The organism is Sorangiineae bacterium MSr11954 (assembly GCA_037157815.1).
Classification (GTDB): Bacteria; Myxococcota_A; Polyangia; order Polyangiales; family Polyangiaceae; genus Pendulispora; species Pendulispora albinea.
On record CP089984.1, the window covers coordinates 8,060,071 to 8,117,741 of the forward strand.

43 protein-coding genes (2 of these 43 only partly in view) are annotated in these 57,671 nt (G+C 65.8%); 22 read left to right on the plus strand and 21 right to left on the minus strand.

Annotation, left to right across the window (positions count from 1 at the left end; translation table 11 throughout):
* The 4 genes from infB to LZC94_31225 all read right to left on the minus strand — a co-directional run.
* Positions 1–1,242 carry the 5' portion of a translation initiation factor IF-2 gene (gene infB, locus LZC94_31210; protein WXB12305.1) on the minus strand. The gene continues 2,085 nt to the left of window position 1, outside the view, so 1,242 of the gene's 3,327 nt are visible here — the first part of the coding sequence; it begins with the start codon at positions 1,240–1,242; its stop codon lies off the left edge, out of view.
* On the minus strand, positions 1,239–1,922 hold the full coding sequence (locus tag LZC94_31215) for a hypothetical protein (protein WXB12306.1): 684 nt from the start codon (positions 1,920–1,922) through the stop codon (positions 1,239–1,241). The genes infB and LZC94_31215 overlap by 4 nt, the downstream gene beginning before the upstream one ends.
* Positions 1,923–2,093: 171 nt before the next feature.
* Entirely contained in the window at positions 2,094–3,770 is a 1,677-nt protein-coding gene (gene nusA, locus LZC94_31220) for a transcription termination factor NusA (GenBank protein WXB12307.1), read from the minus strand.
* A 16-nt stretch (positions 3,771–3,786) separates the two neighbouring features.
* The gene (locus LZC94_31225) at positions 3,787–4,281 is read right to left on the minus strand and encodes a ribosome maturation factor RimP (protein ID WXB12308.1); all 495 of its coding nucleotides are present in this window, start codon (positions 4,279–4,281) and stop codon (positions 3,787–3,789) included.
* A 397-nt stretch (positions 4,282–4,678) separates the two neighbouring features.
* Here LZC94_31225 and LZC94_31230 point away from each other — a divergent pair, with 397 nt between their 5' ends.
* The 3 genes from LZC94_31230 (at position 4,679) to LZC94_31240 (ending at position 8,828) form a co-directional block, all read left to right on the plus strand.
* On the plus strand, positions 4,679–6,187 hold the full coding sequence (locus LZC94_31230; GenBank protein WXB12309.1) for a sigma-54 dependent transcriptional regulator: 1,509 nt from the start codon (positions 4,679–4,681) through the stop codon (positions 6,185–6,187).
* Between the two features lie 28 nt (positions 6,188–6,215).
* The gene (locus tag LZC94_31235) at positions 6,216–7,112 is read left to right on the plus strand and encodes an ABC transporter ATP-binding protein (protein WXB12310.1); all 897 of its coding nucleotides are present in this window, start codon (positions 6,216–6,218) and stop codon (positions 7,110–7,112) included.
* Between the two features lie 513 nt (positions 7,113–7,625).
* A complete protein-coding gene (locus tag LZC94_31240) occupies positions 7,626–8,828 on the plus strand; it encodes a hypothetical protein (protein ID WXB12311.1) in 1,203 nt (400 codons plus the stop codon).
* Positions 8,829–9,120: 292 nt separating this feature from the next.
* On the opposite strand, the gene LZC94_31245 is transcribed toward LZC94_31240, so the two are convergent.
* The 5 genes from LZC94_31245 to LZC94_31265 form a co-directional block, all read right to left on the minus strand.
* The gene (locus tag LZC94_31245) at positions 9,121–10,041 is read right to left on the minus strand and encodes a hypothetical protein (protein WXB12312.1); all 921 of its coding nucleotides are present in this window, start codon (positions 10,039–10,041) and stop codon (positions 9,121–9,123) included.
* 25 nt (positions 10,042–10,066) lie between these two features.
* On the minus strand, positions 10,067–11,986 hold the full coding sequence (locus LZC94_31250) for a protein kinase (GenBank protein WXB12313.1): 1,920 nt from the start codon (positions 11,984–11,986) through the stop codon (positions 10,067–10,069).
* Positions 11,987–12,046: 60 nt separating this feature from the next.
* Entirely contained in the window at positions 12,047–13,714 is a 1,668-nt protein-coding gene (locus LZC94_31255) for a sigma-54 dependent transcriptional regulator (GenBank protein WXB12314.1), read from the minus strand.
* A gap of 59 nt (positions 13,715–13,773) precedes the next feature.
* A complete protein-coding gene (locus tag LZC94_31260; protein WXB12315.1) occupies positions 13,774–14,517 on the minus strand; it encodes a hypothetical protein in 744 nt (247 codons plus the stop codon).
* Between the two features lie 194 nt (positions 14,518–14,711).
* The gene (locus LZC94_31265) at positions 14,712–16,040 is read right to left on the minus strand and encodes a sigma 54-interacting transcriptional regulator (GenBank protein ID WXB12316.1); all 1,329 of its coding nucleotides are present in this window, start codon (positions 16,038–16,040) and stop codon (positions 14,712–14,714) included.
* A 116-nt stretch (positions 16,041–16,156) separates the two neighbouring features.
* Between LZC94_31265 and LZC94_31270 the strand changes: the two genes are divergently transcribed.
* On the plus strand, positions 16,157–16,933 hold the full coding sequence (locus tag LZC94_31270) for a hypothetical protein (GenBank protein WXB12317.1): 777 nt from the start codon (positions 16,157–16,159) through the stop codon (positions 16,931–16,933).
* Positions 16,934–17,528: 595 nt separating this feature from the next.
* Here LZC94_31270 and LZC94_31275 read toward each other — a convergent pair.
* A complete protein-coding gene (locus LZC94_31275; GenBank protein WXB12318.1) occupies positions 17,529–18,536 on the minus strand; it encodes a serine/threonine protein kinase in 1,008 nt (335 codons plus the stop codon).
* A gap of 170 nt (positions 18,537–18,706) precedes the next feature.
* On the opposite strand from LZC94_31275, the gene LZC94_31280 reads away from it, so the two are divergent.
* From LZC94_31280 to LZC94_31295, 4 genes are all read left to right on the plus strand, one after another.
* Entirely contained in the window at positions 18,707–19,141 is a 435-nt protein-coding gene (locus LZC94_31280; protein ID WXB12319.1) for a YbjN domain-containing protein, read from the plus strand.
* Between the two features lie 71 nt (positions 19,142–19,212).
* Entirely contained in the window at positions 19,213–20,088 is an 876-nt protein-coding gene (locus LZC94_31285; protein ID WXB12320.1) for a PspA/IM30 family protein, read from the plus strand.
* A gap of 19 nt (positions 20,089–20,107) precedes the next feature.
* Entirely contained in the window at positions 20,108–22,939 is a 2,832-nt protein-coding gene (locus LZC94_31290) for a cation-translocating P-type ATPase (protein WXB12321.1), read from the plus strand.
* The gene (locus LZC94_31295) at positions 22,936–25,008 is read left to right on the plus strand and encodes a hypothetical protein (protein ID WXB12322.1); all 2,073 of its coding nucleotides are present in this window, start codon (positions 22,936–22,938) and stop codon (positions 25,006–25,008) included. The genes LZC94_31290 and LZC94_31295 overlap by 4 nt, the downstream gene beginning before the upstream one ends.
* Positions 25,009–25,038: 30 nt before the next feature.
* On the opposite strand, the gene LZC94_31300 is transcribed toward LZC94_31295, so the two are convergent.
* Positions 25,039–26,553, minus strand: coding sequence for a serine/threonine protein kinase (locus LZC94_31300; protein WXB12323.1), 1,515 nt, complete (start codon positions 26,551–26,553; stop codon positions 25,039–25,041).
* A 415-nt stretch (positions 26,554–26,968) separates the two neighbouring features.
* Here LZC94_31300 and LZC94_31305 point away from each other — a divergent pair, with 415 nt between their 5' ends.
* From LZC94_31305 to LZC94_31360, 12 genes are all read left to right on the plus strand, one after another.
* The gene (locus tag LZC94_31305) at positions 26,969–28,456 is read left to right on the plus strand and encodes an ABC transporter permease (protein ID WXB12324.1); all 1,488 of its coding nucleotides are present in this window, start codon (positions 26,969–26,971) and stop codon (positions 28,454–28,456) included.
* 21 nt (positions 28,457–28,477) lie between these two features.
* A complete protein-coding gene (locus tag LZC94_31310; protein ID WXB12325.1) occupies positions 28,478–30,058 on the plus strand; it encodes an ABC transporter permease in 1,581 nt (526 codons plus the stop codon).
* A 110-nt stretch (positions 30,059–30,168) separates the two neighbouring features.
* Entirely contained in the window at positions 30,169–32,142 is a 1,974-nt protein-coding gene (locus LZC94_31315; protein WXB12326.1) for a GAF domain-containing protein, read from the plus strand.
* A gap of 12 nt (positions 32,143–32,154) precedes the next feature.
* Complete coding sequence (locus tag LZC94_31320; protein WXB12327.1) at positions 32,155–33,783, plus strand: HAMP domain-containing histidine kinase; 1,629 nt, start codon at positions 32,155–32,157, stop codon at positions 33,781–33,783.
* Between the two features lie 197 nt (positions 33,784–33,980).
* A complete protein-coding gene (locus LZC94_31325) occupies positions 33,981–34,874 on the plus strand; it encodes a hypothetical protein (GenBank protein WXB12328.1) in 894 nt (297 codons plus the stop codon).
* Positions 34,875–35,249: 375 nt separating this feature from the next.
* Complete coding sequence (gene rpmG / locus LZC94_31330; protein WXB12329.1) at positions 35,250–35,411, plus strand: 50S ribosomal protein L33; 162 nt, start codon at positions 35,250–35,252, stop codon at positions 35,409–35,411.
* A gap of 26 nt (positions 35,412–35,437) precedes the next feature.
* Positions 35,438–36,472 (plus strand): rod shape-determining protein, encoded by a 1,035-nt coding sequence (locus tag LZC94_31335; protein ID WXB12330.1) that lies wholly within the window; start codon positions 35,438–35,440, stop codon positions 36,470–36,472.
* A gap of 159 nt (positions 36,473–36,631) precedes the next feature.
* Positions 36,632–37,519: a rod shape-determining protein MreC gene (gene mreC / locus LZC94_31340; GenBank protein ID WXB12331.1), complete on the plus strand. Its 888-nt coding sequence runs from the start codon at positions 36,632–36,634 to the stop codon at positions 37,517–37,519.
* 2 nt (positions 37,520–37,521) lie between these two features.
* The gene (locus LZC94_31345; GenBank protein WXB12332.1) at positions 37,522–38,049 is read left to right on the plus strand and encodes a hypothetical protein; all 528 of its coding nucleotides are present in this window, start codon (positions 37,522–37,524) and stop codon (positions 38,047–38,049) included.
* The gene (gene mrdA / locus LZC94_31350; GenBank protein WXB12333.1) at positions 38,046–40,259 is read left to right on the plus strand and encodes a penicillin-binding protein 2; all 2,214 of its coding nucleotides are present in this window, start codon (positions 38,046–38,048) and stop codon (positions 40,257–40,259) included. Before LZC94_31345 ends, mrdA begins: the two co-directional genes overlap by 4 nt.
* On the plus strand, positions 40,256–41,389 hold the full coding sequence (rodA, locus tag LZC94_31355) for a rod shape-determining protein RodA (protein WXB12334.1): 1,134 nt from the start codon (positions 40,256–40,258) through the stop codon (positions 41,387–41,389). The genes mrdA and rodA overlap by 4 nt, the downstream gene beginning before the upstream one ends.
* A gap of 67 nt (positions 41,390–41,456) precedes the next feature.
* Positions 41,457–42,308 carry a DUF2236 domain-containing protein gene (locus tag LZC94_31360; protein ID WXB12335.1) on the plus strand — a complete coding sequence of 284 codons (852 nt, stop codon included), beginning with the start codon at positions 41,457–41,459 and terminating at the stop codon, positions 42,306–42,308.
* On the opposite strand, the gene LZC94_31365 is transcribed toward LZC94_31360, so the two are convergent.
* Positions 42,305–43,444: a hypothetical protein gene (locus LZC94_31365; protein WXB12336.1), complete on the minus strand. Its 1,140-nt coding sequence runs from the start codon at positions 43,442–43,444 to the stop codon at positions 42,305–42,307. The two genes, LZC94_31360 and LZC94_31365, sit on opposite strands and share 4 nt — an antisense overlap.
* The gene (locus LZC94_31370) at positions 43,434–44,789 is read right to left on the minus strand and encodes an aminotransferase class I/II-fold pyridoxal phosphate-dependent enzyme (protein ID WXB12337.1); all 1,356 of its coding nucleotides are present in this window, start codon (positions 44,787–44,789) and stop codon (positions 43,434–43,436) included. Before LZC94_31370 ends, LZC94_31365 begins: the two co-directional genes overlap by 11 nt.
* A gap of 713 nt (positions 44,790–45,502) precedes the next feature.
* On the opposite strand from LZC94_31370, the gene LZC94_31375 reads away from it, so the two are divergent.
* A complete protein-coding gene (locus LZC94_31375; protein ID WXB12338.1) occupies positions 45,503–46,471 on the plus strand; it encodes a hypothetical protein in 969 nt (322 codons plus the stop codon).
* A gap of 107 nt (positions 46,472–46,578) precedes the next feature.
* On the opposite strand, the gene LZC94_31380 is transcribed toward LZC94_31375, so the two are convergent.
* The 7 genes from LZC94_31380 to LZC94_31410 form a co-directional block, all read right to left on the minus strand.
* Positions 46,579–48,078 (minus strand): Ig-like domain-containing protein, encoded by a 1,500-nt coding sequence (locus LZC94_31380; GenBank protein WXB12339.1) that lies wholly within the window; start codon positions 48,076–48,078, stop codon positions 46,579–46,581.
* A 527-nt stretch (positions 48,079–48,605) separates the two neighbouring features.
* Positions 48,606–49,037, minus strand: coding sequence for a biopolymer transporter ExbD (locus LZC94_31385; GenBank protein ID WXB12340.1), 432 nt, complete (start codon positions 49,035–49,037; stop codon positions 48,606–48,608).
* A gap of 4 nt (positions 49,038–49,041) precedes the next feature.
* Positions 49,042–49,449: a biopolymer transporter ExbD gene (locus LZC94_31390; protein ID WXB12341.1), complete on the minus strand. Its 408-nt coding sequence runs from the start codon at positions 49,447–49,449 to the stop codon at positions 49,042–49,044.
* Positions 49,450–49,455: 6 nt separating this feature from the next.
* Positions 49,456–50,160, minus strand: coding sequence for a MotA/TolQ/ExbB proton channel family protein (locus LZC94_31395; protein WXB12342.1), 705 nt, complete (start codon positions 50,158–50,160; stop codon positions 49,456–49,458).
* Positions 50,161–50,214: 54 nt separating this feature from the next.
* Positions 50,215–50,910, minus strand: a complete 696-nt coding sequence (locus tag LZC94_31400) for an energy transducer TonB (protein ID WXB12343.1) — start codon at positions 50,908–50,910, stop codon at positions 50,215–50,217.
* A gap of 371 nt (positions 50,911–51,281) precedes the next feature.
* A complete protein-coding gene (locus tag LZC94_31405) occupies positions 51,282–52,259 on the minus strand; it encodes a hypothetical protein (protein ID WXB12344.1) in 978 nt (325 codons plus the stop codon).
* Positions 52,259–55,273 carry a TonB-dependent receptor gene (locus LZC94_31410; GenBank protein WXB12345.1) on the minus strand — a complete coding sequence of 1,005 codons (3,015 nt, stop codon included), beginning with the start codon at positions 55,271–55,273 and terminating at the stop codon, positions 52,259–52,261. The genes LZC94_31405 and LZC94_31410 overlap by 1 nt, the downstream gene beginning before the upstream one ends.
* An 898-nt stretch (positions 55,274–56,171) precedes the next feature.
* Between LZC94_31410 and LZC94_31415 the strand changes: the two genes are divergently transcribed.
* A complete protein-coding gene (locus LZC94_31415; protein ID WXB12346.1) occupies positions 56,172–57,314 on the plus strand; it encodes a CAP domain-containing protein in 1,143 nt (380 codons plus the stop codon).
* Between the two features lie 215 nt (positions 57,315–57,529).
* On the opposite strand, the gene alr is transcribed toward LZC94_31415, so the two are convergent.
* Positions 57,530–57,671 carry the final stretch of an alanine racemase gene (gene alr, locus LZC94_31420; GenBank protein WXB12347.1) on the minus strand. It continues 1,091 nt past the right edge of the window, so the window shows 142 of its 1,233 coding nt (coding positions 1,092–1,233); its start codon lies off the right edge, out of view — the gene reads right to left on this strand; the stop codon is at positions 57,530–57,532.

Consider the following 57,671-nt stretch of genomic DNA (forward strand, 5'->3'; position numbering starts at 1 on the left):
CACGCCCGTCTTGGGCGCAGCCGGACGCGGCGGCGGTGCAGGCGGCGGTGGCGGCGCAGGCGGAGGCGGCGGTGCGACCTCCACCGGGGGCGGCGGCGGTGCCGGGGGCGGCGGCGCAGGTGCTTCCTCCACGACCTCGGCGCGCGCTTCCACCTTCGGCTCGGGAGCCTGCGTGGACGGGCGCGACGCAGACGTCGCAGGGGATACCTCGGGCTGCACGCTCTGCAGCTTCGGGCTCGGAGCGGAAACGCGCTCGGAGGCAGTGGGCGCCGGCGCAGGTGCCGACACCGCTGCAACCGCATGGGACGATTCTCGCGGGGCCGGTACGACCGGCGGCGGGGATTGCACGACCGGTTCCTCCGTCGTCGTGGGGATTTCCTTGACCGAAGCAGGCGCCGGAACGGCGACCGCAACAGGGACTGTATTGTCGACGTCGTCCGTCGGCTCGAGAAGGCCGGCCTTCGACGCCGTTCCGGGCAGGCTCGCCCGCGATGGCGGCGGGGTCGGGGCGCCGGACTTGGGGACGCTCGCGTCGGCGGCGCCGGACCGGGGGAGGCTGGTTCGCGACGATGCCGGGGCGGGGATGTTCGTCCTCGAGGCCGGCGGGGTCGGTACCTGCACGTTGGGCGAGCTGACGCGCGCGGGCGGCGGCGGGGTCACCGGTGCTTCGATGACGCTCTCGAGGGAACGCGCGCTGGCGCGGTCGACCGGCACGGCCGAGACGTCGCGGGTGCTCCGTCGGTCGTCCGTCACGCTGGCGGCGTTGGCCGCGACGGCTGTCGCGTTGGCCGCGTTCGCGGCGGCGGCGACGTTGCGGCTGGAGAGCCGGTCGGTGCTGGGACGGTCCACGCGCATCGCCTCCACGGCGGCGAGACCGCCGTCCAAGTGCCCATTGTGGTCCGTATCGAGCATCGACAGATCGGCGTGGCTGCTTGCGGGCGGCGGGGGAACCTGGGTCGACGGGAGCCGGGTCGTCGAGGGACGCGACTCGGCCGGGGCGGGTATCCCGCCGGGCTTGGCCACCGCGCGGCGCTTGACCACCGTGGGACGAATGCGCTCCTCAACCACATCGTGGGTCTTCTGCTTCTCGAGGTGTCGCTTCACCCGCTCGACCGCTTCCGGCTCCACGGAGCTCATATGATTCCGCACCTCGTTGATGCCGACGGCCTGAAACAGTGCCACGACCGCCTTCGGATCGAGGTTGAGCTGCTTGGCCACTTCGTACACGCGCACCTTGCTCATCGACCCTCGCTTGTCGCAGCGGACACGCGTCCGAGGCCTGCGACCGCCCGGCGTTCGGAGCTGTTCTCCGAAAACCTGCATGCATCACCCTGTGCAAACACCGCTCGCAGCTCCGAAGCGATGCTGGCGCTCGTCACCGCAACGAGAGCCACTTCCTCGCGACCGAGGAGACGTCCTACCCCGTCCTTCGTCCCCCAAGCGATCGCGCGTCCTGACGCAATCGCCTCCGCAATCGGACGCCGCGAAACCACTTTACTCCCGTCTGCATCGCGCGCGACGACGACCACTACATCCTTTCCTTTTTGCGGAACGTTTTCGTCCCGCCCTCTCTGCCCGCTCTCGAACTGCTCCAAAAGCTCACAAACCGCGTCGGCGCCATACGTGAGGTTCCCCGAACGACGGGCCGCGAGAAGCAGCCCCTCCAGCCGGCGATCCATTCCTGCCGCAATTTCGGTCCCCAACTCCACGGCATCCGCCACCACCCGCGTCTTGAAGGCGCGGGACAGTCCCCCTTTGCACGCCTTCACGAGACAGGCCGGCCGCGCATGAACATGCGCACCATGACCGAACGACGAACGCCCCACGTCCACCACCACCCGGGCAGGCGGCCCGCCCTCGGATGATGTGGGAGTCGCATCGACGACTTCGCCCGCTCCCAACGACACCAGCACCAGACGCACGAAGGCCGACGCGGAGTCTTTTTCTCCGCAGCCTACGCACGTACGGCCGTGCGCCTTTCCGAGTGCTCGTTGGGGGTTTGCTCTAGTCATCCTGCTCTTGTGGATCCTGCCTCTGTGTCGGGCGCGGTTCGTATCGCCCCTCGTATCGGGAATTCGTCCGTTCATCCAATCCTAAAGACTTGCCTTGGAGGCGGGGGCCGCAGCCGACTTCGACTCTTGTGCGACCTTGACCGCTTCTTTACGGGCGGAATCGATTACTTTCCACTCGTTCTGAAGAAACTGTTCGGCGCCCTGCTTGATGACCCGCGCCTTCTTGATGCCCAGGCCCGTTTTGATGGCCAGCTTGTCCTCTTCTTCCTTGTTCACGTCCTCGACGCTGCGGTAGCCCGCCTCCTCGAGGAGCTGCGCGGTCCGCTCCCCCACCCCGCGTACGAAGAGGAAACGCTCGCGCTCGCTGAGCGGCTCGGTGCGATTGAGGGCCGCCGAGATGCGGGCTTGGCGCAGGCGCTCCATGGTCTGCTCGGCGGCCTCGCGCACACGCGCCGCCCCTTCTTCGCCGCCCAGGCCCGGGATGGCCGCGAGCTCCTGCTCGGTGGCCTCCGCCAGCTCCTCGAGGGCGCGGAATCCGAGGCGGTACATGCTGCGGGCGACCGGTTCGGTCACCATGTCCAGCTGCTGCAGCGCGCTGATGGCCTCTTCCTCCATCTGCTTGAATTTCGACTCGCTGATGATGTCCAAACGCCAGCCAGTAAGGTGGTGAGCGAGGCGCACGTTCTGTCCCTTGCGCCCAATGGCCAGCGAGAGCTTCTCGTCGGGGACCACGAGCTCCATTCGCCCGTCCGCCTCGTCGACGATGACCTTGTTGACCTCCGCCGGCTGGATGGCGGCGCACACGAAGCGCGCCGGATCCCGGTCGTAGGGGACGATGTCGATCTTCTCACCGCGCAGCTCCTGCACCACGGCTTGCACGCGCGAGCCCTTCATGCCGACGCACGCCCCCACCGGGTCGACGTCCGCGTCGCGGCTGGTGACGGCGATCTTCGAGCGCGCACCCGGCTCTCGGGCGCAGGCCACGATGCGCACGATGCCCTCGTAAATCTCGGGGACCTCGGCCTCGAACAACTTTTCGACCAACTTCGGGTCGCTGCGCGAGAGGATCACCTGCGGGCCGCGGGCTTCGCGGTCGATATCCTTCACGTAGGCAACGATGCGATCGCCGGGTCGGTACGTTTCACGCGGAGTCTGCTCGCGGAACGGGAGGATGCCCTCCGTGCGCCCCAGGTCGACGATGATGTTGTTGCCCTTCTCGAACCGGCGGACGACGCCTTTGATCAGCTCGCCCTTGCGGTCTTTGTACTCGTTGAAGATGAGATCGCGCTCTTCGTCGCGCACGCGCTGAATGAGCACCTGCTTGGCGGTCTGGGCGGCGATGCGGCCGAACGCCGTGCGGGCTTGCTTCACATTGAGCAGATCGCCGAACTCTTTGTCCTGCTCGGCAGCCTTCTTCGCGTCCGACGGGTGCCAGAAGATTTGAAAGCCGAGCTCCTCGCCGAGCTCCGCCTCGAGGCCGAGGCGCTGCGCGTCCTCCACCGCGATCTCGCGATCGTCGTCGCCGACGTCTTCGACCACCGTCATGTATTGAAAGAGGTCGACTTGGCCGCTCTCTTCGTTGAAGCGGGCCTCGAGCTCGCGGGTCGGGCCGAAAGCGCTCTGCGCGGCCTTGAGGATCGCCTCCTCCACCGTCTTGATGAGGCGGGTCTTGTCGATGCCTTTGTCCTTCGCGACCATGTCGATGGCCTGAAGAAGGTTCAAGTCGGGCTGCGCAGGGTTTTGCTGGTTGAGTGCCATTGCGTTCACCGTGGATTCACCGAGAGTGCTTGCCAGGTTTCGGAGCTGGACCGAACTCGAACACCAGTCGCGCGGCGGCGACGTTGTCGAGCGATACGTCGTATGTACGTGGGCCGTCGACGACGGATACCACTCCTTCCTTTGGCTCCCCCAGAGTGCCCGTGATCACCTTCTGGCCTTCGGGGGTTGCAGTTTTCAACTTCAAACGGGCTTTTTCGCCCGCGAAACGTACGAAGTCGCGCTCGTTGCGCAGCGGTCGCTCGACACCGGGGGAGCTGACCTCCAAATGGTAATGGTGCGGGATGGGGTCAGCCACATCGAGCGCAGGGCTCAAGTCCCGCGCGATCTGAGCGCAGAGCTCCAGGTTCACGGCCGCGTCCCGGGTGGTCGCGCGCTTTTCGGCGCTGCCCAGCTTCTCCACGTAGACGCGGAGCACCCAACCCTGCTGTTCCGTCTTGAGCTCGATATCCACCAGCTCCGCCCCGTGAGCGGACACGATCGGTAAAATCACGGCTTCTAGCCGTGCTCGGTCGTTGGATGTTGTCGTGTTCTGGTTCGAGTCCATGCGAAAAAAAACGCGGTCCCCCGGTTTGGGGTCCGCGCGTGGAAAACCACCAACTGAGGCGCGCGGAAGATAGCGCCCTGTGGCCCCTCATGCAAGAGCGAGTGCAACGGACCGCCACCCGCTCGCGTACGCTCTGGCTTCGAGGCCCGCATCGTTCGGCTCGCCGCACGATTTCAGGCAGGCTGCGGGCTCGGGGGTGAAGCGGGTCCGTGCTATTTGCACGAATACCCCCTGGACGCAACCGTATACCCTTCCCGATATACTACGGTTAGCGCATACGACCGATCGCGCTAAGCTCCCCATGGAAAATTCTGACGATCGCACATCGAATCCCGTAGCAGGCGTGGCAGGTGCCTCTGGCGCCGCAGGCGCAGCGACAGGTGTTGTCGGCACCCCACCCGGTGGCACACCTGCGGCCAATCGCACCACCCGGCATCGGCCCCCCAACGCGCGCGGCCGCATCCTCATCGTGGACGACGAAGCCAACGCGCGCGCCGCCCTGAGCGAGATCCTCCACGAGGAGGGCTACGCCACGGAGACCGCGGCCGACGGGTTCAAGGCGCTGGGCAAGCTCGAGGAGTTTTCGCCCGACGTCATCCTGACCGACTTGAAGATGCCCGGCCTCGACGGCATCGCGTTCATGGACAAGGCCCGCGCGGCCGCCCCCGGCGCGGTGTTCGTGGTGATGACCGCGTTCGGCACCATCTCGAGCGCGGTGGCCGCCGTCAAAAAGGGCGCGGACAACTACCTGACGAAGCCGCTGGAGTTCGAGGAGCTCAGCGCCATCGTCGAGCGCGCCATGGAAAAGGCGCGCCTTCTTCAAGAGGCGCGTCAGCTTCGCGATCGACTCCGCGAGCGCAACGCCTTTGGGCTCATCGTCAGCGACGACCCCAAGATGCACGAGATCCTCGAGCTGGTCGCCCAAGTGGGGCCGAGCCGGGCGAGTGTGCTCATCATGGGCGAGAGCGGGACCGGCAAAGAGCTCATCGCCGAGTCGATCCACGCGGCCTCGCCGCGCGTGCAGAAACCATTCGTTCGCCTCAACTGCGCGGCGCTGGCCGAGTCGCTGCTCGAGAGCGAACTTTTTGGCCACGAGCGTGGCGCATTTACGGGCGCCGTAGGCCGGCGCGACGGGCGGTTCAAGCAGGCCGATGGCGGCACTTTGTTCCTGGACGAGATCGGCGAGATTCCGCTCGGGACGCAGGTCAAGCTGCTGCGCTTTCTGCAGGAGCGAACGTTCGAGCGGGTCGGCGGGAACGAGACCTTGAAGGTCGACGTGCGGGTCATCTGCGCCACCAACCGCGATCTGCAAGAGGAGATCAAAAAGGGGCGCTTCCGCGAGGACCTCTTCTACCGCCTCAATGTGGTGACCATCAACCTGCCCCCGCTGCGCGATCGCAGGAGCGACATCCCGGCGCTGGCGAGCTTCTTCCTGCGCCGCTACGCGGCCGAGAACGGGCGCAACATCGAGGGCATCAGCGACGAAGCCTTGGAGCGCCTCGCCTCGTACGCATGGCCCGGCAATGTGCGCGAGCTGGAGAACGCCATCGAGCGCGCCGTCGTGCTCTGCGACGGCACGCAAATCGAGGCGCGCCAGCTCCCGCCCACCTTGGTCCCGCAGACGCAGCGCGAGGGTCCGCCGCCCATCCCCGGCTCGACCATCGCCGATCTCGAGCGCTACGCCATTCTGAAGACGCTCGAGGCGTGCGGCGGCTCCACCTCCAAGGCGGCGATGCTCCTCGGCGTCTCCACGCGGAAGATCCAGTACAAGCTGCACGAGTACGGGGCCACCGGCACCTTGGGCCTCGCGAACGCGGCCACCCCCGCGAGCGCGCGCCCGAGCACCAAGTAGGTTCAAGGCGAGGCCGGGGGAAAAGGCGTTGCCCGTCCTCGCCGTACGCGATCTCGCCAAGACGTTTCGCAAGTCGTTCGCGTTCGCGCCGTCGTTTCCGTTCGTCTCTGCGCGGACGATCGAGGCGGTGCGCGGCATCTCGTTCGAGGTGGAGCGCGGCGAGATCTTCGGCTTGCTCGGTCCCAACGGCGCAGGCAAGACCACGACGTTCAAGATGCTCACCGGCCTGGTCGCCCCCACCGCGGGAAAGGCGACCTTGTTCGATCTGCCGCTTTCGCACGACAGCCTTCGAAAGGTCGGCTTTCTACCCGAGACACCTTACGTCTATCCGCACCTCACGCCGCGTGAGTTCGTGGCGCTTTGCGCGCGGCTGAGCGACGTCGAGGGCCGCGGGCTCCCGGCGCGGGTCGCGGGCGTTCTCGGGCGGGTGGAGATGAGCCAGGCCATCGACCGTCCGGTGCGCACCTTGTCCAAGGGGATGCTCCAGCGGGTCGCGCTGGCCTCGGCGCTGGTGCACGAGCCGGAGCTCTTGGTGTTGGACGAGCCGATGGACGGTCTCGATCCGTCGGGTCGGATGATGGTGCGCGAGCTCCTTCGCGAGGAGAAGGCCAAGGGGCGCACCATTTTGCTGTCGAGCCACATCCTTCGCGACATCGAGCTCCTCTGCGACCGCATCTGCATTCTACGCGCGGGCAAGGTGGCGCTCGAAGGCGCCGTGCCCGCGCTCCTCGCGCGCCACGATGGCTCGCGCACCGAAATCACGTTGCTCGCCGATGCGAAGACCGAGGTCATCGTCGCCACCAGCGAGGCCGAAGTGGCCGACGTGCTGGGCCGCGCCCTCGCACGCGGCGCGCGGGTGATGAGCGTGAAACGGGAGACCTTGGAAGAGCTGTTCGTGCGCGGCTCGAACGACGCGCCATCCTGAATCGCATGGGTCGCCTTCGGCGGCGGCGCGCTCGATGCGAATCAGCCGGCCGAGAGAGGGTCGGCGGCGGCGACGCGCTCGTTGCGATTCGACCGACCGAGAAGTCACGACGGATTCGTGTTTTGCGGCCATGCATCGCGCTTTGCAGCGACGCGGGCTTCGATCTTGAATCGAAATTAAATCGACCGACCGACGAAGCTGCGACGGATTCGATGTTATCGGCCATTCATCGCACTTCACGGCGGGGCGATGTCGTTTAGACAGATTGAATTTTTATATCCATGACGTATTGACGCAAAGCGGCTCCCCATTCTAAGTAGCGATTGAGCAATCCCCACCACCGAAATGTGATTTCGGTGGATTGGCGTGTTTCATCGACCCGCGGTGCGCGCGCACGGAATTGGCGCGCGGCTGCGAGGGATTTGCCGTCGTGCGTCCTCGTATACGTCTTTGGTTCCGCTTCAGCGGATCAATCTGCGGTCGCGATGATCTCTTCGCGACGAGGGTATATCCATGTTGAAAAATCGATTCGTCGTCATGTTGCCATTTTCGCTCCTCGCCGCCGCGTGCAGCGTGCAGAGCTCCGGACAATCCAACGAGCCGTTGGGCGCCGTTCAGCAACCCGAGGTTTGGTCGGCGAAAGACGATCCTTCTTTGTTCTCCTCCGACTTGGTGCGCGTCGCGTCCGCGCTGCCCACGAGCGGTGAGGTGGCTCGAATTCCCTGGGCCGGGAGCTATTGGCCGACCTACAAGGACAGCATCAACTACCGCTGGGCGGGCCCGAGCTCCGCGTCCCCCGCGAAGAAGTACGAGCTGGCGTTCGGCGGTGCAGACGTCGAAGACGCCGTGTCGCGGTATCACGGTATCGACGCGCACTCGAACGCCAGGAGCTGCACGCGGACCTCGCAGTGCGACGCGAGCTTGGGCGAGTCGTGCGCGCGCCGCGCCGGAGAGGGCCGCGGATATTGCATTCCCACGTGGTTCGGTATCTGCCATGCGTGGGCGCCGGCGGCGATTTTGGTGCCGGAGCCCGAGCACGCGGTGGTCTCGAACGGCGTGACGTTCGAGGTGCAGGACATCAAGGCGCTCATTTCGCTGGTACACGAGGGCACGACGGTGAAATTCGTGTCGCTGCGCTGCAACGACAGCGACGAGAACATGTCACGCGACGAAGACGGGCGCCCGCGCTCGGCGTGCCGCGATACCAATCCGGGTACTTTGCATATTTTGCTGGCGAACTACCTGGGCATCAAGAAGCAATCGTTCGTCGAGGACCGAACGTTCGATTACCAAGTATGGAATCAGCCTCTGCGCGGTTATCGCATCCTCGAGCAAGAGGAGATCACCAGCCGCGAGGCCAACGCGCTGGTCGTGGAGGGCTCGGGCGCCGCGTCGGATCGTTACAAGTTCAACCCCGACGCGGTCTCGTTCCTCCACGTGAAGACCGAGGTGCAATACATCACCGAGACGTCCCCTCGCGAGGGCAACGTGGCGTCGCGCATCGACGACTACACGCAATCGTCGCACTACGAGTACGTGCTCGAGCTCGACGCACGGGGTGCCATCATCGGCGGTGAGTGGGTCGGCCGCAGCAAGAGCAACCACCCCGACTTCCTCTGGCTGCCCGTCCGCCAGCCGCCCTCCACCGTCGCCGCGGGCGGCGCCATCACGTACACCAACGTGAAAGCGCTGGCCAACGCCTCGATCACCCCGTAGCCCGGCGCCACGGCGTCCGAAACGAGAACGGCGTCCGAAACGAGAACGGCGTCCGAAACGAGAACGGCGTCCGAAACGAGAACGGCGTCCGAAACGAGAACGGCGTCCGAAACGAGAACGGCGTCCGAAACGAGAACGGCGTCCGAAACGAGAACGGCGTCCGAAACGAGAACGGCGTCCGAAACGAGAACGGCGTCCGAAACGAGAACGGCGTCCGAAACGAGAACGGCGTCCGAAACGAGAACGGCGTTCCAAAACGAGAACGGCGTTCCAACTTGGAACGGCGTTCCAACTAAAACGTCAACCGCAACCCCATCCCGGCTCCACCCTGCGTCAAGGTCGGTGCAAAGGACACGGCAGGCGGGATGGGGCGCTTTTTGACGATGGTCAGGTGGGAGCGGAAGGCGACATTGGCCTCTACGATGCCCGCCGCGGCGGTGACGAGGAATGCGCTGTAGGCGGCCATGTTGATGAAGCCCCAGGTGCGCGCGCGGTCGTAGTGGCGTTGGGCGTCGGAGGTTTGGTTGGTGCCTTCGGGATCGTTGTAGGCGTCGACGAAGGCGGATTTTTCGGAGTAGTAGAAGGGGATGGCCAGGGTGCCGACGGCCAAACAGAGCGACTCGGCGCCCAGAAAGAACCAACCGAGGCCGGTGGAGCCATTTTGGAATTGGCCGGCCCCGAAGGGAACGAAGGCCAGGATCCGCGAGTGGTAGACCTCGATCTTCTCTTCGCTGGCCATCCGCTCGAGGACGCGAATGCGCTCGAGCTGCTTCTTTCGCTCTTCTTCCTCGCGGACCCGGCGCTCGGCTTCGCGCCGGGCGGCCTCGCGCGCTTGGGCGTTGAGGCGCTCGCGGATGCGGCTGCGCGTGTCGCTGAAGGCGTCGAGCACGGAGGTGGGAAAACTTAGTGGATCGGGCTCGTACTGCGGGTTCTTCAGGAGGAGCTGCTCGAAGAGGGAGCTGGCCTCCGCCGGGCGGCTGCGCGCGATTTTGACCGCGCCCCAGTACATGTACGCCTGGGTGACGAGGGTGGGATCGCGCAAGGTGCCGGTGCTCGGGGAGAGCATCGCGCGAAAGCGGGCGTCGGCCTCGTCGTACTGCCGGGCGAGGTAGGCGTTGCGGCCTTTGTCGAGCTCCGATTGCTCGTCGGCGCGCGCGATCGCACCCGTCGTGAGACAGACGGCGACGGCGACGGCGGCGAGAAACGAACGCATGCGGAGGGAGGCCGCGATGTTAGCGTCAATCGTCGCTGGAGCGTCCGAAAACCACTTCGACTTGTTGCCCGGCGAGCAGGGTCACCGGCTCGCTCCGGCCCGCCGGGAGCTCCAGCACGTGAACGGACGTCTTGGCCCCCTTCATCGGAACGCGGTTTGGAACGCCGGCGCGCAAAACCACGGTGGGCTGCTCCTGAATGGCGTATGAATGCCGCGGATCGCCCTGAACGAAGAGGATCGCGGGCTTGACTTCGAGGGTCACCGCGAGCTCGACGGCGTCCTCCCCCGGCTCCACCACCCGCGTGACATGCTCGCACGCGTCCTGCGCGCACGAAAAGACGAGCACGTGCTTCTGGCCATCGATGCTCAAATGGCCGCCGATCTCGGCGTTCTTCGGCTCGTCGCCATCGAGCGCCACCCGAACGCCGAAGAGCGGGATCAGGCTCCGAAACGTGACGTCGCGCGCGATCGCCTTGCCGCCCGACGCCGACGCCGATCCCCCCGGTCCCGTTTGCCCCGTTTGCCCCGCGGGAACGGGCCGCGGCGCGGGGGCCTTCGCCGAGATGGCCGCCGGCACCATCCGAGCCGGATCCGCCCCGCTCGCGATCGGCGGGGGCTCGGGGTTCGGCAGCTCCACCCCCAGAGGTTCGCTGGAGGGCGCCGATTTGCCGTTGTCGACCATGGGATCCGGCGCCGGTACCGGCTTGAAGGCGCGGGCCACCCAGAACGCCGCGGTCCCGCACACGATGGCCGAGAGCACGATGGGCACGATGCGCTTGACCAGCCGGCGCCGCGCCGCGGAGCGGTGCATGGTCGAGACGATCTTCAGGAGCGTCTTGTCGTGCGGCGCATACGCGAGCGCGCGGTTGTAGTCGGCGGCGGCGGCCACCGCATCGCCGCGGGCCCGCGCCTCGTGACCGAGCTCGCACAGGCGCGCGATGAGCGCGACGTCGTGCTTCTTGGTGTACGCCTCGGGATCGTCGAGCCACGCTTCGACATGGCCGCGTTCGCCCGACGCGGAGAGCGTGTTCTCGGCCTGCAAGCGGCGAAGCTCCGCGAGCAGCGCCTCGCGCATCTGGTTGGCATCCTGGAAGCGGCCCTCGGGGGTGCGGTGAAGCGCGCGATCGAGGAGCTTGCTCCAATTTTTCCCCACGATGGGGCGTTCGTGCTCCGCGCTCGGGTAGATCCCTTCCAGCACCCGCCGGAGCACCTGCGCAGGGTTGCTCCCTTCGAACGGCAGGTGGCCCGCGAGGCACTCGTAGAGCAAAACGCCGGTGCCGAACACGTCGGCGCGCGCGTCGACCTCGCCGCCCTCGATTTGCTCCGGCGCCATGTGCGCCGGGCTCCCCAGGACTTGCCCGGTCGACGTCACCCCTTGGCTGTCGAGCAGCTTGGCGATGCCAAAGTCGGTGAGCTTGATTTTGACCCTCTCCTGGGGGAGAAGCGGCGGCTCACGGCGCTCGCCTTGGCCCGCGCCCGCGTACTCGAGGATCACGTTCTCCGGCTTGACGTCGCGGTGGATGACGCCGGCGGCGTGCGCATGCGCGAGCGCCGCCAGCAGCTCCAGGGCGATGGTGACCCCCACCTCGGGAGGAAGCGCGCGATGCTCCTCGAGAATCTTCCGAAGGGAGCGGCCACGGACGAGCTCGACCACCAGGTACTGCTCGTCTTCCTCGGGCGAGGAGACGTCGTACACCTCGACGATATTCTCGTGGCGCAGCTTGGCAACGGCGCGGGCCTCGGCAAAGAAGCGATGCGCAATTTCGCTGGAGTCGCGCAGGTGGCGATGAATGACCTTAATCGCGACGTCGCGACCAAGCCTCGGATCGTGCGCTCGGTAGACGGTGGCCATGCCGCCGTGGCCGATTTCCTCGATCACCTCGTACTTGGTGATGGCGGGCAATCGCGCTTGCGTCGTCTGCGTGGCCGGGCCCGTTGCAGCCATTGAGCAGAGTGTAGCCTGATTGCGCCCGCGTTACTCTCGTTACTCTCGCTGCCCGCGCGATTACTGACCTTTGAGGCCGAGGCGTTTCAGCCGGCTCCGGAGTGTGCTCTCGCTCAGCCCGAGCGAGCGGGCCGCACGCGACTGGTTTCCTTCGGCACGCGCCAAGATTTGCACCAAGATTTCGCGCTCGATATCGTCGAATGTGGTGCCCGTCTCCGGCACCCGAAGAACGAGGGTAGCTCCATCGTCCCCGTCGACCGCTTCGACCTTCTCGTTCCGCCGCGCGCTCGATGGCACGGGCTCGCGCAGCTCCCTGGGATCACGTGACGAGAGATCACGTGAAGAGAAATCACGTGACGAGGGCTCGCGCGACGAGGGCTCGCGCGAAAGGGGCTCGCGGGATAGAGGCTCCCGGGACGAAGGCGGCACCGTGATCCGCGAGGCGCTGCTCACGGCCGGCCCGCCCCAGGGCGAGGTGGCCGGCATTTGATGCGGCGCAAATGAGAAACCAGGACCGAGCCCGAGCTCGTCCGCCTCGACCTCATGGCCCGCGTGGTAGATGGCGAGCCGCTCCATGAGGTTCGAGAGCTCGCGCACGTTGCCCGGCCAGGTATGCCGCTCGAGCGCGGCCCACGCGAGGTCGGTCAGGCGCGGCAGCATGCGTCCCATGCGGCGCGCGGCCGCCTCCAGCATCGGCGCGCCCAGGCCGCGCACATCGCCCGGTCGCTCGCGCAGCGGGGGAATGTAAATGGGCGCCACGGCCAGCCGGTAATAAAGGTCCAGCCGGAAGAGGCCCTCTTTGGCATCGGCCAAGAGATCGCGGTTGGTCGCGGCGATGATGCGCACGTCGATGCGGCGCGGCTCGGTCGCCCCCACGGGCCAGATCTCGCGCGCCTCGAGGGCGCGAAGGAGCATGGATTGAAGCGAGAGCGGCGCCTCGCCAATCTCGTCGAGGAACAAGGTGCCGCCGTCGGCGAGCTCGAACAGGCCCCGACGCAGCGGCTGAGCGCCCGTCGACGCACCGCGTGAGTGGCCGAAAAGCTCGCTGGTCATGAGCTCGGGCGGAAGGGCTGCCAAGTTCTGCGCCACGAAGCGGGCGCGCTTTCGCGGGCTGCGCTCGTGGATGGCGGCGGCGACCAGCTCTTTGCCGACCCCCGTTTCGCCGTAGAGCAGCACGCTCGCCTCGGTGCCGGCCACGGCGATGACCTGCTCGAACACCTTCGCCATGGGGGGCGACGTCACCTGCAGACGCGGCCGCGGGGGTACGGCACGCGCGACCGACTCCAAATCGTCCTTCAGCCGCGCGTTGGCGATGAGCAGCTCTTGCACCAGGCGGCGATTCTCGGACTCCAACCGCCCCTGCTCCACCGCGCGCTGGATGGTCAGCCGCAACTGCTCGGCATCCCAAGGCTTTTGCACGTAGGCAAAGACGTGCCCTTGGTTCACCGCCTCCGCGAGATCGTCGTGATCGCTGTAGCCGGTGAGCAGAATGCGCTGCGTATCGCGGAACTGATCGTAGGCGCGGGCGAGGAGCTCGGAGCCGCGCATCGGATCCATGCGCATGTCCGTGACGAGCACATCGAACGTCTCGTGCGACATGGCGGTGAGCGCCTCTTCGCCGCCGGCCACGCACGTAACGTCGAAGTCCGCCGAGAACACGACGTTGAAGACGTCACGAACGTCGTCTTCGTCGTCCGCGTAAAGGACCTTGGCCCGCCCGGTCGTCATCGCGAGAAGGAGACACTACCACGGCTCAACCCCCGCGTAGTCTCCTTGGAGACCCGGGGTCAACCTCCGGTGATGGGCGAGCCGAGTTGGGCTCCATTTTTCCAGCCCGAGGCGGCCACGAGCTCATTATGGAAGTGGCGAAATGCGCTCGACTCCGGCCACGTGGGCGCCCCGGCGAGGAGCGCGGCCACGTCGCTCTTTTTGCCGTGATCGATGGCGATGACCGCGGCCGCATAGCGCATCGCCCAGTGAATGAGCGGCGAGGTCGACGCGGCCGCACGCAGCGCGCGCGCATCGGAGTCGCGGCTGGTATGGGCGAACGCGCGGGCCATGGCGAGCAGCCCCCGCCGCAGGCGCGCGATCCGCAGCCGGGCAAAGAACGACGCCGCCGGCATCGGCATCTTTTCGAGCACCTCGGCCTTCTCGACCGCCGTGGTGCGGGCGCCCTCGAAGGTGTCGAGCAAGGTCTCGATGAAGAGGCGCTGCTCGAGCGCGGCTTCCCAAGCGGGCCCGCGCACCGAGCGCTCCAGCGCCGTGCGCGCCGCATCGATCCATCCGTAGGCGGCGTATGCCGTGGCCACCATCAGCGGCGCCATGGTCTCCGGGTACATGACCCGCTGAAGCGATCCCTGCCACGTTCCAAGCACCCGCTCGGGATCGCCGCTCATCAGGAGCCTGCGCATACGCCTTCGCGCGAAGTACGCGGGCAGCAACATCAACACGACGATCATGGCGAAGGGCAAGAGCAGCCGAGGCTGGTCCCACGCCAGACGTCCCGCGATGGCGACGCAAAGCGCGCTCACGGTGAGAGAAACGAATGAGATCGATCGGGGCCGGGGCGTCATGATGCTCTTAGGAAGGACTCCTGCATACAAGTGTTGGGCCGTATCGGCGGCGCCGCAACCTCATCACTCCGGAGCCCTCACTTCAAGTCACATCGGGATAGGCGCCGCGCGGCGTCGCCCGGCTCGTGGGATGATTTGACCCCCCGTGCCGGCTACGGCTTGTCGACGCGATCCGGCGTCCCTATACCGTGTCGGCGCAAATATCCACGAACATGTGCGCGTTCCATGGCGGCACGGCGCCCGATTTCGCTCACGTTGCCGTTGCACTCCGCGTACAGCGCCGTGAAATAGTCGCGCTCGAAGCGCGCCAAAACGTCCCGTTTGGCATCCTGGAAGGTGCGGCCGCGCGTGGGGGTCGAATCGGTCGCCGTGGTGGTGAGCGGCGCGAGGTGCTGCGCTACATCGAGGGGGCCCTCTTTGCCGAAGGCCAAGGCCACCGCCACCACATTGCGCAGCTCGCGAACGTTGCCCGGCCAGTCGTGGCGCATCAACCGCTCGAGCGAGTCATGCGGAATACGGTTGTAGGCCTGCTTGTCGCCCATATCGACGAGCATGCGGCGCACCAGCGCGGGGATGTCTTCGAGCCGATGACGCAAAGCAGGAAGCTCGATTTTGATCTGCGCCACGCGGAAATAAAGGTCGCTGCGGAAATTTCCCTCGTTGACCTCGCGCACCAAATCGCGACGTGTAGCGGCGACCACGCGTACATTCACCGGGCGGTAGCTGTTCGAGCCGACGCTCTTGATGCGTTGCTCCGCGAGCGCGCGCAGCAGCTTGGGCTGCACATCGACGGGGAGCTCTCCCAGCTCGTCGAGGAAGATGGTTCCGCCGTCGGCTTCGACGAAGGGCGAGATGCGCTTGTCGATGGCGCCCGTAAACGAGCCGCGCTCGTGGCCGAACAGGGCGCTCTCGGCGAGCGATGCGGGGATCGAGCCGCAATCGACCACGACGAACGGCTTGTTTTTCCGCTCGCTGGCGCCGTGGATGGCCTGCGCGACCAGCTCTTTGCCGGTGCCGGTCTCGCCGGTGATGAGCACCGTAAGCTCCGTCGGCGAGGCTTTGCGCAGTCGTTCGAACACCGCGCGCATTCCGGCGCTGCTTCCGACGAGGGGCCCGAACTCCGCAGCCTCGGGAACGTTGACCTGCTCGGGATTGTTCGGGCTGAACTCCAGCAGGCTATCGCCACAGAGGATGGATGTCGGTTTGGTGAGGAAAACTTCACCAATGCGCGTATCGCCGACGAAGGTGCCATTGCGCGAGCCGAGATCGCGCACGCGCACCCCGCGTTCGGTCGCGACGAGCTCCACGTGAACCGCGCTGACCTTCCGGTCGTCCAGCACGAGATCACAAGCTTCGTTTCGCCCTACGACGAGTGTGTCGGCGCCAATCTCCAGGGAAGGTTTGTTCCCTGTTCCCTTCGTGACGTTGAGTGCGCCGCCGCGAACTTCGTATTTTCCCTTGGCGGCAATAGTTGCGTCCACGGGGTCAGTTTTAGCACGACTGGACGCGCCTTTCGCAACAGGTTGCACGACTAAAAAAATGCTTGCGTGCATGTCAACGGCGCTGACAGCTTGGGCCAATGAAGTGGACACACGGGGTGGCCTTCGCAATTTTCGGGTGCGGCGCATGGATCTTTGCCGCCTGCAGTGAAAGTAACAACCCTAACAACCCGACGGACGGAGGCACCGCGGCCGATACGGGACAGCCCGATACGAGCGCAGGCGATGCGGGCGATCTCTGCACCACCTACTGCAATACGGTCGGCGCCCATTGCACCGGAAACGTGAGCGAGAGCGGCAAGCCAAATGTCGCAACTGCTCAATACCTATCGCAGAATGGCTGCCTTCACGCGTGCTCGAAAATGAATCCGGGCCCCGCCACGGGCGATGCGGTGGTCTCGGGGGACTCCGTTCGGTGCCGCACGTATCACGCCGGGAGCCCCGCCCAAGGCGATCCGGCGACCCATTGCCCGCACGCGGGCATCGTGGGCGCTGGGATGTGCTCCAGCGAGCCGGGTAAACGATGCACCACCTTCTGCCGGCTCGCGCTCGCGGTGTGCGCGCCGGCCGCGCTCACGGCGCGCGGTGTGCGTAGCTCAGACATTCCGTTCGCGGACGAGGCGGATTGCCTCAGCGTGTGCGAGACGAAAGTCGCCGGCGCATTCGCCTTCGACGACGCGCAGAACGAGCTCGTACGAACCGGAAATACGCTCAATTGCCGCCAATACCATCTGGTCGCCGCCTTCAACGATCCACCGTCCAACGACGGCAAAGCCTCGGATAGCGCCGTGGCCGAGTGCCCAAACCTCACCGCCTCCCGAGGCGCCATCCCGGTCCCGGGCCCGTGCACCACAGGCGAAGAGCGCAACCGATAACCGTCTCCTCCCGGTACTCGTGCCCGCGCGCGAACGTCTCGCGCCGTGAATTCGGGAAAGGGGAGTTCCCGCCGTTCGTCTCCCCGTGAATTCGGGAACGGAAACGGGAGTTCCCCCTGCCCGTTCCTCTTCCCCGTAAATTCGGGAACGGAAACGGGAGTTCCCCCCTGACGTTCGTCTTTCCCGTGAATTCGGGAACGGGAGTTCCCCCGCCGTTCGTCTTCCCCATGATTCGGGAACGGAACGGGAGTCCCCGCCGTTCGTCTCCCCGTGAATTCGGGAACGGGAGTTCCCGCCGTTCGTCTTCCCCATGATTCGGGAACGGGAACGGGAGTTCCCCCTGCCCGTTCCTCTTCCCCGTAAATTCGGGAACGGAAACGGGAGTTTCCCCCTGACGTTCGTCTTCCCCGGAACGGGAGTTCCCCGCCGTTCGTCTTCCCCGGAACGGGAGTTCCCCGCCGTTCGTCTTCCCCGGAACGGGAGTTCCCCGCCGTTCGTCTTCCCCGGAACGGGAGTTCCCCGCCGTTTCGTCTTCCCCGGAACGGGAGTTCCCCGCCGTTCGTCTTCCCCACCCGGCTCGCCGGGGCGAGGACGACTAACGACGCGGATTGGCCGAGGCGCTGTCGGCGAAGGTGATTTGCGTGGAGTCGTCGTCGCGTTCGAGGCGGGTGGGCGGTGAGCGCGCGGGCAATGGCATGTTGGCCATCGCGTTCCATACCGTGCGCCAGGCTTCGAGGGCCTCGGAGGCGCTCTTGAAGCGGCGCTCGCGGTCGCGGGCCATCATTTTTTCGAGGAAGCGCTCGATGCCGGCGGGCCACTCGTCGCCGGTGGTGGCGGCCAAGGAGGGGGCCTCGCGATCCAGCTTGAGCGCGATGAGGGTCAGCGCGTTGTTTCCCTCGAACGGCAAACGGCCCGTGAGCGCACGGTAGGCCACCGCCCCCAGAGCGTAGAGATCGGCCCGCTCGTCCACCCGCGCCGAGCCGCGCACTTGCTCGGGCGCCATGTAGGCGAAGCTGCCGAGCGTGGCATCGAAGGCAGTGAGCGATGGCTCGCTTTTTCGATTCTTACGAACCTTGCTGATCCCGAAGTCGAGGATCCGCGTCCGCTCCTCGGAGTCACCGTTGGCGATCTCCTTGGCGGTCAGCCGGCGCTTCTCGACGAACAAGTTCGCAGGTTTGATGTCGCGGTGAATGACCCCCGCACGGTGCGCGGCGTCGAGCCCTTGAAGGGCGTCATCGACCACCGGGGCCACATCGCCAAAGGAGAGGTATTGCTCGCGGCGCAGACGCTCGTCGAGCCCCTCCCCCGTCAGGCGCTCGAACGCGATCCAGAGCCGCCCGTTTCGGTCCTTGCCGGCCCCGAGAATGCGGGCCACGTACGGCGATTGAACCTGCGCGGCAATCGAGGCCTCCCGCTGGAATCGGGCGACCAAGTCCGGGTCTTGGGCGGCGCGCTCATGCAGCACCTTGAGGGCTACGACCTCGCCCGCCTTTCCGTCGGCGGCGTACACTTCGCCCATACCACCCTGCCCGATCAGACGGCGAACCTTGTAGTGCCCGCCGACTACGGTACCGACGAGTGATCCGGGTTCCGCCGCGCCCATGCTCCTCCTTCTTACAGAATCTAGCAGGTTTTTGCGGCTCTTCCGCGACGAATCGTCCAACGCCCGAGGGAGGCCGCCGCAAGCGGCAGACCTGCGGAAAGCCTGCGGTGAAGGGAGCCTGTCGACGCGAGGTGACAGTAGCAGTACCGCCAGTCTAACCTTGCCAGGCGATGCGAACCGTCCAGGACGTCGAGGCCTACTTGGAGAAGCTGAATCGCCGGTACTCCGTTGTGGAAGGCGAACGCAATACTTACCTCATTCATACGAGTGAAGCCTTCCCCCCCATCGCGATGCGAATCGACCCGCCTCTGGTCGTGCTGCGGGTGCACATCGCCGACGCGAGCGCCGACCAGCCCGCGCTCTTCCGCAAGCTCCTCCAACTCAACGCCGGCTCGCTCTTGCACTCGAGTTACGGGCTCGAGTCGGCACGGCAAACCGCCTCCGGCGAGGGCACCAGCTCCGTGAGCACCGACCGCATCGTCTTGGGCAGCGCGCTCGAGCTCGAGAACCTCGACTTCAACGAGCTGGAGGCCACGCTCGACGAGATCGACGTCGCGCTCGCGCAGCAGGTCCCCGAGCTGTCGCAACTCTTGAAGCGCTCCTGACGAGGCTTCGAGCCCTTCGTGAAGAACCGCCACCGTTCCACGCTTCGACGATAAATTCGAGAGAATCGCCCATGGGTATTTTCAGCCGTCTCGCGCAGCTCATCAAATCGAACCTGAATGACCTGATCAGCAAATCGGAGGACCCCGAGAAGATGCTGAACCAGGTCGTCCTCGACATGAACAATCAGCTGGTCGAGGCCAAGAAGCAGGTGGCCGCCTCGATCGCCGACGAGAAGCGCCTCGCCAAGCAGCACGAGCAAGAAGCGGCCAACGCCACCGAGTGGGAGCGCCGCGCGATGATGGCCCTGCGCGCGGGCAACGAGGAGCTCGCGAAGGAGGCCCTCGCGCGCAAGAAGGAGCACGACCAGCTGGCGGCGACCTTCAAGGAGCAGTGGCAGAAACAAAAGGCGGCCGTCGACTCGCTCAAGCGCGCGCTGCGCATGCTGAACGACAAGATCGAGGAGGCCAAGCGCAAGAAGAACGTGCTCATCGCGCGGAAGAAGCGCGCGGAGGCGCAGAGGGCCATCCAGGAGACGATGAGCGGCCTGCGCGATCAGAGCGCCTTCGAGACGTTCGAGCGCATGTCGAACAAGATCGATCAGCTGGAGGCCGAGGCCGAGGCGGGCGCCGAGATCCAAGAGGAGTACACGGGCGACGTGCTCGCCGCGCAGTTCGCGAACCTGGAGAAGACCGCGGGCGCCGACGAGGAGCTGCTCGCGCTCAAGCGCAAGATGGGCCTCGCCCCGCCGGAGGAGGCGCCGCCGGCCAAGGTCGCGGAGCCCATTCAGGCGCGGGTCGATGCCACCGCGGACTTCGACGCGCGCTTGGCCGAGGCCTCGCCCCCCACGCACGCGGCCTCCGCGCGCGAACAAGAAGAGTTGGCTGCGGCGCTCGAGGAGCTCGAGGCCGAGCAGCAAGGAACGCAACAACGGAAGGCGGGACATTGAGGCTTCTTCAGGTGAGTGCGTGAGCGTCATTGCGGGAACCGACGAACCGGTCGAGAAGGTCCTCCAGCGTCTCAAGTCGGACCCCGCGCGGGGCCTCACCGACGCCGAGGCCCAGTCACGCCTCGCGCGCGACGGGCGAAACGAGCTTCCGCCGCCGCCCAAGCCGAGCGCGCTGAAGCGCTTCTTCAATCAGTTCGCCAACCCCATCGTACTCACCTTGTTGGTCGCGGCGGTCATCGCCCTGATCAACGGCGCCACGCAGGATACGAGCGGCCCCTTTTTGGTGCGCTTCGGCGACGCCATCGCCATCTTCCTCATCGTCGCGCTCAACGCCGTCCTCGGCTACTACCAGGAGCAACGCGCCGAGGCCGCGCTCGATGCGCTGCAAAAGATGCAGACCCCCTCGGCCCGCGTGCGCCGCGACGACAAGGTGGTCGTCCTCAACGCCGTGGAGCTGGTCGCCGGCGACATTCTGGAGATCGAAGCCGGCGACGCGGTGCCGGCCGACGCGCGGCTCTTGCAGACCATCAATTTGGCCACCGAGGAGTCGGCGCTCACCGGGGAGTCGGTCCCCGTGGGCAAGGACGCGCGCGGGCAAGTGCCGGCCGACGCCCCGCTGGGCGATCGCGCGAACATGCTCTTCGTGGGCTCCAACGTGGTGCGCGGCAAAGGGCGCGCGCTGGTGGTGGCGACCGGGACGCGCACCGAGCTCGGAAAGCTGTCGGAGCTGATTCGCGGCGCGGGCGGCGATCGGGTCACCCCGCTCGAGCAAAAGCTCGACGAGTTCGGCAAGCGCATCCTCCTGACGTGCCTCGGGCTCTCGGTGCTCCTCTTCGCGCGCGGCATGTGGAAGGGCGATCGCAGCTGGCACGAGCTGCTCCTCGAGGCCGTGAGCCTGGCGGTCGCCGCCATCCCCGAGGGCTTGCCGGCCATCACCACCATCACCCTCGCCCTCGGCATGCAGCGCATGGCCAAGCGCGGCGCCATCGTGCGCAAGCTTGCCGCGGTCGAGACCTTGGGCGCGGCCACCGTCATCTGCTCGGACAAGACCGGCACCTTGACGCAGAACGAGATGACGGTCACCCGCATCCACTGCGGCCGCCGCTCCTACGAAGTCACCGGCGTCGGCTACGATCCGCGCGGCAGCATCGTGGGCGACTCGGGCGACATCGTCGACACGCCGGGCAAGCCGCTGCGGCACTTGTTGCAAATCGTTGCACTCTGCAACAATGCGGAGCTCGACATCGACGACAACGGGAAATGGTGCGCCATCGGCGATCCCACCGAGGCCGCGCTGCTCACGCTCTCGGCCAAGGGCGGGCTCCCCAAAGAGTCGGTCCTGCCGACGCACCAGCTCTTGAAGGAGCTGCCGTTCGACAGCGATCGTAAGCGCATGACCATCCTCACCCTCGACGCCAAGGGGCGCGAGGTGGTGCACACCAAGGGCAGCGCCGACGTGCTGCTCCCGCTGTGCACGTACTTCGAGGACGAAGACGGCATCCGCGAGATGACCGCCGCCGATCGCGAGAACATCGAGCGGGAGCTCGGGCGTATGAGCGAGCAGCAGCTGCGCGTGCTGGCGGTGGCGCGGCGCATTTTGGGCAAGCGCCCGGACTCCAGCCCCGTGTCCGGCCCCTCGTTCGTGGATTCGATGCCGGCCATCCTGCCCCACCCCATCGAGCTGGAGGAGAGCCTCACCTTCGTGGGGTTGGTGGGCATGATCGACCCGCCGCGCCCGGGGGTGAAAGAGGCGGTGGCGGCGTGCGCGCGGGCGCAGGTGCGCGCGGTGATGATCACGGGCGATCACAAGCTGACGGCCATCGCCATCGCGCGCGAGCTGGGCCTGTGGGACGAGGGCGCGCTCGCGCTGACGGGCGCGGAGCTGGAGAAGCTCTCGCCGGAGGAGCTCGAGAAGCGCGTGGAGCACGTGCGCGTGTTCGCGCGGGTCACGGCGGAGCAGAAGCTCCGGATCGTGCGCGCGTTCAAGAACTTGGGGCACGTGGTGGCGATGACGGGCGACGGCGTGAACGACGCGCCGGCGCTGCGCGAGGCGCACATCGGGGTGGCGATGGGGAAGAACGGGACCGACGTCGCGCGCCAGGCGGCCGACATGGTCATCGCCGACGACAACTTCGCCACCATCGTGGAGGCCGTGCGCGAGGGCCGGGCGATCTACCGGAACATCCAGAAGTTCATCTTCTTCTTGTTGTCGGCCAACGCGGGTCTCCTGGTGACCGTGTTCGTGGCCTCGTTCCTCGACGTGCCGCCGCTCACGCCGCTCATGATCCTCTGGATCAACTTGGTGACCAACGGGCTGCCCGCGCTGGCGCTGGGCGTCGATCCGCCCGATCCCACGCAGATGAACGAGCCGCCGCGCAAGACCAACACCGGCCTTTTGCGCACGCGCGAGTACGTGGGCATCGTGTTCGTGGGTCTATGGATGGGAGGGGCGGCACTCCTCACGTACTTCTGGCCTTGGAACCATGGCATCGGCGGCGCGGCGCGCGTGGAGGAGCGCGCGGCGGCCTTTACCTTGCTCGCTTTGAGCCCGCTCCTGCACGCGCTGAGCTGCCGCTCGGCCACCGCATCCATCGCCGCGCTGAAGCCGAAGGTCTCGGTGCCGCTCGCCCTGGCCATCGTGCTGAGCGCGGCGATTCACTCGGTCGCCGTGTTCGTGCCGGCGCTCCGTCCGGTGTTCCGCACGTACCTGATGACGGGCGCCGAGTGGCTGATCTTGTTCCTTCTTTCGGCGTCGATCGTGCCGGGGGTGGAGTTGATGAAGCTCGTTCAACGTGGGGGCGTGGGGGGGCGGACGTTGGGGCCGATTTCACGAAGGAGCACGGAGTCGTGAGGGCGCTGAAAAAGTCGGCCGTCGCCCCCGGTTCCGCCCTCGCGCTCGCGTTCGTCGTGGGGTGTGGCGGGGCCGCGAAGGAGGCGAAGACGCCCGCGGGCGAGGGCGGCGCGAATGGGGATATGTCGATCGGCGATGCGGCCGTGCGGCAGGGCGGCATGTTTTCGTCGAACGACATCGAGAGCGCGCCGGCGCTGGCGAGCGCCCTCGAGGCGATGCGGGTGGAGAAGAAGGTCAAGCTCGACGGCACCCTCGGCGAGTGGCCCGCGCGCACGCCGGCGACCACCGTGGTGCACGGCTCCATGGGCGAGCTCTCGTTCCAGGGCGCGGTGCAGTACGACGAGCAATATTTGTATATTGCAGGCGAAACGAACGACCCGAAGCTCGCCGCCGGCAAGGATCACGCGGCGCTCACCCTGGCCATCCCGGGGCCGGGCGGAACTTTGTTGCCGCACGTGATCGATTTTCACGCGGGCAAACCGGGAGAGACGCAAGGGCGCGTTCTCTTTGGCTCGGGGCCGAAGAAGGGCGAGACGGTGGCGGGCGCCAAGATCGTCGAGGCGCCGCTCAAGCCTGCGGGCTACAGCTTCGAGGCGGCGGTACCGTGGGCCGCGTTCCCCGAGGCGCGCACGATCCGCGTGGGGCTCCGCGGGGTGCTCTCGTACCATGACCAAGGGGGCGCATCGACCACCGTGGTGGCGACCGGCCCGGGCGACGCCGAGCATGTGACGGCCCTCCCCTCGCTGCCCACGGAGCCCGAGCAGGCGCTCATCGCGGGGTTGCTCAAGCCGCGCGGCCTCGCGTCGCGCGGGCCCTCCATCGACATTTATGCCGACATCGACGGCGATCCGCAGAAGGAGCGCATCTCCGTGTTCGGGCACTTCCTCACCATCGTGGGCCAGGGCTACCGCGGCGGAAAGGAGTTCTTCTTCCGCGATCTCGGCGCGCGCTCCGTCGTGCAGCTTCAAACGCGCGACGTCACGGGCGAGGGCAAAGACGATCTCCTGGTGCGCTCGCGCTTCGAGCAGGGCGGCGTGGTGCACGATTGGTTCGAGATCTGGCAGATCGCGCCCAGCGGGGAGCCGATCTCCATCTTCGGCCACGAGATCGAGGTGTCGCGCGGCGCGAGCAAGGTCGTGAGCAGCGTGCACCTGCACGACAAAGAGGTCGAGATTGCCGTGGAGGGCGCCTCCGGCTGGGACGCGGCGAGCTACCGCGAGACCCGGCAGAACGAGGTCGAGCCGCTGCTGCTCCCCTGGGGCGCGGTGCGCGCGCGAACCTACCGCTTCGAGGGCGGAAAGTTCGTGCGCAAGGCGGAGATCGCGCAGAAGCCGCAAGCGCCTTCGGCCACGACCACCACCACGACGGCCGCGCGCGAGACGCCGGCGCCCGCGCAGCCGCCGCGCGCCATGGAGCCCGCAGCGCAAAGGCCTGCGCCCGACACGGGGGCGTCCTTGCTCGAGCAGTTCCGGCGCGATCACCAGGTGCCGCCGGACGTGCAGCCCAAGGCGGATCTCACGGCCAACGTGGCCGAGGACGCGCGCCCGGAGCGGATCGTGCTCTTGGGCAACGACATCGTCGTCTTCGGCCCCGGCTTCAAAGGCGGCGCGCAGTACGCGTACCTCTCGCTCCCGCAGTTTGCGAGCCCCGGCACCGTCAAGGAGCTGCTCGCGCGCGACTTGAACGGCGACGGCGCGGCCGACTTGATCGTCCGCGGCACCCGCGTGATCGCGCCGCGCCAAGGTGCTCTGCCCGAAGCCGTCAGCGAGGCCATCTTCATCTACGAGCTGCGCGACGGGAGGATCGGCCGCATCTTCGCCATCGAGACGGCGCGCGAGCAGGGCCCGGGCCGCGTTCAAACCACCTTCCAATTTTTGCCGGCCAAGTCGGGCCGGGGCCTCGACTTCGAGGTGCGCCCGGGCAAAGCCGTGGGCTGGACGGCCAAGACGTACCCGTGGCCCAACGAGCAGCCCGGCGCCATCGAGCCGCTCCTTCTTCCGTGGGGCACGGCGACCAGCGCACGCTACACGTGGAACGCCGCGTCCCTTCGCTTCGAGGCCGCCAAGTAGCGCCGCCGCTTCTTACTTCTTACGCGCCCTCTACTTCTTACGCCAGGGATCGCCGAGAACGTCGGAGGGCCGCCCGCTCACCGTGGCGCTGGCCGCGGGCACGACGGGTCGCTTGATGGGGGCGATCGCGGGCTGCGACGACACCGGTTTCGGCGGCGGCGTTTGCTCCTCGGGGGGCAGCGGTTTCAGCTCCACGATCACCTTCTCGGTCGTACCGTCCAACGTCACTTGTTGCGTGATGTAGTTCACGTGGCTCACCTCCACGGTCACGCTCGTTCCCTCGGGCATCTTCACGATGGGCTGCGGCCCCAAATCCACGCCGTCGCGGGAGACGTGCGCGCCGAGGGGCTGCGTGATCACCACCACCGAGCGATCCGTGGGCGCGGCCACCACGTTATCGACCGGGCGCCGCATCTCCGCGCCGCCCTCCATGCGCCGAACGATGAGGACGATGATCACGGTGAGCAGCACCGTGGTCACCAGCGCCACGCCAATGAAGAGCGGCAGGCGCGAGGGCGGCACCACCGCGGGGATGGGGGTCGCGCCGGCCGCGAGCGGCGGTGGGACCGACGAGCCAAAGTAGTCGGGCGTGCTCTGGAAGGTCTCGGCCCCGGTGTTCAAGTCGGCCACCGCGCGCGGGTAGCCCTTCTTTTCGAGCACGTCGAGATCGATGACCAGCTCGTCCATCGTTTGGTAACGAGCCTCGCTCCGCTTGGCGAGGAGCTTGAGGATCACCGCGTCGAGCCCCGGCAAGAAGTCGGGCACCAAGGTCGTGAGGGGGACGGGCGCGCGGTACATGTGCTGCGTCAGGATCCCCATGAAGTTGTCGGCGTCGAACGGCACCTTGCCGTAAGCGAGCTCGTAGAGGATGATCCCGAGCGCGTACACGTCGGTGCGCGCGTCGACCGGCTCCCCCGCCGCCTGCTCGGGCGACATGTAATGCGGTGTTCCGAATACCGTCCCCGCGCGCGTCAGCCGCGACGCTTCGCCGCCGACCTTGGCGATGCCGAAGTCGAGAATCTTCACGAAGTCGGCATTCCCGCCGCGCGTGATCAAGAACACGTTGTCGGGCTTCAAGTCGCGATGAACGATGCCTGCTTTGTGCGCGGCCGAGAGCCCTTGCGCCATTTGCCGCGCGATGTGGACCAGGCGCGACGCCGTCATCGTGCCCTGTTGTTTCAAGGCTTCGGCGAGGCTGATCCCGTCCAGATACTCCATGACGATATAGGCCGCGCCATCGGGCAAGGTCCCGAAGTCGGCAATATCGATGATGTGCGGATTGCCAATCGTCGATGCGGCGCGCGCCTCTTGCAAAAAGCGCTCGACGATCTCGCCGTCGCGCGCCACGTCGCCGCGCAGGATCTTCAGCGCCACCTTCTTGTCGATGACCTTGTGGCGTCCACGGTAGACGACGCCCATGCCCCCTTCGCCGATCACCCGCTCCACGAAATAGCGGCCATCGACGGTCTTTCCGACGTAGGGATCCACGCGCTTGGAGGGTGCGCCCGAACCGACGGCTACATCGCCCCCCTCCGCGACCGCCAAGGTTGGTCCACCACTAAGTCTGCCCGGATGATCCATGAGAGAGCGGCCCTTCAGGCCCTCCAAATCATAGTGAACTCCCCCTACAAGAGCCCCCCAATTTTTTATGTCCCACCATGACTCCTCAACTCTTCCTCCACCCCACCAAACTCTTCCTCCCAAGTCACGAAAATTCCCTTTGTACCGTCCAAGTACCCGCTGACCCTCGGTTCAAGGCCCACTTTTCCAAGGAACCGTCTTCTTTCCAAAGTTTCGGCTTTTTTTTCCGAGGGGCCCTCCCCCCGAGCATGGCAAAGGGCGGCGCACCGCGTATTTGTGCCTGCGGCCGGTAACGTCAATCGTAGCCGCGCGCCCGCAGCCTGAAGCCACGAAGGGCTTCGCGCCAAGGGGGAAACGCGAGTAAAGAGCAAACACCTCGATGGGCTACCCCTTTTCCCTCGCCCTCCGCTACATGGGCGCCAAGAAACGAGCCTCCGTTTCGGCAGGCACCGCCTTTGCCATCGTCGGCGTCATGCTGGGCGTGGCGGCGCTCTCCATCGTCATGAGCGTCACCGGCGGGTTTCAGGAGCAGTTCCGCGAGAAGGTCCTCGGGGTCAACGCCCATGTCCTCGTGCTCAAATATGGGGATTTTCGCGAGTACCGCGAGGTGATGAAGAAGCTCGAGCACGTCAAAGGTGTGACTGGGATTGGTCCCTTCACCATCCATTCCATGATGGTCACCCATGGCACCCGCACGGCCACCGGCACCCAGCTCAAAGGGGTCGACCCCGAGGCGATGCCCAAGATCCTCGATCTTCCGAAGCACATCACCGCCGGAGGGCTCGCCGGCCTCCGCCGCGAGGGCGCAAAACCCCCGGAGCGAAGGGTCGACAGCATCTTCCGCAGCGGCTCCCCGTCGGCCCGCCCGGTCCCATCGGTCCCCGGCGCCCCCGCCTCTCCTCCTAAAGTCGCGATCCCATCGTTCGAGCCGCCCGCCCCCGTGGCCGACGACGTCCCCCCCGCGCAGGACGTGACCCCCAAGGGCGGCTACACGAGCCAGCTCCCGACCGACGACGTCCTACCCGACGAGTACGATCCCGACCCCTGCAGGAGCCCCGAGCAAGTGAAACGGCTTCCGGGCGTGGTCATTGGCAAGACGCTGGCCAAGCAGCTCGACGTCGGGCTCGGCGACTGCGTCAGCGTCACCTCGCCTGCTGTGGGCATGTCCGTTGCGGGGATGCGGCCGGCGCTGGCCAAACAGTTCCGGGTGGTGGCGCTGTTCGAGGCGGGCTTCGATCAGTACGACTCCAAGTTCGTTTACACCGATCTCTACGAGGCCCAGGCCTTCTTCGACCAGGGCGACAGCGTGAGCGGCATCGAGATGAAGGTCGATGACATCGAGCACTCGGCCGCCATCGCCAAGGAGATCGAAGCGCTGCTCGCGAGCAACGTCTACCGGACCATGGACTGGATGGATCTGAACCACGGCCTCTTCACCGCGCTGTTCATTCAGCAGATCGCCATGAGCGTGGTGCTGGGGCTGATCATCGTGGTGGCCGCCTTTACGGTCATCGCCACCATCGTCATGGTGGTCTTGGACAAGCAGAAGGAAATCGCGCTCCTCAAGGCCATCGGCGCCCGCAACGACGCGATCTTGCGCGTCTTCCTCTATCAAGGCGGCATCATTGGCGTGGTGGGCACCGCGTTCGGGCTCCTGCTCGGCTACGGCGGCTGCAAAGCGCTGGCCGCGTATGGGTTTCCGCTCGATCCCAAGGTTTACTTCATCTCCAAGGTCCCCGTTTTGATCCGGCCGAACGAGTTCATCGTCACGGGCGCGTTCGCCATCGTCATTTGCCTGGTGGCCACCCTCTTTCCTGCGCTGTACGCGGCGCGACTTCGCCCTGCGGACGGGCTTCGCGCCGAGTAAAGGACGAAGTAGAAGACGACCATGGGTTATCCCCTCTCCCTCGCCATCCGCTACATGGGCGCCAAAAAGCGCGCCTCCATCTCGGCCGGCACCGCGTTCGCCATCCTGGGCGTCATGCTGGGCGTGGCGGCGCTCTCCATCGTGATGAGCGTGACGGGCGGGTTCAAGGACCAGTTTCGCGAGAAGGTCCTCGGGGTAAACGCCCACGTGCTGGTGCTCAAGTACTCGTCGGACTTTCGCGAGTACCGCGAGGTGATGGCCAAGGTCGAGCACGTGAAAGGGGTGACCGGGGTCGGGCCCTTCATCATCAATCCGATGATGGTCACGCACGGCGAGCGCACGGCCACGGGGGTTTTGCTCAAAGGAGTCGACCCCGAGCTGATGCCCAAGGTGCTGGATCTGCCCAAGTACATCACGGCGGGGAGCCTCGAGGGTCTGCGGAGGGAGGGCGCGGCGCCCCCCGAGCGCCGGGTGGATTCGTTCTTTCGCGATCCTGCGCCGCCAAAGGGCGGCTCGGCGGATCCCAGCGCGGGGGTGGGCGGTCCGAAGAAGCCGTTCCTCGACGCGATCCGCGACGAGATCGCGAAGGACGAGGAGCGCGCGGCCGCCGGGATCACCGAGCCAAGCGGCGAGCCGCGCGAACGGGGGGCAGACGCCCGCCCCCGAATCACCGACGAGCCGCCCATGGTGGGCCGCGACCTGACCCCGGAAGGTGGGTACAAGAGCGAGCTCCCCGATGGCGACGTTCTACCCGACGAGTACGATCCCGATCCGTGCAAGAGCCCCGAGCAGATCAAGCGGCTCCCGGGGGTGGTCATGGGCCAGACCTTGGCCAAGCAGCTGGGCGTGAGCCTGGGGGATTGCATCAACATTACGTCGCCGACCATCGGCGTGGCGCTCGGGAGCTCCACCATCCGGCCGGCGGTCGCCAAGCAGTTCCGCGTCATCGCGCTGTTCGAGGCGGGCTTCGATCAGTACGACTCCAAGCTGGTGTACACGGATCTCTTCGAGGCGCAGTCCTTCTACGATCAAGGCGACAGCGTCACCGGGATCGAGATGAAGGTCGATGACATCGATCAATCGGGCGCCATTTCGAAGGAGATCGAGAAGCTGCTCGCCAACAGCGTCTACCGCACCATGGATTGGATGGACCTCAATCATGGCCTCTTCACGGCGCTGCTCATTCAGCAGATCGTGATGAGCCTCGTTTTGGCGATGATCATCGTGGTCGCGGCCTTCACCGTGATCGCCACCATCATCATGGTGGTCCTCGACAAGAAGAAGGAAATCGCGCTCCTCAAGGCCATCGGCGCGCGCAACGGAGCCATTTTGCGCGTGTTCTTGTACCAGGGCAGCATCATCGGTCTCGTTGGGACCTCCTTGGGGCTCGTCCTCGGGTACGGAGGCTGCAGAGCCCTCGCGGCCTACGGATTTCCGCTGGACCCTAAGGTCTACTTCATCTCCCGCGTCCCTGTTTTGATCCGTCCGACCGAATTCATCATCACCGGATTGACGGCCATCGCCATCTGCCTGCTCGCCACCCTCTTCCCGGCACTGTATGCGGCGCGACTTCGTCCAGCGGACGGGCTCCGCGCCGAATGAAAGAGCCTCGATGCACCCCAGCCGGGAGCTTGCGTTGACCGTCCTCGCCACAAAAAGCTACTCTCACCCCTCCGGTTGTGCCCCGGATGGTTACCTACCTTGAGCCGATCATGCGCTTTTTTGTCCACGTGACGCCGATCGGGAAAGTCGACACGCAGTCCTATTGCGTGGAGGCGGATTCCTGGCAAAAGGCGCTGCAAAGTGCGCGCACCCTTCGAAAAGAAGAAGCCCCCATCAGTGGATTCTCCATCGAGCTCACCGACGATGGAGGCTGCCGCGCCGTCGATCCGGCGGCACGCCTTCGCTATGTGGTGAAAAAAGCGCCCGACACGGCGATGCTCTCGGTTCCATCGGAGACCATCGCTACCTTGAGCGCGTCGCCCTCGAACGCGAAATCGAGCGTCGCCTCGGGTGATGTCGCTCGCAACAACGCTGGGGCGCGAACCATCCCATACGGTACGACAGGTGCTGTTGCCGTGCGAACTGAACCCGGATTGTCCCATCACCAAATGCCGCTGCCGACGCAAACCAACGCCGTGAACCACGCCGATGGCGAGCCTCAGGTTCTCTATCGCCGCGAGCAGGAGCCCACGGAAGAATCGCCGCTGCTCTATCGGGAAGACGTGTACGTCATGCCCGAGGGGACGACCGAGGCGCAGGCCGAAAAATACCTGCGGGCGCAATTTTTGACCATCAAAGCCGTCCTCGCGAGCTCCAAGCCGGGCAAGTACGTGAACCTGGCGGTCTTCGATCGCGCCTTCGAGGGCCGGCCCACCGCCGCGCCGCTCGCGACCCTGAGCTGGAAAGATTGGAAGGGGCAAGAGCCGACCGTGCTCTATCCGCGCCGCACGAGCACCCGGCCTGCTGCGCTCACTGCCCCCACTGCGCCCGCTGCACCCATGGCGTCCGCGTCAGGTCCGTCGGCTTCTTCTGCCGCGACGTCGCGAGGAAGCGATAGCGGCGTGCTGGTGGCACCCGTCGTCAGCGTCGCCGCGGGCGGGCGCACATCGGCTCCGCCCTCGGCGCCACCGCCCGGGATCGCGGCGCTCGGCGAAGCGCTGCGCCGCGCATCGCAGCCGCCTCCACCACCGTCACCGGCGCCATCGGCGGCCACCGTCGTCGCCGCCGCATCGGTTTCGGCCGCCGCCGCGGCATCCGCGCCCCTATCCGCGGCCGCACCCGCGGCGCCCCCGGCACCCGCGCCGTTTGCCGTATCGCCATCCGCGGCGCCCAACGCGGGAACCCCCGCGGCCGCCGCGCCGATTTCCGTGCCGCCCGCAGCCGCTGTGCCAGCCGTCGCCGTCACGCCTGTTCCGGGCCCAGGCCCAGCGCCGGCGCCGATCGCGATGGCTCCCGAGCCGGTGTTTCCGCCCCCCGTGGCGAGGGTGCTCACCCCCGAACCAAGGGCGGTCCCCACCGAGGTCGCGGTTCTGACACCTCCGCCTGCGCCATCGGCGCCGAACCTCACGCCCAGCGACTCCCGCATTTCGCGTCCGCCCACATCGAGGCCCTCGCGCCCCTCGCTCACGGGGCAGCGCGGACGCGTGCGCGGCGACGAGCTGATCGCCGTCCTCTTCGAGGCGATGCACGATCTGCACTTCTCGCGCGACACCTTGGAGGCCTCGGAGTTTTGCCTCCAGCTGGTGCTCGAGAACATCCCATCGCGGGCCGCGTTCGCGCACTTTTACGACATCGACAAGCGCGAGTACGTGATTGTGGCCGCGGTGGGCGCGGGCACCTCGCAGATGATCCTCCGCCACCATCCGCCCACCGATCCGCTGCTTTCGGCGGCCATGCGAAAGCGCACGGCCATGGTCATCCCCGAGGCCGCAGGAAATATGGATACGTTGGTGGAGCGCTTCGAGCAGCTCGGTGGCGCCAAGAGCGTCATCGTGACCCCCGTCATGCTGGGAGGGCGCGCGCTCGCCGCCATCGAAATCGTGAACCCCACCGACGGGGTGCCCTACAACGAGGCGGAGGGCAACGCCATGACCTACGTGGGCGAACAGTTCGCCGAGTACGTCTCCTCGCACGGATTGGTGCTCGACACGGAACGCATTCGGCAACGGCGCGATCGGCAGTAGTATTACGCCACTGTGGCAGGAACCGTTTCCCACGACGCGCAGGGCCGGCGCAAGCGACTCGTGAGCTTCGTGCTGCTCCCGGCGGTGCTCATCGCCGTCGGGGTGCTGGCGTATTTCACCTTTCGCAGCACATTGCAGATCGAAAACCTCCGTCAGCAATCGGTCCTCGAGGCCACCCTGGGCCTCGCGACCGAGAAGGCCGACCGCCTCGACAAACGCATCATCGAGCAGGACAACGTCATCAGCGCCATCGCCGATCCGGCGCAGCTCCTCGAGCTCACCGATCGCTGGATACCGACCGCCCAGCGCGAGACGCCCACCGTCCGCGCGGTGCTCGTCCTCGACGAAGAGCGCGACGTCCTCGCCTTTGCGTCGCGCGCCACCAGCGCGTGGTCGGACGAGGAGACGTTTCGCCGTTTGGTCGTGCAGCGCATGATGAACGATATGGATATGGGCGCGCAGCCGCCCGAGCAGCTCCGGCATTTGCACCGCGTGTACGGCGGACAGAGCTACCTCGTGAGCTATTGGCAGCGCCTTTACCGCGGCCACCGCTACACCGTCGTGGCCTGGCACGACATCGGGCGCATCGTGAAATACGTGCTGCCCAATTTGTACACGGAGGCGCCGGCCGCCGCCGCCAGCCGCGTCAACGTGGTCGACGAAGAAGGGCGCATCATTTTCGGCCCGCCGCTGCGCAGCAGCCCCTTCACGGTCGGCGTGCGCTTTCCCACGACGCTCTACAATTGGCGCCTGCAGGTCTCGCCCTCCGCCAGCGAGAAATATGCGACCACCATCGCCGATCGGCGCTTGCTCGAGCTGGGCATGGTGCTCCTCTCGTGCGTGGTCATCGTCGCGGGTGTGGCCACCATCCTGGTCGCCGCCGAGAAAGAGCGGCGCATCTCCTCGCTCAAGAGCGAGTTCGTCGCCAATGTGAGCCACGAGCTGAAAACGCCGCTGTCGCTCATCCGCATGTTTGGCGAGATGCTCCAATCGGGCCGGGTGGCGAGCGACGAAAAGCGCGACGAATACTTGAAGATCATCGTCGACGAGAGCGAGCGCCTCTCGAATTTGATCGAGAACGTGCTCGACTTCGCGCGGGTCGAGCGAGGCCGCGACGCGTACGATTTCGCCGAGGGCGACGTGGCGGAAGCCGTCACCCGCGCGGCGGCCATCTACCGGCATCGCGCGGAAAAAGAGGGGGTCGAGCTCGTCGTCGACGTGGAGAGGCCGCTGCCGGCGCCGCGCATCGATGAGCGCGCCATTCAACTGGCCGTCATCAACTTGATCGACAACGCCCTGAAGTATGCCTACCACGGCAAATCGGTGCACGTTCGAGCCGGACGCGAAGGCCGCCACAACGTGATTCGCGTCGTCGATCGAGGGCCCGGCGTGCCCCCCGAGGATCGCGAGCGCATCTTCGAACGATTCGTTCGCGGCGCAATTTCCGCGTCGGCGTCCCCTTCCGAGGGGGGGTTGTCCCGTTCACCTCCCCGTGGAAGCGGAATCGGCCTGGCCCTGGTCAAACACATCGCCGAAAGCCACGGGGGCAACGCTTGGGTGGAGCCCAGCGAAGCGCGTCCGCACGCCGCAGTGTCCCAAGAGGCCCCAGGTTCCACCTTTCTCTTGACCATTCCGGCGTGATTTCCTGTATGGATTCCACCATCCGAACCCCTGGCCGCGGCGGTTGGAAAAATAGAGCTGCGGTGAGGAGCCCCCGGGCGCGTCCGACCGAACACACCCTTTTTTTACCCATGAACGTGTTGACCTAATGTGGGCGCGAGATATCGTCATTTGTGAAGCCACTATTTTGGGAGTGGGAGGTCCGTCTTTTTTGAGTCATGCCGAATGAAGAAGCGAAGCTGTTCGTGGCGGGGTTGCCCGACAGCATTTCAGAAGACGTTTTGAAGCAAATCTTCGAAGCGACCGGCGGCACCGTCGTCAACGTCAGCCTGCCAAAGGACCGGCAGTCAGGTAGACCTCGCGGTTTCGGCTTCGTCACACTCTCAACACCTGGGGAGGCCCAGAACGCGCGCGATGCGCTCGACGGATCGATTCAGGCGGGAAAGTCAATCTCGGTACGTCCGTTCCAAGCCGAACCTCCTCGTCGCGGTGAAGGTGGCGGCATGGGCGCAGGACCCAACAGCAGCGGACCGCGCAGCGGACCGCGTGCGGGTGGACCAGGGGGCGGGGCGGCACCGGACCGAACTCTGTACGTCGGAAATCTTCCCTACGATTGCACGCAAGCCGAAATCGAGACGCTCATCAACGGCGTGATCAACGGCCAGGGCGAAGTCCTGCGCGTGCATCTCCCCACCGATCCGGATGGCCGCAAGCGCGGCTTCGGCTTCGTCACCATGGCGAGCGCAGAGACCGCAAAGACCGCGGCCGACGCACTCAAGACGGCCGACCTTCGCGGTCGCCGCTTGGTTGTCAACCTCGCACATCCCAAGGGCGAACGCCCCGCACGTCCGGAAGGCGGCGGTGGCGGAGGCTACATGGGCGGCGGTGGCGGCTTCGGCGGTGGTGGTGGCGGTGGCTATGGCGGCTTCAACCCGGCAGCCAGCTTCGGCGGCGGCGCGGGCGGCCCTCCGCCCCCCGCACGCAAAACCTTCGACGAGCGTCGCAAGAAGCACGGCGGTCCGTCGCACAACGAAGACGGTCCCCGCAAGCGCCGCTTCGAGCGCGACGATCGCGGCCGCGACGACGACTGGACCAAGGGCGACGACGACTAGTCGCTCACCGACGTTCGAACGAATCGACCGCCAGGATGCGCACGCAACGCCCCTGGCGGTTGGTTCATTTGTCGGAAAATCCACCGCCAGGACGCGTATGCAACGGCCTTTGGCGGCTGGTCCACTTGCCGGAGGATCAACCGCCAGGACGCGAGGATCGCCAAGTTTTTTGCGGGGTTTTGACCCGAATTTCGTTTGCGACCCTGGCGCCCTTGCGGTTGATTTCGTTCATCGAAGGAAGCGTCGTCCGCGTGCACACCCGAGGTGTGCACCTGTACGCACCTCTCTCTCGCTTGACTTGCACCAAAGGGGGCGTATTGTGCGCCGCCTCTCCCCACGGGTCCGACCGAGTCTCGGTCAAGATATAGAAAAGCCATGCGCGATATCATCAAGATGACCTGCGGCAACTGCAGCCGCGCCAACTACACCACCACGAAGAACAAGCGGACCATGTCCGAGAAGTTCGAGATCAAGAAGTTCTGCCCCGTGTGCCGGAAGCACTATCCGCACAAAGAGGGGAAGATCTCGAAGGGCTGATCGCCACTTCGAGATAGCGACGCGAGATGATCTTCGACTGGCTCCACGGCCTGTTTTCGAACGACCTCGCGATCGATCTTGGTACCGCGAACACCCTTATCTACGTCAAAGGCAAGGGCATCGTATCGTGTGAACCGTCGGTCGTGGCGGTTCAGCGCGATGCGCGGGGAGGCAACAAAGTTCTCGCGGTCGGACGCGAGGCGAAGGAGATGCTCGGCCGCACGCCGGGCAATATCCGCGCTGTGCGTCCGCTTCGCGATGGCGTCATCGCGGACTTCGAGATCACCGAGGCGATGCTTCGGTACTTCATCGCGCGGGCCCACAACCGGCGCACCTTGGTCAAGCCCCGCATCATCATCTGCGTCCCCTTCGGCATCACCGAGGTCGAGAAGCGCGCGGTGAAGGAGAGCGCGGAGAGCGCCGGTGCCCGCGAGGTGTATCTGATCGAAGAGCCCATGGCCGCGGCCATCGGCGCCGGGCTTCCCATCACCGAGCCCAGTGGAAACATGGTAGTCGACATCGGTGGAGGCACCACCGAGGTCGCGGTCATCTCCCTGGCCGGCATCGTCTACTCGCAGAGCGTGCGCGTGGGCGGCGACAAGATGGACGAGGCCATCAGCGCGTATTTGAAGCGCAAGTACAACTTGGCCATCGGCGAGCAGACGGCCGAGCGCATCAAGATGCAGGTGGGCAACGCCTACCCTCTCGATACGCAGCTCACCACCGAGGTCAAAGGGCGCGACTTGGTCGCCGGCGTTCCCAAGACGGTCATCGTCAACTCCGACGAGATCCGGGAGGCGCTCACGGAGCCGACCAACGCCATCGTCGAAGCCGTGCTCCTCGCGCTGGAGAAGACCCCGCCGGAGCTCGCGGCCGACATCGTCGACAAAGGCATCGTGCTCACGGGCGGCGGCGCCCTGCTCCAGAACCTCGACGTGCTGTTGCGCGAGGAAACCGGCCTCCCCGTCATGGTTTGCGACGACCCGATCAGCGCGGTCGTGCTCGGCAGTGGCAAGACGCTCGATCACATGGAGCTCTTGAAAGAAGTCACCATCGGGTGACGATGGCTCTCCGCGCAGATCGCGCGGATCCAGGTCAATCCAGGGAAGAGATGAGGCTGGTGCGGCGTTCTTTGGAGCCTCCTGGGCCCTTTGGCCGGGGTGGCACCTTGATTTAAGATGGTGCACCTCGTGCACCTGATTTAGGAAGGGACGGAGTCGATGTCCCCGGCCATCAAACGCTACCGCGATATTGCCATCGTCGTCGTTCTGTTGACGGTGCCGTTCTTTTTCCTCCGCTCCAACATGAAGCGGCCGGAAAACCTGAACGCGATGGATCGCATCATCCTGCACATCAGCGCCCCCATCGAGTATGGCGCGGCCACGCTCTCGCGCGGCATCTCCCACGTGGTGGGCGACTACGTGTACCTGGTCGACGTCAAAGCGGACCAAGACCGGCTCCAGTACGAGAACGCGCGATTGCGCGAGCAGGTGCAGAAGCTCGCGGCGCAGCAGGTCGAGAACCAGGAGCTCCGGCGCCTCTTGCAGCTGCGCGAGACCACGCCGGCCGACACGGTGAGCGCGCTGGTCGTCGCCAAGGACTTCACGGAGTTTTTTCGGGTGACGCGCGTGGTGCTCGACCGCGGATCGCGCGACATCCGCCCGCACCAACCCGTCATCTCGCCCGACGGCGTGGTGGGCGCCGTGCTGCACGTGGCCGGCGACGCCATCGACGTGCAGCTCGCGGTCGACGCCGCCTTCGGCATCGACGTGGAGGACGAGCGCACCCACGCCCGCGGCTTCGTGCGCGGCACCGGAGACCAATCGCGCTACGCGTGCAAGGTCGAGATGGTCGACGCGCGCGACGAGGTCCAAGTGGGCGATTTGATGGTCACCAGCGGCAAGGGCAAATGGTTCCCGCGCGGCATCCCCGTCGCCAAGGTGACCAAGGTGACCAAGCGCGAGCTCGGCCGCGACCAAGAGGTGGAGGCGCTCCCCACCGTCAATTTTTCGCGCCTCGACACGGTCCTCATCCTGGTCACGCCGCCCGCGGAGGAGACCTCGATCGACCTCCCCTCACGCAGCGCTTCGTCGCCCCAGAGGAAATAGCCATGCGCAATACGGCGTTCTTCGTGGCGGGTATGGCGCTCCTGCTCGTGCAGAGTAACCTCTTTCGCGTGCTGTCGTGGGTGCACGTGCCGGGCCTCATCCCTTCGCTGGTGCTGCCGCTCATCCTCTTCATGGGCGTGCACGAGTACTCGCTCGCGCGCGGCGCCGCCGTCGCCTTCGTGCTGGGCTATGCCACGGATCTGGTCGGCATCGCGCCGGTGGGGCTCTACACCTTCACCTACGTGGCCATCTTCGTGCTGGTGCGCGCGGCCGGCGTCCGCTTGGCGGCGCAGACGGTGCTCATGCAGCTGGCGCTCGCCCTGGCCTCCACCTTGGTGCATAGCGTGATGGTGCTCGGGCTCATCTCCATCTTCGGCCGCGACGCGTACGTACCGCGCGCCATTTACCCCATGGCGCTCCCGCACGCGCTCTCCACGGCGGCCATCTCGCCCATCATCTTCCGCCTGGCGCGGCGGATCCATGCGGCCACCGCCACCTCGCCCCACGTCGAAGCCGCGAGGGGAACATGAGCGATCTCCTCGTCACCCGCTCCGACGTCGGCGAGTTCCGCAAGCGTTACAAGTACTTTGCGCTGGTGGTGTTCATCGCCTTCGCGGCCGTGATCGTGCGGCTCTTCCAGCTGCAGATCATGCAGGGGGACTCGTACGCAGGCATCGCGCACGAGAACATCATCCGCCGGGTCACCATCTCCACCACCCGCGGCGTCATCCGCGACTCGCAGGGAAAAATCCTGGCCTCGAGCCGCCCCGCCTACAACGTGTACATCGTGCCCGGCCGCGTGATGCCCAGCGCGCGCCCCGTGCGGCGCAACAGCGTGGAGGCCGACGAGCCGGACAGCTGGCCCCGCATCGCCGAGACCTTGCGCTTGAACCCCGACGAGCGCGCGCGCATCGACGAGAAGATCCGCAGCGCGTGCGCCAACGACGCCACCAAGTCGCCGTGCTGGCGGCAGATCCTGGTGCGCGAGGACATCGCGCGCGACACGGTGGCGGAGCTCAAACAGCACCAGGCGGAGCTCCCGGGCGCCGAGGTGGTGAGCTCCCCCGTCCGCTACTACCCGTTCAAGAACCTCGCCTCGCACGCCCTCGGCTATGTCACCGAGATCGACGCGGAGACCTTGGCGCGCTTCCGCCCCGAGGGCTACGAGTCGATGTCCACAGCGGAGCGACAAAAGGTGAACCCGCTCGGCTACGAGGCGGGCGATGCCTTCGGCGCCACCGGCATCGAGCGCGCCTTCGAGAGCACCTTGCGCGGGCAGCGCGGCTGGGAGAAGCGCGTGGTCGACGCGCACGGCCGCTACCGCACCGGGCCCGAGGCCGATCGGCTCATCGACGCACCCGCGCGCCAGGAGCCCATCCCGGGCCGCGATTTGCGCATCACCATCGACATCGAGCTCGAGCAGGCCATCGAGCGCGCCATGCGTGCGCAGCTGGCCGGGGCCGCGGTGGTCATCGACGTGCGCACCGGGCGCCTGCTCGGCCTCTATTCCAAGCCCGACTTCGATCCCAACGATCTCTCGGGCGGCGGAGGAAAAGCGCGCTTGCGCGAGACCTTCAAGAAGCTCTACGCCGATCCGCTGCGCCCCATGCTCGACAAGGCCATCAGCGGCGCGTTCCAGCCGGGGTCCACGTTCAAGGCGTTCACCGCGCTCGCGGGCTTGGAGAACCGCGCCGTCAACCCGGAGGAGCGCGAGCGCTGCGACTCGTACTACTACTGGGGCCGGCGCTTCTTCCACTGCATGCACGTTCACGGCAAGGTGAACATGCGCGAGGCCATCGCCGAGTCGTGCAACATCTACTTCTTCAAGCTCGCGCAAGCCGTCACCATGGACCAAATTGCGGTGGTGGCGCGCGAGTTCGGCCTGGGTGTGCGCACGGGCATCGGCGTGAACCCGGAGGCGTCGGGGCGCATCCCCACCCACGCCTGGTACGCGCTGCGCTACCGCGGGCAGTTCCGCGGCGGCTTCACGTTGAACACGGCCATCGGCCAGGGTGACACCACCGTCACCCCGCTGCAGCTCGGGCTCGCATACGCGGCGCTGGCCAACGGCGGGACGCTCTATTTGCCGCAGATCGTGCGCACCGTCGAGGCGAGCGATGGCTCGGTGGAGCAAGACTTCCCGCCGCGCGTCCGTCAAAAGGTGAAGATCGCGCCCGAGAACCTGTCGCGCGTGAACGACGCGCTCTGGTCGGTCGTCAACGACCCCAAGGGCACCGCCTACGGCTTGCGCGACGACTTCCTTGAGGTGTCGGGCAAGACGGGCACCGCGCAGAACGAGGTCCGAAAGCCGCCGGACGACGATCCGAAGAAGGCTTGGTACTACGCCAAGGACCACGCGTGGTTCGTCTCGTACTACCCCTCGCGCGCCCCCGAGATCGCCGTGGTCGTGTTGGTGGAGCACGGCGGCGCGGGCCCGACCATCGCGGCCCCCATCGCCATCAACATCATCCGCGACTACGCCCGCATCGCCGCCACCCGCGCGGGCCGCCCGCCGCCGCGAACGTCGAAGAGCGCGAGCACCCCGGGCGCTGCCCCCGCCGCGCGCGCCGCTTCCCCTGCGAACGTCGCGGCCGCGCCCGCGCCCGCACCGCCACCGCCCGCACCGGCGCCGGCATCGACGGAGCCCGTCCCCTCCACGCCCGATTCGGAGCCGCCGCCGAGCGCACCTCCAGGAGCCACGGGCGGCGCACCTCCGGATCCCAAGCCGGTCACGCCATGATCAGCCGGATGCTCACGCGTCCGCGCGACCACTTCGACTGGACGCTCTTCCTCATCATCAGCGTCCTGGGGGTGATCGGCGTCGTCAATCTGTACTCGGCGACCAGCGTGACGCGCGCAGCGCTCTCGGATCTGTACATCCAGCAGGTGTACTGGTTCGTGGGCGGCGGCATCCTCGCGACGGTGGTGGCGGTCATCGACTACCGGCACTACGAGCGCCTCGGCTACGCGCTGTACGTGGTCGGCATCGTGCTGCTCCTGCTCGTCTTCGTGCTCGGAAGAGACATCCGAGGCTCGTCGCGGTGGATTTACTTCGGCTCGTTCGGGTTTCAGCCGAGCGAGTTCATGAAGCTCTTCTTGATCATCGCGCTCGCCAAGTTCCTGCACGACGATCCCAAGAGCGAGGGACGCAGGCTCCCCGATCTGGTCATCCCGGCGCTCATCGCCGGGGTGCCCACCCTGCTCGTGCTCAAGCAGCCGGATCTGGGCACCGCGCTCATCCTGGGCCTCATCTTCGCCTCCATCTGCGCGCTCACCCGTATCCAATGGAGGAGCCTGGTCACCTTGGCCATCGGCTTCGCGTTGCTCCTGCCGGTGGTCTGGACGTACGTGCTCAAGCCGTATCAAAAGGAGCGCATCACGGCGTTCCTCAACCCGGAGCAGCATCTGCTCGCCTCCAACTGGCAGGTGCACCAGGCGCACGTGGCCATCGGCAACGGCGGCTGGAGCGGCCAGGGGTTCTTGCGCGGGACGCAGAACCAGTTCGAGTTTCTACCCGACAAGCACTCCGACTTCCCCTTCGCGGTCTTCGCCGAAGACTGGGGATTCCTCGGGGGCCTGGTGCTGGTGTTCCTCTACAGCTTCCTCGTCATGTGGGCGATCCGCATCGCCGCCACCGCCAAGGATCGCTTCGGCGCCGTGCTCGCCATCGGCGTGGGCGCGCTCATCTTTTGGCACGCGTTCTTCAACTTGGGCATGGTCGTGGGGCTCTTGCCCGTCGTCGGCGTCACCTTGCCGTTGTTTTCGTACGGCGGCTCGAGCGTGCTCACGATCCTGCTCGGCATCGGGCTCCTGATGAATGTGGCCATGCGGCGCTACGCGGTCACCGCGACGCGCGGGCGGTTCGATTGACGCGGAGGCGCGCACGTAGCAGCGCGCGTCATTTGACCGAGGTGACGAAGTTCGTACATTTTGAAATATGGGGGCGGCGCTGGGGCCAGACTCGCTCGCGTGGACGATCGTCGGCGAGCGCCGGGTGCTGCTCGCCGCGGGCCGGGCGCTGCTTCTGCAAGTGAGCCACCCGGCGGTCGGCGCGGGCGTGGTGCAGTACTCCGACTTCAAGCGCGATCCATGGGGGCGCTTCGAGCGCACGCTCTCCATGTTGCGCCAGATCGTCTATGGCGGCGACGCAGCGATCGCCACCGCGCGCAAGCTTCGGGCGATGCACGCGCGCATCCACGGGATCGACGCCCACGGCTGCGCATACCATGCGCTCGACCGCGAGCCCTTCGCGTGGGTGCACGCGGCGACCTTCGAGACGGTCCTCGCCGCGTGCGCGCACTTCGGCGAGCCTTTGACCGGCGACGAAACGGCGCGCCTGTACGCCGAGTTTCGCCTGATCGGGAACCTCTACGGCGTGGCGGACCGCGATCTGCCGGAGAACGTGGACGGCTTTCGCGCCTACTACGCGCGCATGCTGGCGGAGCAGCTCGAGCCGACGCAGGCCGGGCGCGATGCCCTCGCGTCGATGAAGTCGACCCCCGTGCACCCGAGGTGGAGCCGCGCCTGGTGGCCGGTGTTTCGCGGTATCGGCGCGCTCTCCCACTTCGTCACGGTCGGCCTTTTGCCGAGCGTGGTGCGCGAGCGCTACGAGCTCCCGTGGACGGCCGCCGACGCGCGAGCATTCCGCGCCTTTTGCGCCGCGGTGCGGGCCGGATGGCGGCTCGTCCCCTTCGAGCTGCGCTACCACCGCGACGCAAAGGCCGCGTTTCGCCGTGAAGCGCGCGCCCGTGCGAGCGTGGCGCGCACCGGCGGGGCGGGCGGGCGCTAAACCTTGCGCGCGATGGCGAGGATGTCCGCGAGCACGCCCGCGGCGGTGAGCGCGCCGCCGGCTCCTGCGCCTTGCACGACCAGTGGATCGCGGTACCGCTCGGTCGTAAACGCCACGAACGACTCCGCGCCGCGCAAGCGCGCCGCCGGGTGGTGCACATCGACGGCCACGGGGCCCACGTCGATGCGGCGCTGCCCGGGGTCGATGCGCGCCAGGTAGCGCAGCACCTTGCCCTCGGCTTGGGCGCGCGCGACGGTGGCCGCCACTTCGGCGTCGTATGTGGGGAGCACCTCGAAGAAGCTCTCCGGCGAGGAGACGGCGAGCAGCTCCGCCGGAACGAACGGCGTGAGGCGAACGTCCTCGAGGCCGAGGTTGAGCCCAATTTCGCGCGCCAGGATCACGGCCTTGCGGGCCACGTCGACCCCCGACAGGTCGTCTTGCGGACGCGGCTCGAGGTAGCCGCGATCGCGCGCCACGCCCACCGCGGTCGAAAGCGGCACGCCGCGGAGCAGCTCGTTGGAGAGGTACCCCAGGGTTCCGGAGAACGAGCCCTCGATCAGCTCCACCCGATCGCCCGTGCGCACCAGATCCTTCAAGGTCTCGATCACGGGCAAGCTCGCGCCCACCGTGGTCTCGTACCGGAGGGCGCGCCGGCAGCGACGCGCGGTGGTCTGCAGCCGGCGAAAGCTCGGCAGCGATCCGGCGAACGGCTTTTTGTTCGCGGTCACCACGTGGATGCCGCGCAGGAGCGCCTGCTCGTAGAGCGTCTCCATCCGGTCGGCGGCCGTGCAATCCACGAGCACCGACACGCGCGATCCGAGGCGGGTGAGGCCATCGAGGAACGGCCGGCGCTCGCGCGGATCGGCGTCGGGTGCCGCACCGAGCGCGCCGCGCCAATCGGCGAGGTCGAGCCCCCCGGGGCGCGGGACGAAGAGCGCGCTCTTGCGATCACAGACGCCCGCGATCTCGAGCGACAGCCCGTCGCGCTCCACGATCCGCGCCTTGTGCTCGCCAATTTGCGCGAGCAGCGAGCTCGCCACCGTTCCCTTGCCGAGGACGAACAAGGCGACCCGGTCGACGCGAGGAGGCGCAGAGATGGGACGCGACCAGGACAACTGCACGGATTCAACGGACATGGGAAACAGCCTCCTCGACGCGACGGGTAACCTTCGAGCTCTCCACGACACCCTTCGACTTCGCGAGGGCGACCGCTTCTTGTTCGCCTTGTTCCTGCTTCTCCGGCTTCTCGTTCTTGGCGGCGTTCACCACGGCCGGCGAGCTCGCGATGGTGGCGAGCGCCCGCGAGAAATCGACGATGAGGTCGTCGGCGTCCTCGAGCCCCACCGAGAGCCGCACCAGGTTCTCGCGGATGCCGATCGCGAGGCGCTGCTCGGTGGTGAGCTCGTAGTGCGACATGAGCGCGGGCTGCTCGATCAGGGTCTCGACCCCGCCCAGGGACGGCGCGATGGTGGCGAGCGAGCACGCGTCGATGAACTTCGACGTGCTCTCCAGATCGCCGCGCACGAGGAAGCTCACCACGCCGCCGTGCCCGCGCATCTGTCCCGCGATGGCCGCGTCGGGATGGCTCGCGAGCCCCGGGTAGTACACCCGCTCGATCCCGGGGTGCGCCTCGAGCCACTGCGCCACCCGAAGCGCCGTTTGATTCTGCCGCTCCACGCGCAGGGCCAAGGTCTTGATCCCGCGCAGGAGCAGGTACGCCGCGTGCGGATCGAGCACCCCGCCGAGCACGCCGCGCGTGTCGCGAAGCGCGCTCACCAGGGCCTCGGAGCCCGCCACCGAGCCGGCGAGCAGATCGTTGTGCCCGCCCAGGTACTTGGTGCACGAGTGCACGACCAAGTCGGCCCCGAGCTCGATGGGGCGCTGGTTGATGGGGGTGGCGAACGTCGAGTCGACGAGCAGCTTGAGCCCGCGCGCGCCCGAGCTCTTCTTCAGCGCGGCCAGGCGCGGAATGTCGGCCAGGCGAAGGTAGGGGTTCGTCGGCGACTCCGTGATCAACAGCTTCGTCTTGCCGGGCACGATGGCCGCCGCACAGGCATCCACGTCGCCGGCCGGCACCAACGTCGACTCGACGCCAAACTTCGAGAGGAAGGTCCCCACGAACTGCCGGGTGCGCCGGTACACGTCCGACGTGAGCACGATGTGGTCGCCACTCTTGACCATGGCGAGCAACGTGGTGGTGAGCGCGGCCATACCGCTCGAGAAGAGCACGCAGTCCTCCGCGCCATCGAGCGTCGCCAGCTTGCGCTCGGCCGTGCGCACCGTGGGATTCCCGTAGCGCCCGTACTCCTCGCGCTCCACGCGCCCCTCGAAGTGGTCGCGGAGCGCGTCCGTCGAGGAGAACGTATACGTCGCCGTGCAAACGATGGGCGTCGTCACCGCATCGTGTGCCCGCTCGCGCGCCTCTCCGCCGTGAATGGCGACGGTGGCGATGTCATGGTGCGATTCGAGCTTGGAGGTCATGTCGGTCGGGCCTTTCGCCCACCGACTCGAGCCTTTTTCGTCCTCCTAGAAACGCGAAGGCCTCCGAGCTGGTATCAGCTGGAGGCCATCGGGTGCGTGTGAACCGAGCTTTTCGCTCGAGGACCCACGGAGGACCCAACGGCTTAGGGTGATATTTGTTAGGCGCGTCACCCAAGGTGGGCAAAAGTTTCGCGCCGCCAGGCCGGATCTCGCACCACCAGGGGTGGTTCGAAAGCAGGTGCTGACAGGTAAATCCGAGTGCCGGTTATGTGCATCATCGGAAGCACTCAGGCAAGACATTTCTTTCGAGGAGCGCTGGCGCAGGCATTTCCATGGCGGATGGCGGGCATGAAACGCGGGAAACGTGTGCGACGCGAGACAGCTGCGATGGTGCTACGCGGGATGGCTGCACGAGACGCGGTGCGTGGTTCGAAGAAGGATCGCGCCACGCCGAACGCCCTTCCCCGCCGCATCCTCCGCTCTGCCGCATGTCGCCAACGCGTGTCACAAGTCGGGATGTTCGGCTCTCCACCGCAGGAGGAAAGTGCTCGACATCCATAGGCTGAAGCGTGGTGAGGTATGCGAATTCGGGCTTGAGAATTGGCGGGCTTTAGTGGACTCTTGCGCCCATTGTCAGATCGTGCAACTTCACGGCGACAATTGGGCAACTTCACGCCGACAGAGAGGTTATGACGATGCGCTTACGACGGTACATGATTGCTTTCCCCCTATCGGCGCTTGCGGCCCTGCTCATCGCCGGCTGCCCCGACGATAGCTCGTTGGTCCGTCCCACGCCGGGACCGGACGCGACCACTGTGACGGACAGCAGCGTTGCACCGGACTCGAGCACGGCGCCGAAGGCGTCACTCCGGATCGCCCATTTGCTCCCGATCCTGAACGATCCTGCCGTCGACGTCTGCATCCGCTCGGCAAGCACGCCCGACGCGGGACCGGTCGACGCGGGTGAAGACGCAGGCGATGCCGGCGAGACGGCCGATGCCGGCGGCGGTGGCTATGTGCTGCCCCCGATCCTCGAGGTCCTCGGGGTGCCCGATGGCATCAAGTACAGGGACGTCACGAAGTACCTCGACGTCAGCCCGACGGTTCTGGGTCTGATTCCGCCGGGACCGCTCAAGGCGATCTTCGTACCGGCAGCTGGAAACTCATGCGAGAACCGAATCGGCGGGGAGATCGATCTCGCGCCCCTCGCCTTCAAGGTGGGTGATCGAGGCACGATCGCCGTGTTCCCTCTCGGCATCGAAGGGAAACCGACCGTCAAAGTACTCGGCGACCTTCCCAAGGGTGATGCGTCGCGGGCCACCGTACGCTTCCTCAACGCGAGCCCAGTGGCGACCCTCGACTTCGGCACCGGCACCGGCACGTCGTTCGCTCCGCTCGCCGAAAGCGTCGGCCCGGGCAAGACCCTCGCCGCTGGATTGGGCTACGTCCCGAGCGCTGCGCTTTCGAACGCGACAGTGAGCTTCCGTGCCACGGGTTCGGATAGCTACGTCTCCGCGGTCGGCGTGAACGCGCCGGCGGGCTCACTCACCAGCGTGTTTGCATTTGGCGCCAGCCCGCTGGAGATCCTCGTTTGCAAAGACAGCGCGGACCCGGTGGGTAACCGGACGGATTGCAGCCTCGCCAAGCCCGACGCGGGCGGCGATGCCGGCGACGGCGGCTGATTCGCCACTTGCATCTATGATGAAGTAACGAAAGAGGGCCTCGCGAGGGCCCTCTTCGTCATTTCACGGTTATCCCATTTCGCCGCTCACGAGCATGAAGCCGTGAGTCACCAATTGAGACGCTGCAAGCTGACGGTACCGTTCTGATTCCATGCTGGCGTGGAAGCCATCACGGGAGTGCCATCCGCATCCACATCACACATACTATTCTGTCCCGTGGACGCGGTGGGCGGTACGTCCGACGAGGTCCATCCGCTTCTCGTTATGTCGAGGATTCGCAGCTTCGCCGGCGAGCCCTCGGGCGCTCGAACGAACGCAAGCAGGTGTTCCCTTCGAACAAAGCACAGCAGCGTCGAGCCGAGCGGAAGTTCGGCACCGATCGGCGCCCAATCCTTTCCGTCGAAGCCGAATAGCTGATTGTGCGACTTCCCGTCAGTGTCCTCGAATGTCACCATACTGAACAGGTTCCCAGCGTCATCGAAGGTGAGATTACCTCGACCTGCAGAGCCAGTAATGACCTGGAACGGTGAACCTAGGGTTTTCCAGGTACCGCCGGATAAAAATCGCGCACGGTTGACTCGAGTCGGCGATCCGTTGTTGCTGGCGAAAAAGATGTAAGGGACTCCACTCTTGTCCAACGCTATGGACGGGGACGTCGCGAACTCGGAAGGGTCGTTGAGCGTGCCATTGCCGAGCATGGACCAAGCCCCATTTTCAAATACCTGCACGAAGATATCGGTGCGACTGGCCGAGTATGGCGTGTACGCCAAGAGAGGGCGCCCCAACGCGTCGACCGTGAACGCAAAGAGCTGCTCGCCCGCACGGGCCCCTCCAAACGCGTCTCCAAGATCGTTCCATGTAGCGCCGGACCACCGACGAACGCGTATCCCAAGATTCGGCTCGACACGCGCGATGAGCGGAGCACCATCCTTACCGACTGCGAGCGCGACCTGAGAATGTAATCCAAACCTTCCCGGTCCAATGGGCATTGTGTCGCCGAGCTTCGTCCACCTTCTGCTAGCTGAGTGGACCGTGAACACGGTCACTCCGGCCGCACCGATCACCGCCGCATACGTATTTCCTCCAGCCCCTGGGGCCAGCGCACCTCCCAGGTAAGGCATGGCATTGAGGGTTTCGGAGGCACTCAACCAGAGTGGAACGGTCCAACTCCACGACGGTTTCGGCTCCAAGCCCCGCCCTTGAAAATCCGAGATGTCTCCAAGGTTTACGGTTACCGTCGCTGGCGCAACGATGGACTCAACCGGAGTAATCCTCAAGGTGAACTTGTTCGATGAGAGCGTGCTCGCGACGGCGATCGGCGTATCTCCCACGAGAACCGTCGCCGGCACCGCACCGAGTTGAACCTGCTTCGAGAACTTGACCTCGATGGGCGCTCGCACGGAAACCTGACCGTCACCGTCCACCGGCGTCCGCGAAACGACCACCGGCGGCAGATAATTCGGATCGTTCGGGTCGTGCGCCACGATCCTGCCGCCATCCGGCGTAGACGCCGTTGGATTCCCCGATTCCCCCCCACACGCGAATCCCAGCCCTGCAACGAGCCCCGAGATCGCCGCCGCAGCCAATGCTCGATGACGGACCTTCATCCCACGCCTCCCTTCCTGCCCACCCGTGACATCGACCGGCGCGTGCCGAGCCCCACGAAGCACCGCGCCTTCCCACCAGGATTCGGTCCGTTTCTTACCCTCGTTGCGTCGGAAATCGACCCCGCCCTTCTACGAGTCACCCGCACACCAACCGCGTAGCTCGAACAAAGCCTGCACCCGAGCCCATCGACCCGAAGCTCCAAACAAAAAAGTCGGTCCGCCTCTTACCCTCGTTGCGCCGGAAATCGACCCCGCCCTTCACCCGCACATCAACCGCGTAGCCCGAACAAAGCCTGCACCCGAGCCCCATCGAACCGACGCTCCAAACAAAAAGTCGGTCCGCCTCTTACCCTCGTTGCGCCGGAGATCGACCCCGCCCTTTCTACGGGTCACCCGCACACAACCGCGCAGCTCGAACAAAGCATGCACCCGAGCCCATCGACCCAAAGCGCACAAAACGAAAAAGGAGGCCACATGGGCCTCCTTTTCGTCGTTTCACGCCGCCTCTTACGGCGACGCCACTGTGCTCAGTTCAGCGGCTCGGTCGCGATGCCGATGGTCTCAGCGCCGGCGAGCTTTGCGCCGTCGATGGCCCATACGAGGCGGCCGTAGTTGGCCTTGTCCTCGGCGACGAAGAACACGACTTTGTCGGCCGCGTTGGTCTTCGGGTCGAGGCGGGCTTTGAGGCCGGAGACGTAGTCGCCGTCTTCGACGTCGCGCATGTTGATGTCGACTTTGTTGTCGCCCTTCACGTGCACGATGATCTGATCGGGAGGAACTTCGCTGACGGTCTCCGCCTTCTCGGAGTTCGGGACGCGCACCGCGATGTCCTTCTCGAGCAGCGGGGTGACGACCATGAAGATGATCAGAAGCACGAGCACGATGTCGACGAGCGGCGTGACGTTGATCTCGCTGTTCGCCTGTACGGGCTCGCGAATGTGAATGGGTTTGGTTCGCATCGCGCTACTTCTTCTCTTGCTCGACGCCCAAGGCGACGCCGCCAGCGTTCGCCAGCTTCAAGTTGTTCATGATGGGCCGCACGTCGGCCACCGTGAGGGACGTATCGGCCTTGAGGAGAACCTTGCGCGTGGGCTCCTTCTCGAGCACCGATTTCACCTTTTCGATGAGCTCCGCGTCGGTCGCCCGATCGCTCTCGACGTAGAGCTCCTTCTTGTCGGTCATCGATACGACGAGAGGGTCCGTGGACTTCTCTTCGTCGATCTTGTGTGCCATGGGGAGCTTGACGGGCTTACCGCGCTGCAACATCGGCGTGATGACCATGAAGATGATCAGAAGAACGAGGCAGACGTCGACCAACGGGGTCACGTTGATCTCGTTCTTGACCCCTTTACCGCCGCCACCGAACGCCATGACCTACTACTCCGCCGCTTGCGCGGACGCGCGCAGGTGACGGCGGTGGTAACGGGCAACCAGGTCCATCAGCTCGTTCGAGGACTCGGCCAAGTCGACCGCGCGGGCGTCGACCCAGGTCGAGAGGTAGTTGAAGAGCATAACCGCCGGGATGGCGACGAGCAGACCGAACGCCGTGGTGACGAGCGCTTCGGAGATACCCGCCGAGACGGTGCCGAGACCGCCGGAGCCCGACGCGGCCATCTGCTGGAACGAGTTGACGATACCCATGACGGTCCCGAGCAGTCCGACGAACGGCGCCGTCGACGAAACGGTCGCGAGCACGCTGATCCCTCGCTTCAGGTTCTGCACTTCGCGCGCGGTCTGGCGCTCGAGCGCGCGGGCCACCGATTCCTCGGTGAGCTGGATGTTCTCGTCGTCCGTCGAGCTGCCGCCCGAGTTGAAGGCCTTGAGGCCCGCCGCGATGGTGCGCCCGAGATAGCCGATGTCGCCCTTGAAGCTCTTCGCCGCCGCCTCACGCAGACTGTCGGAGGTCAGCACGCCACCGAGCTGCTCGGCGAAACGCAACGACTCTTTGCGCGAACGCGCGAAGATGATCAGACGCTCTCCCGCGACCAGGAGCGATGCCAAACTCATGATGGCCAGCGCGATGACGATGCCCTTGGCAAACGCCCCCATGCTGGTCCACAACCCCATCAGTGAAAAATCCATATTCCTTACTCCGACGGACGCGCCCCTGCGTGTGGCGCTGGCAATGAGAGAGACTTATTTCTGAACGATACGGAAGGTGAAGGTGTACTCGACCGAGACCGGGTGGCCTTGAAACATGACCGGCGTGTACTTGCGCGCCATCAAGTTGTTCTTGATGGCTTCGTCCATGAACGGCAGCGTCTTGATGAGTTTGCAGTTCGTAACGGTCCCCTCCGTAGTGATGGTGCACTTGGCGATGACGAGGCCTTCGACTTTGGCCTCCAGCGCCTCACGCGACAACTGGGGCTGCTCTTCACCCGCCGTGAGGGTGGGTCGAACCATGCCCGCGCCGAACGGAATCGCCGTGGTGGTGGGAGGGCACGGAGGCATCCCAGGATCACCGCAGACGGCTGCTTTTGCAGGTGCGCACGCCGGCTCGCCGGGCCCGCCGCAGCACGCCGGCTCGCCAGGTCCACCGCAATGACGGCACGGAGGATCGCCAGGTCCGCCGCAGCACACCGGCTGTCCAGGACCACCGCACGTGGAGGGCTTCGTCTCCTCGGCGTCGCCGCCCTTCGCCGTGGTGTCTTCCTTCGGCGGTTCCTTGGACTCCACGATGGTGTCCGGCTTCTTGATGAATTCCTTCTTCGGCTGTTGCCGCTTTTCCGTACGCGGAACGGCCGTCGCCACCGGGGGCGGTGGTGGCGGAGGAGGCGGGGCAACGAATTTTACCTCCGTCGCCTGCTTCTTGATCTCCTGGTGCGCACGCACCGAGATGTATATCGCGAGCCCTAGCACCGCGACGTGCACCAGGACGGATACGAGTGCACCCCGAAACAACACTCGGGGAGGCTGGGCTCCGCGGCCAAGGACTGAATCAAACATCGCGCTCGTACACCTCACTCACCCCGTATTCAAAGTACTTGTCTCAACTCAACTCCGAGAGGCAAGCTCTGCCGATGGGTGGGACATCGATGAGATGCGCCACCCTAGCAGCCTCACGGGACATGTCTACCCCGAGTCCGCAAACATCTTCAGGTTTCTACGAAGCACTCCGCCGGCCTAAACACCTGCAATTTGCCGCACTGCAACAAAGTGGTATTAGGCCGGCGAAACGCTGTGAACGATTTTAGCTTGACGACCTACTTGAGGGCGGGAACCGGTCCCTTGATGACGCAGACCAGCGAGTCATCGCACTCGACAGGGAAGTCGGGGTCGACGCCGGAGCCGGTGCCGAGGCCTTGCCCCTCGACGTACTCGGTCGTGACCTCGCCCGTGGCCTTGTCGCAGGTATCCTTCGCGGCGAGCTGCTTGATATCCGGATGACCTTCCGGATCGCACGCCTCGGGCAACTTGGTCTTGCCGTCACCCTTGTCGCACGATTGGCGGAGACCGAACAGCGCGGCGCGGCCGTCGTATTCGCACGTCTCGGCGGCCTTGCCTTCCTTCTCGATGGTGTATTTCAGGTGCACGCTAAACTGATTGCCCGCGTGCGCCGGCGTGAAGAAGACGCGCCAGTTCGTGAACTCGGCGCGGTGCTTGGTCGGGGGCTCGGCCGCTCGGGCTTTGACCGGCGGCTTCGCGTACGTGCACTTGTCGGCGGGATCTTTGAGCTCGCCGGGGGAGCCGGGGACGGCGGGAACGGCCGGGTACTCCTGAACCGCCGCGTTCGCGATCAACTCGGCGTTGTCGATGACGCAGAAGTTGCCCGACGGCTCGCTGCTCGTGAAGTGACCCCACGCCCAGTGGTGGTGGTCGGCATTGGGGTCCGGATCGACGGGGGGCTTCAGCCCGAGGCGGCCCTGGACGCGATCGAGCTCGCCAGCGAGGAAGCCGGGGGCCAGCGCGGCCGAGATCCGCTCCAAGTTGGGACGGCCGTCCTCGCCGACGTCGTTGTAGGAGTTGACGTAGATAACGTCGGTATCGAGCTTGGAGCAGTCTCCGGTACCCGAAACGAGGGTGTACTTAACCGTGTACGTCCCCGTACCGGTACGGCATAGAGGAGTCGATTGATCGCATCCAACGCCGCCCACAACGAAGGCGATGGAGGCGGCGAGACCCGCGCCGACGAGGCGCGAGACACGTGCGGACCGGACATAATGCAAGATGGACGCGTACATCAGAAGCTCCCTCGAATGCCGAAGCGGAACTGCCGCGGCTCTTGATAATTGTTGGCGTTCCCGAAGTTCGGATTTTTCTGGCTAGGCTCGAATGCGCTGCCGTCTTGGCGCCGGATGGCACCCGGTTGATCGAGGTCGGCTCGACTCCCGTTGGCGATGGGCAAGACATCGACGGCAGTGTAACGATTGTCCCTACTCAGTTCGGTTTGGAAGTTCAAGAGATTGAAGATGTCCATGGTAAGTCCCAGGGTCATCCCGTTCTCGAACTTGACGTTGTAACCGACGTGGGTTCCCACGTTCCCGTTCCACGGTAACCGGTCGCCGGTGCCGCGGGGGAGCAGGTAGATGGTATCGCTTCCGTAGATTAGGTGACTCCCCAAGAAGTTGGTAGGGGAACCGGAACGAACGTTCACCGATGCACCAACTTGAACCACGGACTCCTTGGTCACGTTGATGTCTTTGGCAGCGTAAACCTTGATCTGATGCCGACGGTCGCCCGGAAGATCGCCCGTCTGGTTGACCAACAGGGATTTCAGGTCGAACGTGGAGTTGATGTTCGGGTCGAGCTGACCGGTGGTGGGATCGTAGAGCCCCGCGCTGTTGCCGCGCAGCCAGGACAACGTGTAGCTGACCTGGGCGAGCCACTGGTCCGCGAAGGTCTTCATGAAGTACGCGGTGCCCGCGTCGTAGTTCCGCGAGGCCTCCGGAAATCCCTTGGCGATCCCCTTGCCCGGGTTGCCGATGAAGTACGTGGTCCCCTCGTCGTTGCTCATGTCCTCGACGATGTTGTTCATCCATCGTCGCGTGTAGGACAAGCCAAAACGACCGTTCTTCACGATCTCGTACTCGCCGCCGGCCACGATCTCGCTCTGCGACTGCGGGCTCAGATCCGGATCGATGATCGACTTTCCGCCGCCGGTACCCTGGTACTTCCGCTCCGGTACGCCTTCGATTGGCGCGGCGCCGCCCCGGGCCTTCCCCGTGAGCTGCGCTGCGTCGGCGTTGCAAACGGTGGTCGCTTGCGCGACGTCCAGCGGGTTGCATCGGGCCGGGGCCACGGCGCCCATCAGCCGGCCCTCGCCCGTCTGCCGATCCAAATGGTCCAGCGGGACGCTCTCGTAGAAGCGCGCGTAGTTGAAGAACAGCTTGGAACGACCGCTCTGGGTGGGATCGAAAATGACACCGACGCGCGGCGAAAGTTGGTTCACCAGCGACATGCGCAGTTTCCCGTCGCTGCCGAACATGAACTGATTGTCGTAACGCACGCCGACGTTCAGGGTCACCTTATCCATGACCTGCCAGCTGTCCTGGATGAACCCACCGACGTTGAAGGAGTGCGTCCTGGTGACGAGGCGCGTAATGCCGATTCCCTCGTCCGGCGACTGCGCATAGCCGTAACCGCGATAACGGTCGAACCGGCTGCCGCTGCCGTTCTCGCGCCATGTCACGCCACCGCCGTAGCCGCGGCTCCACCAGGACGAGAGCAGCTCGAGCTCGACGCCTGCTTTGATGACATGGTGCCCCGCCGCCTGCGCGAGGACGGTGAGGATGCTCTTGCCCGAGTAGACGTCGAACACCTGCTGATCGAGAAAATCGGGGCCGCCGCCGCTGTAGGTCTGGAGCGGGCAGGTGGTCAGCGTCTTTCTGCCGGTTGGATCGGAGGGATCCTTGACCGGGGTGCACGATCCCGACGGAACGCTCTCGAACTCTTCGACCCCGTGCAGATTGGGGCTCCGGCGGTAGCGAACTTGCGGGAGCCCCGAGAGCCCCAAGCCGCTGCCGACATTGAAGCCGTCGGCCGAGAGGCGGCCGCCGAGCTCGTGGTGCCAGCCAAAGGTCGTATCGAGGATCTTCGACTTGTTGTCGAACTCCGAGGTCCATTTGATCACGGTGTCGAACGCGCCCGAGCGATACGTGCGGGCGAGCGCACCATACGCGCCCGTGAGGTTGAACTCGGACGTGGTGGCGTTCTCGACGAGGCCGGTGGTGGGGCTCACCGCATAATCGCCGCCACCGCCCGCCGTGGTCGGGGTGGCCGTGAAGGTCAAGGCGAGCTTGTTGTCCTGATTGATGCGCAAATCGAGCTTGCCGACGAACTGATACGAGGTCTGGACCGCCTTGAATTTTTGAAGGCTCCCCGGGACCTCCGTCCCTTGCACGTTGTAGTCCGGCAAGCCGTTGGTGCCGGGGGCGCTCTGCCAGATCGTGCGATCCAAATCGTAGATGGCGCGCGAGACGCCGAAGCCGACGTAGTACCAAAGTCGGTCTTTGACGATCGGGCCGCTCTGATCGAAGCCCACGTCGTAAATGTTGCCCAGGTTGCGGCGCGTCTGGACGGCCGTGCCCAGGAAGTACGGGTATTTTCGGCTGCCTTCGAGGGCGCCCGGGGTCCAGTTGGCCCACACCGACCCGTGGTACTCGTTGGAGCCCGACTTGGTCACGACATTGAGGATGCCGCCCGTCGAGCGTCCGTACTCGGGCATGTAACCGCCGGAGAGGACGTTCACCTCTTTGATGAACTCGATCGAGAGCGGCGAGCCGTTGATGCCGTACTTGGCGCTGTTCGTTCGAAGGCCGTCGATGATGTACGAGTTCTCGGGGGACGTGGCGCCGTTGACCGACGTGCCGTACTGGTCTGCGTTGGCGCCCGGGGTGGACTCCGCCACCGACTCGAACGTGCGCTGCGCACCACCGTGCGCACCGGGGTTCGTGACGGGGATGCGCGACGTAAAGTCGCTGTTCACGTTGGAGCCCGTGGTGCTCGATCCGATGTCGACCGTGGGCGCGTGGGCGACGACGACGACCTCCGCGGCCTTCAAACCTTCGGGGAGGATGTCGGCGTCGAGGCGGATGGTCGCATCCGCGCGCATCTGGATCTGATCGCGCTGGTATGCGCGGTATCCTTCTTTGTCGAGGTGCAGCGTATAGACGCCTGGCGGCAATGACGGGATGCGGTATGTTCCAGAAGCGTCCGTGGTGACGATCTGCTCACCCTGAAGGGCGGGCGAAGTCACCGTGACAACGACGTCGCGCGCTCCTTTTTTCGTCTCGGCATCGACAACCTTGCCGGTAAGGACCGCCGTTCCCTGCGCATTTGCCGGTGCTACGATTGCGACCGTGGCGGATATCGCCGCCGCGGAAAGTGCCCAGTTGGAAAAAGTTCTTCGTCTCATTGCTCCCCGTTGCCCGGGCCGCGAACACACCCTTACCTGCTGGCGACGGGTGCGCTCTTCGGTTGGGACTGTCTTTGACAAGGCAAATTTACGGTTGAGCCTAGCCCCCCTATGTATGGGCATTCGGCAGAGTATGGGCGATCGGTAAACGGACTCCTTACCTGAGAACCGCGGTGTGCTCGGGAATACCTGGACTAGATGGAGGGTTCTCGAGGTAGACAGGCGCGATCTCAAGCTGCGGATAAGACACGACAAGATTAATGCGGCACTATTCGCCAATTTCTGATGCCTCCGCAAGAGGCAAGATGCAGTTCTCGCACTCCGCCCACCTTGGGGTCTCATTTTTGGATTCCGCTTGGATTCTTCGGGCGGCGCGCTGAAAAGCGTTGACAGAGCAACATAGATCCAGGGTGATCACCCGCTCGGGAATCTGGCTCGATCCGAGAAAGTGTGTGCCGCAGAGCCGTGCCGGCTCGATGACCATCGTGCAACGGCGTGCCCGCGGAGCGCACGCAACGCGCGCGGCGCATGGGGCGTGCGCGATGTAGGTAAACGACGCGCTTCGTTCTAGCGAGAGTGCGTCAAATCACCAATAACGGTATTTGGCATTCGCAGTTTGGATTTGCGTTGGCACCGCCGTCCTTTGCCATCAAGGTGGTGGGGCGCTGACCGCTTATTTCACGTGCGGGGGCAGCGCGCTCACAACATCCATCGATCCCTTCTTCGAGGAGGTAAGGACATGTTTCGTCCTTCAGCACTCGCAATCTGTCTCTTTACCGCCGGCGTGGCCTCGGTGTTCGGCGGCTGTTCCAGCGACAAAGATCCGTCCGCGACCAACGACCCACCGAACGATCCGCCGAAGGGCGATCCGGCGGGTGGAGGCTCGAACGATGGGCAGCTCGGGGCCCCGCCGAACGCGCCGCCCGACGGCACACCGGACGACGTGGAGCTGGAGGATGGAGGTCGAAGCTCGGACGCGCGCGCCTCCGCGCCGCCGCCGCCCCGCGATGCGGGAGGCCCGGTGGTGACCGACGCGGGATCGGGCGCAAAGGACGCGGGCCCCAGCCCCGGCCCCGATCCGGCCGCGCAGGTTTGCGCGCGATGGCGGAGCGATCGGCAGGAGCGCGCAGAGGGCGCGTGGAGCGGCAATGTGGCCGCGTGCAACGCGGGCGACACGGCCTCTCCGGGGCGCGCGAACGCGCTCAAGCTGGTGAACCTCTATCGCTGGATGGCGGCGCTTTCCCCGGTCACCGACGATGCGGCGAAGAACGCGAAGAGCCAGCAGTGCGCGCTCATGATGGACGCGAACAAGTCGCTCAACCACTCGCCGCCCACCACCTGGAAGTGCTATTCGCAAGACGGCGCCGATGGCGCGGGGCGGAGCAACATCGCCACCACCCCGGGGGTGAAGGCCGTGGATCTCTACATGTCGGATCCGGGCAACGAGACGACGCTCGGCCACCGCCGCTGGATCCTCTCGAAGTCGCTCGGGCCCATCGGCCTCGGCTCCACCAGCAACTATTCGTGCATGAACGTCATCGGCGGCAGCGGCAACGAGGCGCGCCCGTACGTGGCGTGGCCGCCGGGGGGGCCCTTCCCTTCCGGCGCCCTCAAGGCGTCGTTCAGCTACCAGCTCGACAAGACGGGGTGGTCGATCCAGAGCGACACCATCGATCTCTCGAAGGGCACCGTCACCATCACCGACGGCGGCACCAACATGCCGGTGACCGTCAACGTCCTGGGCGCGAACTACGGCAGCCGATATGCGATTCGCATGGTGCCCAACGGCTGGACTTCGCAAAAGGGGCACACTTATTCGGTTAGCGTTAGTGGTATATCGCAGCCGATCAATTACCAAGTACAAATTACGGACTGCGATTAGGCGCATATCGCCGGCGGCGTCGCGCGGCGAAGGCGGCGCCGCGCGACGCAGGCAAGGTCGCGCGACGAAGAGGCTTCCTACCCCCTTCTCGTGCGAGCTCGTACATCCGCGCCCCCTGAATCGACCGCCAGGACGCTAGGTCGCCAACAGGTCCGAATGCATCGAAACCCCTCGCGACCCTCGTGCCCTGGCGGTTCCATCCTCTTCTTCTTTCCCTACGGCTCCCGATAGAACCGCGGAACCCGCCGCGAAATCGAGGTGAGCACCTCCCACGCGATCGTCCCCACGTGCCCGGCAATTTCCTGCGTCGAGATCACGTCGCGCCCGAGCGGCCCCTCTTGCGACCCTAGAACGACG

Excerpts from the sequence above, each read along its gene's own strand:
- nusA (WXB12307.1), bottom strand. The coding sequence starts at position 3,770 with ATGGCACTCAACCAGCAAAACCCTGCGCAGCCCGACTTGAACCTTCTT.
- LZC94_31240 (WXB12311.1), top strand. The coding sequence starts at position 7,626 with ATGTTGAAAAATCGATTCGTCGTCATGTTGCCATTTTCGCTCCTCGCC.
- LZC94_31245 (WXB12312.1), bottom strand. The coding sequence starts at position 10,041 with ATGCGTTCGTTTCTCGCCGCCGTCGCCGTCGCCGTCTGTCTCACGACG.
- LZC94_31250 (WXB12313.1), bottom strand. The coding sequence starts at position 11,986 with ATGGCTGCAACGGGCCCGGCCACGCAGACGACGCAAGCGCGATTGCCC.
- LZC94_31255 (WXB12314.1), bottom strand. The coding sequence starts at position 13,714 with ATGACGACCGGGCGGGCCAAGGTCCTTTACGCGGACGACGAAGACGAC.
- LZC94_31275 (WXB12318.1), bottom strand. The coding sequence starts at position 18,536 with ATGGGCGCGGCGGAACCCGGATCACTCGTCGGTACCGTAGTCGGCGGG.
- LZC94_31280 (WXB12319.1), top strand. The coding sequence starts at position 18,707 with ATGCGAACCGTCCAGGACGTCGAGGCCTACTTGGAGAAGCTGAATCGC.
- LZC94_31285 (WXB12320.1), top strand. The coding sequence starts at position 19,213 with ATGGGTATTTTCAGCCGTCTCGCGCAGCTCATCAAATCGAACCTGAAT.
- LZC94_31305 (WXB12324.1), top strand. The coding sequence starts at position 26,969 with ATGGGCTACCCCTTTTCCCTCGCCCTCCGCTACATGGGCGCCAAGAAA.
- LZC94_31310 (WXB12325.1), top strand. The coding sequence starts at position 28,478 with ATGGGTTATCCCCTCTCCCTCGCCATCCGCTACATGGGCGCCAAAAAG.
- LZC94_31315 (WXB12326.1), top strand. The coding sequence starts at position 30,169 with ATGCGCTTTTTTGTCCACGTGACGCCGATCGGGAAAGTCGACACGCAG.
- LZC94_31325 (WXB12328.1), top strand. The coding sequence starts at position 33,981 with ATGCCGAATGAAGAAGCGAAGCTGTTCGTGGCGGGGTTGCCCGACAGC.
- rpmG (WXB12329.1), top strand. The coding sequence starts at position 35,250 with ATGCGCGATATCATCAAGATGACCTGCGGCAACTGCAGCCGCGCCAAC.
- LZC94_31335 (WXB12330.1), top strand. The coding sequence starts at position 35,438 with ATGATCTTCGACTGGCTCCACGGCCTGTTTTCGAACGACCTCGCGATC.
- mreC (WXB12331.1), top strand. The coding sequence starts at position 36,632 with ATGTCCCCGGCCATCAAACGCTACCGCGATATTGCCATCGTCGTCGTT.
- LZC94_31345 (WXB12332.1), top strand. The coding sequence starts at position 37,522 with ATGCGCAATACGGCGTTCTTCGTGGCGGGTATGGCGCTCCTGCTCGTG.
- mrdA (WXB12333.1), top strand. The coding sequence starts at position 38,046 with ATGAGCGATCTCCTCGTCACCCGCTCCGACGTCGGCGAGTTCCGCAAG.
- rodA (WXB12334.1), top strand. The coding sequence starts at position 40,256 with ATGATCAGCCGGATGCTCACGCGTCCGCGCGACCACTTCGACTGGACG.
- LZC94_31360 (WXB12335.1), top strand. The coding sequence starts at position 41,457 with ATGGGGGCGGCGCTGGGGCCAGACTCGCTCGCGTGGACGATCGTCGGC.
- LZC94_31365 (WXB12336.1), bottom strand. The coding sequence starts at position 43,444 with ATGTCCGTTGAATCCGTGCAGTTGTCCTGGTCGCGTCCCATCTCTGCG.
- LZC94_31370 (WXB12337.1), bottom strand. The coding sequence starts at position 44,789 with ATGACCTCCAAGCTCGAATCGCACCATGACATCGCCACCGTCGCCATT.
- LZC94_31375 (WXB12338.1), top strand. The coding sequence starts at position 45,503 with ATGATTGCTTTCCCCCTATCGGCGCTTGCGGCCCTGCTCATCGCCGGC.
- LZC94_31380 (WXB12339.1), bottom strand. The coding sequence starts at position 48,078 with ATGAAGGTCCGTCATCGAGCATTGGCTGCGGCGGCGATCTCGGGGCTC.
- LZC94_31385 (WXB12340.1), bottom strand. The coding sequence starts at position 49,037 with ATGCGAACCAAACCCATTCACATTCGCGAGCCCGTACAGGCGAACAGC.
- LZC94_31390 (WXB12341.1), bottom strand. The coding sequence starts at position 49,449 with ATGGCGTTCGGTGGCGGCGGTAAAGGGGTCAAGAACGAGATCAACGTG.
- LZC94_31395 (WXB12342.1), bottom strand. The coding sequence starts at position 50,160 with ATGGATTTTTCACTGATGGGGTTGTGGACCAGCATGGGGGCGTTTGCC.
- LZC94_31405 (WXB12344.1), bottom strand. The coding sequence starts at position 52,259 with ATGTACGCGTCCATCTTGCATTATGTCCGGTCCGCACGTGTCTCGCGC.
- LZC94_31415 (WXB12346.1), top strand. The coding sequence starts at position 56,172 with ATGTTTCGTCCTTCAGCACTCGCAATCTGTCTCTTTACCGCCGGCGTG.